Origin of the sequence: Bacillus cereus group sp. BfR-BA-01309, assembly GCF_022664315.1 — a bacterium.
Classification (GTDB): domain Bacteria; phylum Bacillota; class Bacilli; order Bacillales; family Bacillaceae_G; genus Bacillus_A; species Bacillus_A mobilis.
The window spans coordinates 57,672-115,342 of the sequence record NZ_JAKUHE010000003.1; the positions used below are offsets into that span (position 1 = coordinate 57,672).

The window sequence follows — 57,671 nt, forward strand, 5'->3', positions numbered from 1 at the left end:
TAGTATTCCAATAGAGTTGTCCCTATTGCCTCTATTGCATATATTTATAGATTGTTGATAGAAAAAAGAGACCTTTAATGAATGCGAACAAGTTGTTTATGATACACTGTATTACTTTCTTGGCTTGTAGAGGGTGGAAGGCTTCGGCCAAAGCAATTTGCAATAATATTAGAATGAGTAGGATAGGAAATACGAATTTCATATAAATCAATAGCTGCATCTAAATTAGCATAAAATACTTCTAGGTTGTTGCCTTGTAAAAGATATGGGAATTGTACCACTGTATCTTCACCGATGAATACAGGTAATTTTACAGGGCTAGAATGGTTAGACCAATCCCATACTTCTATATTTACATAGTGTGCGTAATATGCATCTAAATTTACAACGTTTATTATTGCTGAAACTGTTGCAGGATTTCTTGTTAATGCACCTGTTGAATGAACAACAGATTGATTCGGATAATGATGAGGCATAAATATCAAACCTTTCTAATTGAATATGATTGTACAATATTCTATGCAGATCATTGATAGAATGAGATAGGGAGGATGCACCATTCTATCAATTTTTTATAGAAATAAAAAATGTAATATGGAAGAGTATTCTAATACTTGTATCATTGTTAAAGTACGTTTATAATCAAATAATCCTATTAGCTTTTAATTGAGTTACGCATTATTGAAAGCGTTTTTATAATGTGATACATTTCGATTGACATGATTACTGTATGGTATGTATTGAGGAGATTTTTTTATTGTTTTTTAAGGTAGGAAGTCTGACTTATTTTCGAAAAAACTTTGTATGTAGTTGTAAGTAAGAAGGAGAATAAGGAATAATATAATTTTTACAAGATAGGGAGGGGACAGTGTGAAAATGTAAGGTTTTCACATGAAGATATATGGGTTACGTAGGATTATTACTTTCGGGTGCAGCTTTATTTTTAAATAGTCTTGTTATATTGGGAAAAGCAGAGATGAAAAGTGCGGGTGTTTTTAATTTATTTGTAGGTGCACTACAAATTATTATTCCGTTCTATTTGATCATGATTTCTGACCAAAGCAATTGGACAGTGTATTCATATGCAGCTACTTTCTTATTTGGATTAACCTATTTATATGTAGGTGTTACCTTTATAAAAGGAATGGATAGTAGCGGTCTAGGCTGGTTTTGTATGTGGGTAGCAATTATTGCTTTATTCTATATGGTTGTTTCATTTGTTCAATTCCACGATGTTGTGAATGCATTAACGTGGTTTATGTGGGCATTACTTTGGTATTTATTCTTTGTATTAAATACACAAAAAAAGAATATCAATCAATATCTTGGAAGAATTGCCTTCGTACAATCATGGGTAACATTGACGTTACCTTCACTCTTTTATTTTATGGGAGTATGGGGCGAGGGATTTGTATATGATCTATGGGTTTATGTATCCGTAATTTCTATTTTATACTTCTGTTATTGCATTTATAAATATCGAGTACGTTAATATATTTTCTGTAGAAAAGCATGGAATCGTTAAACGAATTCCATGCTTTTTATATATGAGCAGTTATAATAGATAGGTATTATTTTACATTTTATCAAAATGGGGATGATGAAGTTGAAAAAAATATTGGTACTAGGGGGAACAAGATTTTTTGGTAAACATTTGGTAGAAGCACTTTTGCAAGATGGACATGATGTGACGATTGCGACGAGAGGGATTACAGAAGATTCTTTTGGAAGTACAGTAAAAAGACTTATTGTAGATAGAGAAGATGAAAAACAACTAGCAGAGCGTCTAGAAGATAAAAGTTATGATATCGTATACGATAATTTATGCTATAGCTCGAATGCAGCGAAGGTAATATGTGAAGTGTTACGAGGAAAAACGAAGAAATATGTTATGACATCTTCAATGGCTGTTTACGAGCCAGCAATAGGCTTGTTAGAAGAGAACTTTAATCCGTATGAGTATGCCATTACGTATGGGGATAGGAAGGATTTTAATTATGGTGAAGGCAAGCGATTAGCTGAAGCTGCTGTATTCGAACAAGCAACATTCCCAGTTGTTGCAGTACGTTTTCCAGTTGTTATTGGAGAAAACGATTATACGAAAAGGTTACAATTTTACGTTGAGCATATTGTGAAGCAAGAGCCTGTCGCGGTGAAGCATTTAGATGGAGAGTTGTCATTTATACATGAGAAAGAAGCAGGAGAATTTTTAGTTTGGTGCGGGATGAAGGATATAGAAGGGCCAATTAATGCTTGTAGCAACGGGGTAGTTTCTACTGGCGAAGTTATTCATTTCATAGAAGAAAATACGGGAATAAAAGCACTCGTTCAAGAAGTAGGAGATAATGTAGCGCCTTATAATGAAGTAATTAATTGTACATTACATAATGGAAAAGCTAGTGAATTAGGATTCCCGTTCCGAGAGTTGAAAATAGACATAGAACAAGTATTACGTTATTACATACATGCAATGAAATAATCATAAATCCCCCGGTGGCAATCCGGGGGATTCTGGAGGATTTCGACAATACTAATTTTACATTACCAAACTTACCTTATACGCACGACTAATGTTTTTGTGATTGAATTGCTTGTAAATACTTTTCATTTACCCGGTCCCAGTTCACTGTATGCCACCAATTGGTAACAAATTCTGGACGCCGATTTTGATACTTTAAATAATAGGCGTGTTCCCATACATCGATGACGAGTAATGGAATTTTACCTTCTTGCAAAGGTGTATCTTGATTTGGTGTACTCATAACGGATAGTTCCTCACCGTCCATAACAAGCCATCCATAGCCACTTCCAAAACGACTAATAGCTGCTTTGGAAAGTTGATCTTTTAAGTTGTCAAAGGTATTGAAATAATAATCAATGACTTTTGCAACGTCTCCATTAGGCTCACCGCCACCTCGAGGGCTCATTACTTCCCAAAAAAGACTATGACAATAGTGACCACCGCCGTTATTTCTTACAGCTGTAACAATTTCCTTTGGTAAAACGTCTAAATTACATAGTAACTCTTCTAAAGATTTATTATGTAATTCCGTATAGTTTTCTAAAGCGGCATTCAAGTTATTTACATATGTCGCATGATGTTTTCCATGATGAATAGAAAGTGTGTTGCTGTCGATATATGGCTCTAGTTCATCATAGTCATATGAAAGCTTTGGCAATTGAAATGAAGACATAACATTACCTCCTTTCTCTTTAAAAGTTGGTCTAGGTAAAAAAACTTTACCTGAGTCAAAAATACACCTATTTTTTATGTAAGTCAATAGTAATGTCTTTAATTTTCTGAAAAATATTACAATAAAAGTAACACTTCGACTTTCATTTGTGACTCTTATTCTTTTTGCTTATACTGTAAAGTAGAACGTTTTGTTGAAATAGAAGGAGATCGTTTATGAGTAAAACGAAACAATTAATAGGGGAAGCGAGTCAGTTTATTACGATTTGCTATAAAGAGCTTAATAAAGAGCAATTCATAGAAGAGCGTGTGAAAGAAATTCAAGTTGAGATAGAGAAGACGGGGACGTATGAGCATACATTCGAAGAACTTGTTCATGGATCGCGAATGGCATGGCGCAATAGTAATCGATGTATCGGAAGACTATTTTGGAGTAAGATGCACATATTAGATGCACGTGAAGTAAATGATGAGGAAGGTGTATACAATGCATTAATTCATCATATTAAATATGCGACGAACGATGGAAAAGTGAAACCGACGATTACAATTTTTAAGCAATATCAAGGTGAAGAAAATAATATACGAATTTATAATCACCAATTGATTCGGTATGCAGGATATAAAACGGAAATGGGAGTGATTGGTGACTCTCATTCCACTGTGTTTACGGATTTTTGTCAGGAACTTGGCTGGCAGGGAGAAGGTACGAATTTCGATGTATTGCCACTTGTATTTTCTGTCGATGGAAAAGAACCTGTATATAAAGAGATTCCTAAAAAAGAAGTGAAAGAGGTACCGATTGAACATCCAGAGTACCCAATCTCATCTTTAGGAGCAAAGTGGTATGGGGTTCCAATGATTTCAGATATGCGCTTAGAAATTGGCGGTATTTCTTATACGGCAGCTCCGTTCAATGGATGGTATATGGGAACGGAGATTGGGGCTCGTAACTTAGCGGATCATGATCGTTATAATTTACTGCCGGTTGTTGCGGAGATGATGGAGTTAGATACATCGAGAAACGGTACGTTATGGAAAGACAAGGCGCTAATTGAGTTGAATATTGCCGTATTACATTCCTTCAAAAAACAAGGAGTTAGTATTGTAGATCATCATACAGCTGCACAACAATTTCAACAATTTGAGAAGCAAGAAGCATTATGTGGACGGGTTGTAACAGGGAATTGGGTGTGGCTCATTCCACCACTGTCGCCAGCTACCACTCATATTTATCATAAACCGTATCCGAATGAAATTTTGAAGCCGAATTTCTTTCATAAATGATATGTAGTATAGTTTTTTTATGTAAAATATAATTTTTTTTAATTACTGTTACGTAGCAAATGGAAGCCTTTACTATCGGTTATTTTTGGAAGGGGCTTTTTGAACCAAGGAGTTCCTTATGTTATAATCAAATTTCTGTTTCGAAGACCTTATAGAAATATAAGGTCTTTTGTTTTGCTTTTTTATGTAATAGGAATAGAAATTTTCTTTTAAATAAGGGATTTAGCATATTTTTAGGGACAACATAAGTGTGTAGAAAATCGATGAATTATTATGCTTATATAATCGTTATGTTTTGGTTGTAAACAGTAAAACATAATAAAGTTGTTTTTTTAGATTGCTGAGGAAGGAGGAAGTGTAAATGAGAATGAAGAGTCGAAAAACAGATTGGCCTGTATTTCTTATTAGTGGTGGCTCACTTTTATTATTTGTAATTGCAGTTATTTTAAATAAAAGTTATGTAGAGGGAGTCATTAATAGAAGTTTTGCAGCTTCGATTAAATATTTTGGTGCCTTTTGGCAGGTTTTATTAATTGGTACGTTTATTGTGGCAATGTGTATGGCGTTTTCAAAATATGGAAGAGTTAAACTTGGGGGGCTAGAAAAACCTGAGATTAGTACGACAAAATGGCTCGCTATTATTATGTCTACATTACTTGCCGGAGGTGGCGTTTTTTGGGCAGCCGCAGAGCCGATGTACCACTTGATGACGGTGCCACCAATACATGAAGGTATAACTGCTGGAACGCAAGAAGCAGTCATGCCTGCTTTAGCACAAAGTTATATGCACTGGGGTTTCCTCGCTTGGACGATTTTAGGTACAATTAGTGCGGTAGTTATGATGTACGGACACTATCATAAAGGTATGCCGTTAAAACCTCGAACGCTTTTATATCCTATTTTTGGGGAAAAATTGCGAAAGAGTTGGCTTGGAACAATGATTGACGTATTTGCCATTATTGCGGTAGCTGCAGGGACGATTGGTCCAATCGGATTTTTAGGACTACAAGCAAGTTATGGATTACAAGCATTGTTTGATATTCCTGATGTGTTTACTACTCAATTAGCCATTATTGTTTGTGTAGTAGCTGTTTCTACTATATCTGCGGTAACGGGAATTGATAAAGGGATTCAAATTATAAGTAATTTAAATGTTAGGTTAGCAGTTTTATTAATGGTATTCGTATTACTGTTTGGACCAGGTGGATTTATTATTGATTCATTTGTTTCTTCATTTGGATTTTATATAAATGAATTTATTCCAATGAGCACATATCGTGGTGATACAACTTGGTTAGGATCATGGACAATCTTTTTCTGGGGATGGTTTATTGGATATGGACCGATGATGGCAATTTTAGTGAGCCGTATTTCAAGAGGAAGAACAATCCGAGAAATCATCGTTGCAATTGGAATTATTGCACCTATTATTACAACGTTTTGGTTTACGATTTTGGGAGGATCAGGTGTATTTTACGAGTTAATGAATCCTGGTTCTATTTCGACCGCATTAAGTGAATCTGGTATGCCAGCGGCTATGATTGCAATTACAGAGCAACTGCCACTCTCTCATATTATTGGACCTGCATTTCTTTTATTAACAATTTTATTTGTAGTGACAACAGGAGATTCAATGGCTTATTCGATTTCAATGGCAGTGACTGGAGATGGAGATCCTAGAATTAGCTTGCGAGTGTTTTGGTCGCTTATTATGGGAACAGTTGCAACGATTCTTTTATACATGGGTGAGGGAAGTATTAATGCATTGCAATCATTCATCGTAGTAACAGCTGTCCCAGTATCCATTCTGTTATTCCCAATGCTATGGCTAGCGCCTAAAGTTGCAGGGGAATTAGCTTTAAAGCAAGGTATTGTAAAAGAAGAAGAGAAAACTTCCTTCTTGTTTCAAAAAGCTAGTAAATCAAAATAAATAATTGTATTTATATAAAAAGAGGAAGCATCTCATTTGAGATACTTCCTCTTTCTTATTTATCCAACTACTTTTCTTGAAGGATACAGTTTCAATCTATTCTAATACTTTATCTTTCGTCTCTGGGACACATAATAGCATTGTAACTAAACCGATTGGATAGATAATGAAGATGAGAGATAGTGCTCCCATTAAATTGCCACCTGCAGCAAGTAAGCCGATAATAACAGGTCCAAATCCAGCTAACCCACGTCCTGTCCCGAAAATAAAGTTCTCTGCTGTCGAGCGAGCTTCAGCAGGATAGTTTTCAGCTAAAACTGCTCCGAATCCTCCCATCATGCCATTTGCAAAGAATCCAAGCAATGCACTTCCCCATAACAATAATGTTGAGTCTGTGAATAAGAAGAAGTAAATGAGACAGTATATAGTACCACCGACATAATAGATTGTAAAAGTTTTACGGCGGCCAATTTTATCGGCTAGAATACCGAACGTTGCAATTCCAATTAGCATGCCGATCGTAGAGATGAACATCCAACCGCTCGCTTTTGCTAACGTGTAGTTATATTTATTTGCCAAAATAGTTGGCATCCATGTGAAAATTCCATAATATCCGAAGTTTTGGATGAATGACATAATAATAAGACCGATTGTTGTTATCGTTACTTTTTTATTGGCAAATAACTTTCGAAGTGGGAACTTTTTCATTTGCTTTAGTTGTTCTGCCTCGGTAATTGTTAAATTACCTTCAGCTTCTTTTTGTAACAACTCTTTTTTGTATCTTTGTTTTTGTTCCCATATTTTCGGTTCACTTAAACTTTTGCGTACATAGACAGCTAGTAGAGCGGGAATGAGCCCAAATAAGAAAACAGCTCTCCATCCGAAATGCGGGACGATAAATGCTGGAAGGAGTGAAGCGACTAGTACGCCAAATTGCCATCCAAGTGCAACAACGGATGTCGCCTTAGCGCGCATTTCTTTAGACCATGTTTCAGTTACGATGGCCATCCCGATCCCGAATTCACCACCAACTCCCATTCCAACTAAAAAGCGAAGAATTAATAATTGCCAATAATCTGTTGCGAAATAAATAAGTGCTGTTGCTAGTGAGAATAGTAAGATTGTGAAGGCCATCGTACGGATACGCCCAAATAAATCAGCAATAAATCCAAATAAATAAGACCCAATTAGCATTCCTATTGTGGTAGCTAAAGTTAAGTTTCCACCTTCAACAGGGCTTAAATGAAATTCTTTTAAAATGTAGACGAGTACGAAAGATAAGAGCAACATATCTAAACCTTCTGCTGCATATCCTAGCGCAGAACCAAACAATGTTTTATATCTTTTCTCTTTCGTCTCCTCTGTTGTTGATTGTACATCAGTAGTAATGTTCATCATTACTCCTCCTTATTTTCTTCTACAGTCGCTATGGAAGAATAACAAAAGGCCTTCTCACCTGATATGATGAGAAGGCCAAAAAAGCATACGTATCCCTAAAAAAGACCATACGTATAGTATATTCCGACTTCCTTCTCAACCTCACGGGGTTGGGTTAAAGGACTGTATTATATTACCTTATTTTTAGCACTCTTCTATTAGATTGTCAAATAAAGAGTGAATTGTTATGTGTAAAATATTTCAAAAGATACTTCATTCTCCTTGACGCCCACTTCATTATTTTCCCATAATAAAACTAACTCATATAAAAAGGAATGAATCACAGATGCTAAATTTAGTACTTATGATGATTGAACGTGTCGGACTTATTGTTATTTTAGGATTTTTACTGTCTCATATTAAAACGTTCAGGCGCCTTCTTCATAGACAAGATGGGTATGTAGATAAGCTTAAGCTTATTTGTATTTTTTCAGTGTTTACAATTGTAAGTAATTACACGGGAATTGAAATTGCAGGGAATACAATTATGAATGAAAATTGGCTACAAGGTGTTTCGTCATCTAGTACAATTGCGAATACACGTATTATGGGTGTTGGAATTAGTGGATTACTTGGTGGTCCTATCGTCGGAATTGGAGTAGGATCGATTGCTGGTATTCACCGTTATATGCTTGGCGGGACGACAGCGCTAAGTTGTGCAATCTCGTCAATTTTAGCAGGTGTTATAACGGGTTATATTGGATACATTTTCAAAAAATATAATCGTGCAATTACGCCTAAGTTTTCGGCAGTTTTAAGCGTGTTTATCGTTTCTTTAGAAATGATTATGATCCTATTAATCGTAGAGGATGGAATTAGTATCGTGAAAACAATTGCGATACCAATGATCCTTGTAAATAGTTTCGGAAGTTTTATTTTACTTTCTATGATACAAGCTATTTTGCGCCAGGAAGAAAATGCGAAAGCTTTACAAACGCATAAAGTATTACGAATTGCTGACAAAACATTGCCGTATTTTCGCAGAGGATTAACAGAGGATTCTTGTAAACATGTGGCACAAATTATTCACCGCTTTACGGGAACAGATGCGGTATCCTTAACAGATACAGAGAAAATATTAGCTCACGTTGGATTAGCATCAGATCACCATATTCCTTCACATAGTTTAATAACGGGTTTATCGAAAGAAGTGTTGAACACAGGAAAAATAATGAAAGCGAAATCGCGTGAGGTTATTAATTGTCAACATGAAGGGTGCCCATTACAAGCGGCAGTTGTTATTCCACTAACTTCACATGGGAATACGATAGGAACATTAAAGCTTTATTTTAAAAACTCTAATCAATTAAGTCGTGTGGAAGAAGAGCTAGCGGAAGGGCTAGCGAAAATATTCTCTACACAGCTTGAGTTAGGTGAAGCAGAGTTACAAAGTAAGTTATTGCAAGATGCCGAAATAAAAGCGTTACAAGCACAAATCAATCCGCATTTTTTATTTAATGCAATTAATACTGTATCGGCTTTATGCCGAACAGATGTAGAAAAAGCGAGAAAATTATTATTGCAGCTTAGCGTGTATTTTCGTTGTAATTTGCAAGGGGCACGCCAATTGCTTATTCCATTAGAACAAGAGTTAAATCATGTACATGCATATTTATCGTTAGAACAAGCGAGGTTTCCGAATAAGTATGAAGTGAAGATGTACATTGAGGAAGAGTTAAAGACGACCTTAGTTCCACCATTTGTACTGCAACTATTAGTTGAAAATGCATTGCGCCATGCTTTTCCAAAAAAGCAGCCGGTGTGCGAAGTTGAAGTACATGTGTTTGAAAAAGAGGGGATGGTGCATTTTGAAGTCCAAGATAATGGACAAGGAATTGAGAGTGAGCGTCTAGGACAATTAGGAAAAATGGTAGTTCCATCAAAGAAAGGGACTGGAACAGCTTTATATAATATTAATGAACGACTTATCGGGTTATTTGGGAAAGAGACAATGCTTCAAATTGAAAGTGAATTAGAGCGAGGGACAAAGTTCCTCTTTGTAATTCCGAAAAAAGTAGGGGAGGAAAAACGGAGTGTTAAAAGTATTAGTAGTTGATGATGAAATGTTAGCGCGTGATGAATTGAAATATCTATTAGAGCAAACGAAAGAAGTAGAGATAATCGGTGAGGCGGATTGTGTAGAAGATGCATTAGAAGAGCTAATGCAAAATAAACCAGATATTGTGTTCTTAGATATTCAGCTATCTGATGATAACGGATTTGAAATCGCAAATATATTAAAGAAGATGAAAAATCCACCTGCAATTGTATTTGCTACTGCCTATGATCAATATGCGCTGCAAGCATTTGAAGTAGATGCGTTAGATTACATTTTAAAGCCGTTCGATGAAGAACGTATCGTACAGACATTAAAGAAATATAAAAAGCAAAAACAAATAAAATTAGAAACAAAACAAGAAGTAAAGAGTGTAGACGTAACAACTGAGATGCATAAATTAGCATTACCAATTGAGGAATCAATTGTACTTGTAAATATTGAAGATATTATATATGTAGGACTTGTGGACGGAAAAGTGACGGTAAAAACGATGAGAGAAACATATGTAACACATGATACACTTGTCATTTTGGAAAAGAAGTTGCCGCAGGCAAGTTTCATGCGTGTCCATCGCAGTTTTATTGCAAATATTAATCATATTACAGAAATACAACCATGGTTCAATTCTACATATAATTTAATTATGAAAGAAGGATCAAAAGTACCTGTTAGCCGTACATATGCAAAAGAACTCAAAAAGCTGCTTCGTATTTAAGAAGTAGCTTTTTGTATTTCATCTGCCTATTTCTGTAATTAATTTTGTATATTTGACGTTCTATTCTGTAAACGCTTACAGTTTTATTTGTATCTTATACAATTAAGGTACCAAATCGAAAGAGGTGGCCAAAATGAGTACGAAAAAAGTATATAGTTTCTTATCACAAGCATTCATATTTTCAGCTATTATGTTAGTTTCTAATATTATTGCAACACATTTACCAATTCCGATGCCTTCATCGGTGATCGGATTAGTTATTTTATTTAGCCTATTATGTTTAAAAGTTATTAAATTGGAACAAGTTGAATCACTTGGAACAGCTTTAACAGGTATTATCGGATTCCTTTTCGTCCCATCAGGTATTTCAGTTATTAATTCTCTTGGTGTAATGGGACAATATTTTGTACAAATTTTAACTGTAATTGTTGTAGCAACAATTATTTTACTTGCTGTAACAGGATTATTTGCACAATTTATCTTAGGAAAAGATGATAAAGAAATAGAAGATACGAAAGAATTGAAAGTAGTAAATAAAGGGCGCAAGCACGGAAAAGTTGCATAACTAATTTAGTATATATTGTTAGGAGGGAATGAACATGGCAAGCACAATGACTCCATATTTCGGAATCGTCGTTTCATTAATCGCATACGGAATCGGAACATTATTATTTAAGCATTCAAAAGGATTCTTCTTATTCACACCATTATTTGTAGCGATGGTGTTAGGGATTGTCTTTCTAAAAGTAGGTAATTTTACTTTTGAAGAATATAATACTGGCGGAAAAATGATTAGCTTCTTCTTAGAACCAGCAACAATCGCGTTTGCAATTCCATTATATAAACAAGTGGATAAGTTGAAAAAATATTGGTGGCAAATTTTATCGGCTATCGTAGTTGGATCCATTTGCTCAGTAATTGTCGTGTTCATTGTCGCCAAAGCAATTGGTCTAGATACAGCGGTAATGAATTCAATGTTACCACAAGCAGCAACAACAGCAATTGCGTTACCAATCTCTGAAAGTATTGGTGGCATACCAGCAATTACATCGTTTGCAGTTATTTTTAACGCAGTTATCGTATACGCATTAGGAGCGTTATTCTTAAAAACATTTAGAGTAAAACATCCAATTGCAAAAGGTTTAGCACTTGGAACAGCAGGTCACGCATTAGGAGTGGCAGTAGGAATTGAAATGGGTGAAGTAGAGGCAGCTATGGCAAGTATTGCTGTAACAGTAGTTGGGGTTGTAACTGTAGTTGTCATACCGATGTTTATGCCATTCATTGGCTAGGAAAACTTACTTAAAAAATGAGAAAAGCAAGCTATTTGTAGGACAGATTTCTACTGATAGCTTGCTTTTTATGTTACAGTAGTGGTAAGACCTATTTAAATAAAATGTAAGTTTCCTTAAATCTTCATTAATACTGTGTAGAATACGTTTTGAATTAGGTCATTGTATTGTAAAATAAGAAGTAAGCTACTATAGGATCTACTAAGGGAGATATATAATAAACTTATAAAGATCTTCATATGAATAAATAATTAAAGGTAGAGAAGAGAGAAAAAATCTACTTATTAACGTTTTACTTTATAGGACAGGAGAGAGTACTCGTCGATTATGCAAATAAAAAACCTGTTTCAAAGCAAAGGATTTCAGAGGTTACTCGTATTAGTAATACTTGCTCTCGTGTTATACGGGCTGCAAAGTATGTTGAATTTAATTTTAATTACGTTTATTCTCACGTATTTAATGGATCGATTCCAAAAGTTTATTTCTCGTAAATTAGATCATTTCATGCCCATTAATCGAAAAATTATTATAGCATTTCTATATGTCATGTTAATTGGTGGAATTGCTATTACGCTATTTAAATATTTACCAGTATTAACGATACAAATTTCACAATTGATTTATCAATTTAACGTATTTTTAAGAAATCCACCAGATAGTGAATTAATTAAGTATGCAGTGAATGCTGTCAATCATATGGAACTTTCGAAATATGTAGGACAAGGCGTCGACATTTTGTACAAATCGATTACGAATGTTGGTAAATTTGGCCTTCAAGTGTTACTTTCTTTAATTTTAAGTTTATTTTTCTTATTGGAAAAAGCTCGTATCGTTGCTTTTACTGCAAAATTTAAAGAAAGCCGACTTGCAATTTTCTATACTGAAATTGAGTACTTCGGTAAGAAATTTGCACGTTCATTCGGAAAAGTAATCGAAGCACAATTTTTAATTGCAGTTGTTAACTGTGTTTTATCCGTTATTGCACTATGGATATTAGGATTCCCGCAGTTATTAGGTTTAGCGTTAATGATCTTCTTACTCGGTTTAATTCCAGTAGCTGGGGTTATCATTTCGTTATTCCCACTTTGTATGATTGCTTACAATATCGGCGGTATTATGTACGTTGTTTATATTTTAATTATCGTAACAGTAATTCATGCGCTTGAAAGTTACGTGTTAAATCCGAAGTTTATGTCGCAAAAAACAAACTTACCGATTTTCTATACATTTATGGTATTAATCTTCTCAGAACACTTCTTAGGTGTATGGGGATTAATTATCGGTATTCCAATCTTCATTTTCTTATTAGATGTCTTAGATGTGACAAGTGATGAAATGGAGAAGGATGTTGGAAAAAAATAAAGTGAAGTAAAGAAAAAGCATCGATGTTCGGTGCTTTTTCTTTTATAACATGATGTTCCTTATGCCATACTGTAAGAAGAACATAGAATAGGGGTGAAAGAATGGCTGTAAATGAAAAGGTAGAGCAAGCTACATTTGCTGGAGGATGCTTCTGGTGTATGGTTTCGCCATTTGAAGAGATGGAAGGGATTATACAGGTTGTTTCTGGCTATACGGGTGGTCATAAAGAGAATCCAACGTATAAAGAAGTATGTTCAGAGACGACGGGACATTATGAGGCAGTACAAATTACATTTGATGCAAATAAAATGCCGTATGAGGAGTTATTAAATATATACTGGAGACAAATTGATCCGACTGATATAGGTGGACAATTCCACGACCGCGGACAGTCTTACAAAACAGTGATTTTTTATCAGAATGAAGAACAACATAAAAAAGCAGAAGCTTCAAAAGAAGAGCTTGCAATGAGCGGACGCTTTTCAAAGCCGATTGCGACAAAAATATTACCAGCTACTACGTTTTATCCGGCTGAAGAATATCATCAAGGATATCATAAGAAAAACACATTCCGCTACGAGTTATACCGTAAAGGCTCAGGACGAGATGCGTTTATTAAACAACATTGGCCAAAAGATAATGCTCATTTAAAAGAAAAACTCAATGAGATGCAATTTTATGTAACGCAGGAAAATGGAACGGAACCACCCTTTCGAAATGAGTATTGGAATCATAAAGAAGAAGGTCTTTATGTAGATATCGTTTCAGGTGAGCCTTTGTTTACTTCTTTAGATAAGTTTGATAGTGGGTGTGGATGGCCTAGTTTTACAAAGCCAGTTATGTCAGCTAGTGTGAAAGAAAAAATGGATGTGAGTCATAATATGACTCGTACAGAAGTGAGAAGTAAGGAAGGAGATTCGCATCTTGGGCACGTATTTCCAGACGGTCCAGGACCAGATGGTCTTCGTTACTGTATTAACTCCGCAGCCCTTCGATTTATTCCAAAAGAGGAATTAGAGAAAGAAGGATATGGTGATTTCCTAATCTTATTCGGAAATAAAAAATAACCTCGCTAACTGCGAGGTTATTTTTTTGTTATTTTGCTTTTTTCTTTTTGAACTTGCTTAATGCTTCATAAACGATTGGAACAATAAGAAGTGTTAATAACGTTGAACTTGTTAATCCACCAATTACCGTTACACCAAGTCCTTTAGAAATTAAGCCGCTACCTTCAAATCCTAATGCAAGCGGGATAAGGGCCCCGATTGTTGCAATTGCAGTCATTAAAATCGGACGAAGGCGTGTTGCACCAGCTTCTAATAAAGCTTCACGTGTTGATAGGCCTTCATTTTCTTTATGAATAACGCGGTCGATAAGCACGATAGCGTTTGTTACGACGATACCAATTAACATAAGCGCCCCGATCATTGCAGATACACTTAATGTCTCGCCAGAGATTAATAAGGCGACAAGAGCCCCGATAATTGTAAATGGTAGCGAGAATAAAATTGCGAATGGTGCAAGGGCACCGCCAAATGTAACGACAAGAACGAAGTATACAATGGCAATCGCAGCTAACATCGCTAAGCCAAGTTGCTTGAATGATTCTTCAATATCTTTTGTAACGCCGCCCATAGAAACATCTACGCCAGAAGGAAGATCCATTTTATCTACTTCTTTTTGAACAGCGGCAGATGCTTTTGAAACGTCATCAGATGTTAGTTTTGCGCTTACTTCCGCATAAACACGGCCATCGCGGTGTTTTACTGTATTCGAAGTTTCACCTTCTTTTACAGTCATAACATCTTTCACAGCCACTTCAGTACCAAGTGGTGTTGTAATTTTTCGATTTGTTAAGTCATCGATTGTTTCATAATTTTGTTTTTCAGCTTCTACATATACATTGACATCTTTACCGTCTTTTTTAATTGTTGTCAGAACAGGGCGATCATGTTGATTAGAAAGTCCCATTCCAATTTGCGCAGCCGTTAGACCCATTTTACTTAGTTTTTCCTGATCTGCGACTAAAGTGTACTCTGCGTACGTTTTTGCAATACTGGAGTCTATATCTTTTAAGTCTTTATTTTTCTTCATGATATTTTGAATATCTTTTACGACAGGCTTAATGTCTTCTGAGCTATCTCCGTAAACGTATAGTTTAATTTCATTACTACCGCCACTTGCTCCGAAATCTTGGTTTTTCCATTCACCTTTTCCAGACATCTTCTGTAAATCTTTAACGACCTGTTCTTTTTCTTTTTCAAAGTTTTTCGTGTCGTTATCATATTGTACGAAGAACATTGCTTGGTTTGATTGACCAGGACTCATTGGGTTTTCTCCACCTAATGAGAATTGAATTGTTTTGACATCTTTATTATCTTGGAAGTGCTTCTCAGCTTTCGTTGCAATTTTTTCAACGTCTTCTAACGTTTGCCCTGGTTCAGGATTGTACGTTGCAATGATCATTTTTTCTTCTTCAGATGGTAAGAAACTTACACCGATAACTGGAACAAGTGCAAGACTACCAACTAATAGAAGGACAGCGATACTTGATGTAATGATTTTATGATTTAAAGCCCATGCAAGTATGCGTTTATAACCATTTGCTAATTTACTTGGTTTTTCTTCATGATGTACTTCTTTTTCTCTCATGCTCTCTTTCTTAAATAAAGAGTGAGCTAGCATCGGCACGATCGTAACTGCCACTAGTAACGATGCTAATAAAGCGAAGACGATAGTTAAGGCAAATGGTAAGAACATTTCACCAATCATACCTTTTACTAGTCCAAGCGGTAAGAATACAGCAATTGTTACAATGGTAGAAGACATAATTGGGATGAACATTTCCTTCGTAGCTTCACGAATTAAATCTTTTCCGCGCAGTTTCTCTTCTGATAACGACATACGTCGGTAAATATTTTCAATAACAACAATGGAGTCATCCACAACACGCCCGATAGCGACTGTCATTGCTCCGAGTGTCATAATGTTAAGTGTAATATCCATTTGCTTTATGACTAATACAGCAATTAATAAAGAAAGTGGTATGGAAACGACAGAGATTAATGTTGTTCGGATATTTCGTAGGAACAGCATAATAATAACAATCGCAAAGATAGCACCAAAAATGGCCTTGCTCAGCATTGTTTCTACTGACTTTTCAATCGGTGCACCTTGGTCGAATGTTGAAATAATCTCTAAGTCTTTATATTTTTTTTCAAGTTCTTTTACTTTATCTTTCGCTGCATTTACAACATCAACTGTATTCGCGTCAGCAGCTTTTACAATTTGAATTCCTATTGCTTCTTTTCCGTTTGTTCGAGAAATTGACTCTGCTTTTCCGACTTCTTTAATGTCAGCAATTTCGTCTAATGTAACTGTCGGAATTCCGTTCATAGCGGCTGGATTCATTTGCGGCGTTTGTGCACCGGCTCCAGCGTTTGGACTACCTTGACCGCTCGGAGATGAAGGTATAGCCGGGATTTTTAATTCTTTTAATGCTTTAATTGTTGTAATATTTCCATCTACAACAACTGATTTTTCTGTGTCTTTAAATGTATATAAGCCAAGTGGCAAAGATACGTCCGATCCTTTAATTACATTTTTTACAGTATCTTCACTTAAACCTAATTCTTTCATCTTATCTTTCTTGAAGACAAGTTGAACTTCATCTACTTGTTGACCTGAAATTTGAACAGATGCAACACCATCAAGTCCTTTTAATCCTGGCACAACATTCTTCTCTACATTTTCAGTTAAGGTAGCTAAAGATTCATTTTTACTTGCTACGCTTAATGAAATAACTGGAAAGGCATTAAAGTTTACACGTGAAACTTTCGGGTCTTTTACACCTTCTGGCAGTTTCAAATTTGCGAGAGCTTCTTTAATTTCTGTTTCAGCCTTTTCCATATTTTTATCAAAGTCATATTCTACCTGAATAGAAGATGCGTTTTGAAAAGATGATGAACTAACAACATTTACACCACTTAAATTTTGCAGTTGCTCTTCCATCGGTTTTGAAACCTTGTCAGCTACTTCTTCTGGTGTAGCACCAGGATAAACCGTGGTTACTGTTACAATCGGTGTTGTAATATCAGGAATTGTTTCCAGCTTCATGTTCAGCCCAGAATAAATACCTGCAATGGTAACAATAATGGTTAGTAGCCAAACTGCGAACTTATTTTTTAACGAGAAATTAATGATTTTGTTCATGTTTGCGCTCCCTTTTGTATTGTATTGACCAACTGGTCAGTCTAATACATAATATAACTGACTGATTGGTCAACCGTCAATGAAAAGGGATGGTATAATAAATTCATAATAAGATGCGAGATTAAATTTAGGAGAGACATGATATGAAAGAAAAAGAGCGTTTAATTATAGAGATGGCTATGAAGTTATTTGCGACTAAGGGTGTAAATGCGACATCAGTACAGGAAATTGTGACCGCTTGTGGCATATCTAAGGGAGCTTTCTATTTATACTTTAAGTCGAAAGATGAGCTTTTATTAGCAACACTTCGATACTACTATGACAAGATTCAAAATAAAATGATGGATATTGAAAAAGAATCGTTATTGCCACGTGAAAAATTTGCAAAACAATTGCATTGCCAGTTTAATGATATACAAAAGCATAAAGAATTTATTATTATGCATGCAAGGGAAAATGCTATTCCTTTTAATAAAGAAGTGGAAGAGTTTATGATGCGGATGAAGTTAGAGTCGCATGCATTTTATCGGAATAGTTTACTTTCTATTTATGGTGAGAAGGTTATGCCTTATTTATTAGATTTAGTCATTATGGTAGAAGGCATATGCCGTGGATACTTAGAACTAATCATTTTACAAGCACCAGAAATTGACTTATCTTATGTTTCTGCTTTTATTTTGAAAAGAGCAGATGATTTAGTAGATGGATTGGTAGAATCTTCGGAAGAACCTGTGTTACATGAAGAAAGGCTGGGAGAATTCCTTTGCAAATCAGAGCTTATTAAAGAGCAGGTTAAGGAACACTTTTTAAAAGAAATTATCGTTTTTAAACGCACATTAGCTGATCAATTAGAAGATGAGGAATTGCTTGTTACATTAGATGTTTTGGAGGCAGAAATGAGATTGCAAAATCCAAGGATCCCGGTCATTCAAGGGATGTTATCTAATTTAGAGGTATATCCAAATTTAAAAGAATTTCGTTTGAGGCTTATGGGGTATTACAATATAAAAAGGTAACAATGATAGTTTTCGTTGTTACCTTTTTTATTAATGAACGAATACTGCTTCCTTATATTGTTGTAAATTATGTAAGGGTGTTATTACGTGAATATTTCAAAGGGCTGATATGGCATTGTGCATGTTTGGTGTACTTTTATATTATTCGATAAGATAATCTGTATTGTGTATATAAAGTTCAATAATCTTTTTATTTTAAACCTTGTATTGAGTTTCTTTTTGTTATTAGGATATGACATATATACAATCCATAGCTTTGAATAATCGTAAAGCTAGGAACGATGAAATAACGATATCTTGTTTGATATTCGATTAAGAAATGAATAGCTACATAACCAATTATTAGTAGTAAAAATAATGTATAAGGAGTTTCATTTTGTTTAGTTATTATAAGATAAAGAAGTGACAATATACCAAATAGCAAGGTGGTAATATAAATATATCTTTCGTATTTTATAAGGTTGTCTTTTAATGTGATTATATCATTGTCTTTATTTTCTAATCCAAATAAACTCCACATCGGAGCTGAATCGTAATCGGCCCACATAAGTATGAACTTGTCTTTAAATAAAGATAAAACTTTTTTCGGATCAGCTATGCGTTCTTGAATAAGTTTTTTTTCAGCGACTGTCCGTTCCTCACCAATTTCAATGGATGTAATATATTCTGCATCTTCCTCAGAATAACCGCCTTTTGTGTCATGATTAAACCCTACTGTGAATTTCCAGAGCGGATCACGATTAGAGAGCGGATATTGTGTAACACCGGTGGATATAAGTATGTAGCTAATAATATAATGTACAAGGTAAAAAATGATGAAAATACCAACAAGTTTTTTTATAGAATGGAAAACACTCTGTTTTGATTTTCCTAATATTCCTTGTAAAAAGGTATAAATAGTTACGGCAATTAAAATTAAGGCACCGAGCGGACGGATGATATCTCCTAGGGATAGGAAGATTCCTATAAAAATCCACATATATTTATGGCTTAATCCCTTTGTAATTAATATATAAAAACCAAGGTAAAAGAAGAAGGTAGCAAGGTGTTGATTTGTTAATACAGAGCTCATTATAATGCTTGGGATATATAGCGAGTATATTACCCCTGCAATACGTCCAGACCATTCATTAAATACCTTTGAAGTAATCATGTAAACCAGTAATGTTGTTCCTGTACAATATGCAACATTTAAAATCTTCAGCAGTGTAGGGGATTCTCCGAATAATTTTATAATAAAAGCTTGATACATTGTAAAACCAAGTTGATACACCCATGAAGTATAGTATGTATTTTGAGCAAAACTAAAGTCGCCTTTAGCGGCTTGGACTGCGCTATAGTACATCATTGCAAAGTCAGATTCGATAGGGGTTGGAATATTGAGAATCCAGATCAATCGAATCGAAAAAGCTAAAGTAATAAGTGAAATAGTAAATACTATTTTTGACATATATTTATTCGCAATGTAACCAATAAGTAAAAGGAGTAAACCTATAATAAGGGGCGGGACTATAACAAGGAAACGAGAACCGGAAGTACTTCCGATTATGGATATGGAATACCATGTTATGGCTGCATAAATAAATAGGCATAGTAGTAATAAACACTTTACAAAAAATGCATTGGCTTTTAGAGAAAATGTATTTTGCATTATATGTTTAAACTCCTTAATGAATTTTATAAGTTATTTCAATGAAAATGGCCCTATGCAAACTTAACTTGGTCTGCATAGGGCTTGTTTTAAGAAATTAAGAGTTTTGTTGAGACCATTCTTCTACGTCCCAAACTTTTGTTATCCAATCTTCATAAAAGTCTGGTTCGTGACATACAAGTAGAATCGTTCCTTTATATGCTTTCATAGCTTTCTTAAGCTCTTCTTTTGCTGTAACATCAAGGTGGTTTGTTGGCTCATCAAATAGTAGCCAGTTGCTTTCTTCTCCCATTAGTTTACATAAACGAACTTTTGCCTGTTCACCACCACTTAATTGATTTAGAGGGCGAGAGATATGTTCATTTTTCAAACCACATTTTGCTAACATTGCACGGATTTGATGTTGGTCCATGCTAGGAAATGTATTCCACACGTCATCAATCGGTGTTATATTATCAGCTTTTACTTCTTGTTCGAAGTATGATGGCGTTAGGAAATCACCAAGGCTTGTTTTACCACTTAATGGTTTGATTTTGCCTAAAATTGTTTTTAGTAATGTTGATTTACCAACACCATTACATCCAACAATTGCAATTTTTTCACCGCGTTCAATTGTCATCGTTAATTTTGGTAATAATGGATGTGTATATCCGATTTCTACATCTTCACCTTCAAAGACGAAACGACTACTTGCGCGACACTCTTTGAAAGAGAATTCTGGCTTAATTGCTGTTTCAGGACGATCAATACGCTCCATGCGATCAAGTTGTTTTTGACGACTCTTTGCACGACCCGTCGTTGAATAACGAGCTTTGTTCTTCGCAATAAAGTCTTCTTGCTTTTTAATAAATTCGCGTTGTTTTTCATAAGCGTTTATATGCTGATTTTTATTGATTTCCGCTAGCTCTAGGAATTTTTCATATGTCGCTGTATAACGCGTCATTTTTGTGAATTCTAGATGGAAAATAACATCAACACATTTATTCATAAATTCCGTATCATGGGAAATTAATAGGAAGGCATGTGGATATTCTTTTAAATAACTTGTTAACCAATGAATATGTTCAACGTCTAGATAGTTGGTAGGTTCGTCTAATAGTAATACTTCTGGTTGTTCAAGTAGTAACTTTGCAAGTAATACTTTTGTACGTTGTCCACCACTTAATGCAGCAACATCACGATCTAAACCGATTGCATCAATTCCAAGACCACGAGCTGCTTCCTCAATTTTAATATCTAATAAATAGAAACCACCTGCTTCAAGAGCATCTTGTATTTCTGCCATTTGCTCAAGAAGTTCCTCTAATTCTTCTGGTGTAGCAGTGCCCATTTTTTCTGTAACTTCATTTAAAGCTTTTTCTTTTTGAAATAGAGGTAGAAATGCATCGGCTAATACATCACGAATTGTACGACCGGGTGTTAAAATTGTATGTTGATCTAAGTAACCGTAATTTGTACCAGGTGTCCATTCTACACGGCCCTCATCATGGATAAGTTGACCAGTAATAATATTCATAAATGTTGATTTGCCAACACCATTTGCACCAACTAATCCAACGTGCTCACCCGCTAGTAATCGCATAGATACATCTTTAAATAATGTACGATCGCCAAATGTATGTCCTAGTTTTTCGACTGTTAATAAGCTCATAATATCCTCCGTCCAACTTGAAATAGTATCTTGAATCATGATACTAAATTCTTTCGTATAATGCTATCATTTCAAAATGTATATTTTTTCAAAAATTATGTTTCATTATTTTGAAAAAAATATATATGATGGTGATAAGTATGAGAGATTTATTGGAGAAGTACCAAAAACGTCGTAGCGTGAAGGGGTAGAAAAGACTATTTTGTCTATAATAGAAAGATAGATAAATAGAAGGTACAATCAGTTTATTAAAAATGATTGCACCTTTTTTAGGGGAAATAAAAATTATTTAAAGTATCCACGGATAATGCCTCTTACCCGATTTGCATGGAATTTACGTTTATTGTTAAATATATTTTGCATCATGCGGAATGTAGCGGCAACGACTGCACGTACAAGGTAAGGAAATCCATAATGTAAACGAATAACTTTACCAAAACCACCAGCGTAAGAAATAGCTCTGTTTAATGATTGTTCATCTATAGTATCCTCTTTTACAGGATGGTACACGAAAAGATTTTTTCTAAATAAACCTATATAATTTTTTTTCATACCTCTTAGTACGAAATCAGTCTCTTCACCGGCGCCATAAATTGTTCCAGATCCAACACCTAAATCTTCATTAAATGTGCCAACGTCTTGTACAAATTGTTTTGTAAAAAACAGAGCGAAAGAGGGGCCCATGAATCCATACTTATTATTTAGAATGATATCTTTATCAGGCGCATGTATTAAAGATCCTGTTTTTTCAACGTTTGTAGTGTTTGTCGATATAAATTGAATATGTGCATTTGAGTTAAACGTTGCTACTATGCTCTCTAAGACATTCGTTTCGTAAATACAATCATCATCTGGAAAAGCAATAACATCGCCATCAGCTACTTGTAAGCCGATATTTCTTGCGCGAGATAGGCCTTTAATAGGTGTATAAATATAGTTAATAGAAAAATTATTGGTATATTCCTCAAAGAGCTCAGAGATTGGAATGTCATTTTGATCTACTACAATAAGTTCGAAGTTTTTATAAGTTTGTTGTTTAAGTGACTTTAGTAGATCTAGAATATCATCACGTCTACCACAAGTGGCCATAATCAAAGAAAATTTCAATTTTAACAGCTCCTTTAAGAGGTTGCGTTTACATCTTTTTGAATCGTACTTGTAGCTTTCCTAGTAGAGCTAATAGAATCTCATCTTTTGTTACAAATAAGATAAGAATGTATGTTGATCCGCATATCAATATTACTAAGGCGAATTGTATGATTTGTCCAGAGACTAACTTTTTTATAATAAACGCTATTGGTAAAAATGTTAGAGAATAAAATAGGTATTTGAGTTTTTGAATATCAAACAATGTATAATTCACTTTTAATTTCTTTTTTATATATATATATTCGAGAGTAATTAATCCAATGTTTGCAATGGTTGTTGTGAAAATTGCTGTTGTGGGAGTGAGTATATCGAAAAATATTAATGCGATATTGGATGCTAAGTTGACGAATCCACAAATAAATAAAAAGCGCACCAAAATATTTTCTTTCTTTTTCACATAAATAATTTGATTCGATAAGATAGACTCAATACCTACTGTGATCATATAAAAAGCAAAAATAATTAAAGTATTACCAGCGGGAGCGAATTCCTTTCCACCATAAATAATGACGGCCTTATGAGCAATGAGCATTAGGCCGATTGCCGCAGGAAATAAGGTAATGAAATATACCTTTGAAATTCTATTTAATAAATATTCATATTCATTTTCAGCTGCGTTTCCAGATAAATACGAAAGCCTTGGAATCGTGACTTGTACAACACTTAACATAAGTGTATTGATGATAGTCATAATTTGGAAAGCCATAACATAGAAAGCGACTTCTATTTTTCCTGCGTATGCGCCTAAGACAAGTCGATCTAATTGTGTATATAAAATATTGGCATTTGAAAAAATAACGACTAATACTAAGGGTTTTAAATGTGGAATAATCGTTAAGTTAGAAAAATCAAATTTAACTTGGCGTTTCACATATATAAAACTAATAAAATGATTTAAGAATGTTGATAGCACTAATAAGCAGGCAAATGTTTTATAATCATTCACTCCATGAACTAGAGAGAAAAGAAGTCCAACATAGATAAGTCGAACAACAATTGTTTTTTTAGTAATGAAATCATAATTTTCATATGCTTCATTGAACCACTCCACATAAAATATATTTGAAATGAAATTGAAGCCGAAGATTAGAAGGACAGGGAATAGGTTTTCGTTACCGTATCCAATGTAACTAAAGAGCAAAAAGGATAGTAAGGCCAAAATACTAGTCGTAAAGTTAATTACATAAAGACTTGTAAATAACTTAGAAACTTTACTTTTATCATTTTTTATTAAACTCATTTCACGTAGTCCGTATTGATATACACCAAATACTGCGAATATGAAAAAATAATTAAAAATAGTTTCAGCATAGTTAACAGTTCCTATTGAATTGGCTCCTAGCATTCGATAAGCGTAAGGACCAACTAAGATTGGGAGTATAATATTAAATGTATTGAGCAGTATTTTATAAAAGATATTAGAAATAATTGATTTTTGCATGATTTCACCTTTTCATTAAAGTAATACGATTTAATCAAAATATCATTTATATCGTATTAAGAACCCTTATTAGAGATAATTATTGGGCTCCATATAAAAATACATTTGAAGTGTGAATAATTTTAGTATAATGAAATACATTTTATATACAGTTTTGAAGGTATAGTTTTTTATATGAGCAATAAATCATCACCTTCATTTGTTAATTACGAGTATAAGTGTACCTTACATAAACTTTGTAAATCAACTATTGCTTGTATAGAAATAAATATAAAATAAATTGTATAAAAAAGAAAATAAGAATGGATATGCGTAGTTAAGATAGATATATATATGTTAAGGGGTGACTATAAAAATCGTAGTGGATGTTTGAATTGTTTACAAAGCAATGAGCGAATATATATACTACATATTCGCTCAGAAGGAAATTGTTTTTTATACGCTCCAAGGTTTATTTAAAGTTAGTACTTCAGCCATTTCTTTACTTTTTAGACGTCCTTTTTTTCGGTCTTCTGCACGTTCTAGACCAGTTTTGTGCAACCAATGTTCTTCTTCAGTTTCTGGCAGTACTTGCGGAACCGAAGAAGGTTTCCCATCTTTTAGAGCTACGAATGTAATAAAGCAAGTAGCAGCGATGCGACGTTCTCCTAATAATAAGCTTTCTGCGATAACCTTCACAAATACTTCCATAGATGATTTACCAGTATAACAAACAAACGCTTCGTAACAAACAGAATCAGCTTGTTGAATTGGTGTTAAAAAATTAACCGAATCAATAGATGCTGTAACGCAATGCTTTCTGCTATGTCTGGCAGCTGCAATAGAAGCAATACTATCAATTTCCGCTAATAATTTTCCACCGAATAAAGTTTGATGATTGTTCAAATCGTTTGGGAAAACACGTGTTGTTTTAATTGCCTTTGATTCTCTCATAAATTTCTTTTCCATATAATCAGCCCCTAGGTTACGTTTTCAATCAGAGTGACATGTTCTTTATGATATAAAAGGAGTATTAGTTCCTATTGGATTTTACCAGATATTCAAATGAGTAAAAGGTATGGATAGAGGGGGAGGAATACTTCTGCAAGTATATTCATGCAACTGAAAGAAAATTTATTTTGTCTAAAATGTAGTGTAAAAGAGGATTCGCTTACATTGCAAGTGAAAAGTGAAGAATACATATTTGTTATATAAATTCCCTATCAGCTGTGTGCCCATTCATGATAGAATCGTTGTGTTATGAATGGAAATAGAGGTGCAATGGACATATGAATCATATACAAACAAATTTTTCATCTTTCTTCAGTAAAATAATGGTTGGTACGATGCTCGCATTTTTTATTTATAGTTGCTGGTCAGCATTTGAAACGAGTAAGCAATTTTTTGAAGGAAGTACAATGAGTTTAACAATTATATTAGTAATTTTTATTATCCTTATTTTGTTAGTAACATCGATTTTACAATATCGTTTTACAGATAAACAATTTCTTATTTTTCTTATAGGCACATCTATAGTTGTGAGACTTAGTATGGTTATATTTATAGATGTTCCAATGATTGGTGATATGAAAGCAATGTATGAATCTGCAAAGCAGGTTGCAATTGGTAATAACGTAGGGAATGTAGCTCAGTTACCTTTTATCATTTATGAGTCGATTATTATTCGTATATTTGGTGATACGGTATTTGCTTTACAGCTATTTAATGTTTTATTTTGTACAGGGACCGCATTCTTCATTTATCGCATTACGTCAATGATTTTTGGGGAAGAGTGTGGTCGTATTGCATCTGTATTTTATGCTTTATATATCCCAAATATATTTATGAGTTCCTTATTAACACAAGAATCGCTCGCAATATTTCTATTTTATTTTGCTTGTTACATACTTTTATATAAAGGATTAGATCATCCTTATATGTGGGTGTTTTCAGCAATCTTCTTTGCATTTAGCAATATGATTTTCCCAATGGGATTATTTCTTCCTATTTTTATCACTGTATATGTGTTGTTAATTGAATTTTTTCAATCAGCAACGAAACAAAAAGTGCTATTAAAGATGATAGGCATACTAATTCTATTTTATAGTGCTCATTTTTGTGTGAATTACGGAATTAAGGCAATGGGAATGTCCCAATACACGATTTCGAATGAGATGTATGTTCAATCTGTTTTAATTGGGAAAAATCAAAGTGAGGAAAAAATAACGAAAAATCAAAGTGTATCAGAGCACATTAATCAAAAGTTAAAAGAGATTGAAGATGAAAGATTTAATCTTTTAAAACCAGTGATTAATCAGTTTTCAGATGAGGGAGTAAATTCTATTCTATTTAAATGTGAAAAACTTATATATATAACGGTAACATTATTTATGGCTATAGCATTATTACATTTCCTTATTAAGACAAAACAAAATGAAGGATATATGTTGTTCTTATTGTTAATTAGTGGATATGTGTTGTTAAGACTTTTCCAAGTACATATGGCATATTACAATATGATTGTGCCAGCCTTGTTTATTTTACAAAGCTTTGGTGTTTATATGAGTTATGTTTACTGTCAAAAAATATTTTTCAGAAAATAAAAAGAATCCATTTTGGATTCTTTTTTTGTAGATGGATGATTAGAGTTCATACAAAGGAGAGATGAAGAATCTCCACCCTTATATTTGTTTGCTTTATCGGTTTAGTTCTAGCTGCAAACTATCCGCTGTTAAGGCCATTTTTGAGGAGTCGTCTTGAATACTCTTCATTACCTGTGAAATAACTTCTAATTCATTTTCAATTTTTTTATTCTGGTCTTTAGAGTTAGACATATCTTTTACGATTTCTTGGAAATATTGATCTGTCGCATGCATACTATCTGTCCCTTCAGATACGAGAGAGTTAATTTGTTCTACGGAGGAAGAGACATGGATAATTTGTTTATTAGTTCTTTCAACGAGCTTTGTAACGTTGTAGATAGATTCTTTCGTTTGCTCTGATAACTTTCGAATTTCTCCCGCTACGACTGAAAAACCTTTACCGAATTCACCAGCACGTGCAGATTCAATAGCAGCATTTAATGCTAGTAAATTTGTTTGCTCAGCGATTGATTTTACGATATCAATGATTTCGTTAATTTTATTAGAAATATCGAGAAGTTCACGAGTATCAGTAATGATAGTTTCCATATTTGTTTGAATGCTTTCCATACGTTTGTTTTGCAGATTTAATTGTTCTTTTCCTTTATTAGCCTTTTCTTCTGATGTTGTGGCTAATGATGTACCTGTTTTTGCAATTCCTACAATATTTTCTGATTTAGATGTTAACTGTTGAATAGAAGAACTTGTCTTTTCAGATACTGCTGCTAGTTCTGTTGCAATATGTGTAATCGTCATAGCTGTCAGTTCTTTTTCTTTTTCATGTTCTTTTTGAATTCTTTCATATTCGGATTCATAAGCCGCAATAACAAGTTCTTGTTCTAATGTAAATAATTTGTTTATTACATTTATAGAATAAGAAAAATCCTCTATTGTTGAAATTTTAGTTTGCAAAATCTTCATGACGGAACGGAATAATTCTTGATAGGCTGCAGTATACCATTTTCTATGTAAACCAATTTGTACATGTCTTCTTGCAATTTTAGCACGTTGTTCAATAAAATCTTCATACATATTACCGCTAAACAATTCTTTAATATGTGTCTTTAACGTTTGTTTTAATTTGGGAATAGAGCTGTAGCGTTCAATAACCGCAATTAAATTAGGCTGTTTTGTGATGTTGGTGTAGAATTTTTCAGTGATCCAATCTATTTCCTCATAAATAAACGGCTGTAATACTTTTACAATTTGTAAATCTTCCTTCGCAATATGTAGCATATCCATTTGAGTTTTTAGTTCAGAATTAGCAGGCACATTAAATATTATTTGTTGGCCTTTACTTAAATCAATTATACTGGTGTTTGTTTTATTTTTTTTAAAAACCCCAAGCATCATTCTTCCCCCTGTTTGTAAAGCGTTTTCAATTTTGTATTCTAATGTAATTATATATTGTTATATAAAATTACTCTACAGTATATGGAATTGTATATAAATTAAGAGAATTCTATGTAGAATCCTCTTAATGGCCTTTATTAATCTTAGCGTGTGTTTTAAAGAAAACCGGGAAATGTACATTATATATTACAGTCACGACACGAATAACGAATGTTACTAATAAACAAACATAGAAGGCTAATACGTGCGCGCCCATTGCATGTGTGATTAGGAAGCTAATTGCTCCTAAGATAGAAGCGATTGCGTAAATTTCTTTTCGGAATACGTAAGGGATATCTTGAGCGCAAATGTCACGCAAAATACCGCCTCCAATACCTGTAATGACGCCCATTGAAACTACTAAAAACGAGGCGTCAACGTGATGTGACATTGCTGCATTTGCACCAATAGCTGTAAATACACCTAAACCAACAGCATCAGAAAGCATAATAACGACTTGAAGTTTATTGATGCGCTCAAAAAACATACAAGTAAATAATGCTGATAATACGCTTACGAAAAAGTAAATGGGTTTTACAAATGCGACAGGAGGCAGGTTACCAATCATAATATCACGAATAATACCGCCGCCGAGCGCAGTAGCTACAGCTAAACAAAGGACACCGAATAAATCTAAATCTTTTTTCAAACCAACTAATGTACCAGAAATGGCAGCGGCGATAATGCCAAGAAACGTAAATATATCGATTAATAACATGGCTCTAATTCCTTCCTTATAAAGATGTTCCAGAGAAAAAATATACACTAAAGTTTTGGAAATAACAATGTATTTTCTTTACGTGTAAAAAAAAAGAATAAATTAGGAAAGAAAGCGTTTGAAAATACAAATTTATTACCTTTTCTATTATAAAAATTGGTATATAAATCGGATAGTTTACCAATAAGGTTATGTTATAATAAACATTTGAGATGAATAAAAAATGTTTATTTTATAGGTTGAAATTATGTAATAGTTATGGAGGCTTTAAATGTTAAAGGAAAACAGTATAAGTAGTAAATTTGAAAATTTCTTACTGATTTTTATAATGTTACAGCCAATTCTAGATTTACTCACGGCATTTTGTATAATGGTTTTAAAAATTGATACAACCATTGGAGTTCTTGCGCGTCTATTTGTCATGGGCCTAGGAGGAATATACATTGTATTCCAAGCTAGGAAAAGAGGGAATCTTAAGTACTTGCTGTATATAATTGGAATGGGTGCTTTTTTCACTATAGGACTAATTAATAATAAATTGGTTAAGGATCCTATCGTATTAGGGGAAGAGATTAAGTTTATAGCGAAATCTTTATATCCGTTTATCATGTTTACTTGCTATATTTTGGTCTTTAAATCACTTAAAGAAAATAGGCGTTTTAAAATGCGAAACAATATTGCCTATGCAGCATTAATTATAAATATAGTAATGGTAGTTTCGGTTGTAACAGGAACAGATTATAACAGTTATGATTGGTTAAAGGTTGGTTCACGTGGATGGTTTTATGCAGGGAATGAATTAGGTTCAATTCTGGCGATTATTTGTCCAATAGTTGTTTTATATTCTATTGAAAAAACAACTAGTATGTCTAAAATATATTGCTGGATTCCTTCTATTTTGATTATTTTTTCATTGTTTGCCGTTGGTACAAAGGTTGGATTTGGAGCGATTTTTGCTACAATGATTATTGCGTTCATCATGTGTTTTATTCAGGCATTTATGCAACGTAAAGATGCAAAGAAAAATGCATATGTATTAAATGGTATGATTGCAATGACTGTTTTTCTAGGGGTAATGGCATACACTCCTTTCTCGCCATTTATGAAAAATATGGGGCTACATTTTCAAGTAATTGAGAAGCTGCAAAATGAGAAGAAGGAAGAAAATGCGAAACAAGTAGAAGAATTGAAAGAACATAAACCTCACGTTATTGAGACGGAAAAAGAGAAAGAAATTGAAAAAGAAAAAGAACAGAAAGAGGAAACACAGGCTATTATTTTTAGTGGCAGGGAATTATTTGAACAGCAGTATAAAGAGTACTATGAAAAAGCTCCTCTTTCTCAAAAAGTATTAGGTATGGGTTATTCAGGTAATTATAAAGGTGAGCCGAAATTAATTGAACGAGATTTCCATGATTGGTTCTATTCATTTGGAATTGGTGGACTTGTGTTACTTTTACTACCTTTTGTATACTTTGGATTTAAAATTATTAGACTTGCATTGACTAAATTTAAACAATTATTCACTGTGAAATATGTATTAATAATGACCGGAATAGGTTTAGCCTTAGGTATTTCATTTATAGCTGGTCATGTTTTAATGGCACCGGGTGTAAGTTTTTATTTAGTCCTTATTAGCGCATACCTACTTGTTGATTTGGAAATTGAATGATTAAAAAATAAAAGCTAGCGCATGTTAGCTTTTATTTTTGTTATAGTAAGTAAAAATAGAAAGTGTGGAGGAAATAGGAAATGAAAGTGTTACATCTAAATGCTGGTGCAGAAGAAGGTGGGGGGAAAACGCATATTATTTCACTTTTATCTCAATTTTCAAAGGAAGAAGTGGAATTAATGGTATTTGAAGAAGGTGCGATTGCTAGAGAGGCGAGAAACCTTGGTATTCAAGTGCATGTTTTTACCCAATCATCTCGGTACGACCTATCAATTCTTTCAAAAATAAAAGCATTTATTAATGAAAATCAATTTGACATTGTGCATACACATGGCGCACGAGCAAATTTCTATCTCTCCCTCTTGAAAAAAGGTATAAAAGCGAAATGGATAATGACTGTCCACAGTGATCCAACTTTGGATTTTATGAAGAAGGGATTAAAAGGATGGGTATTTACAAAGTTAAATTTACGTTCTTTCAGGAAGGTAGATTTATTCTTTGCAATTACGGAAAACTTTAAGAGAAATATAATAAAACTAGGTGTACCAGAAGAAAAGATTTGTACGGTTTATAATGGAATTGAGTATGATAAGACTCCAGCAAAACCTTATGATAAGAGTGAATTTGGCATCGATGAAGGAGTATTTACAGCCGTTCAAGTAGCACGTCTTCATCCTGTTAAAGGTCATGATATTTTATTTGAAGCGTTACAAAAAATTAAAATTCCAAATATAAAGGTGCTCTTGCTTGGTGATGGACCTATAGAAGCAGAATTAAAAGAGATGGTGAAACAAAAGGGCTTAGAGGATAAGGTGATTTTTCTAGGTTTTCGTACAGATTCAAAAGAATTATATGCATCTGCACACATTAATTTGTTAACCTCTTATAGCGAAAGCTTCCCTCTTGTTTTATTAGAAGCGGCTAATCAACGCTTAACATCTATTGCAACAAATGTAGGTGATATGAAGAAGTTAATAGTTGATGATACGTATGGATGGATTGTACCGATTGGTGATGCCGATTCGTTAGCAAACGCGTTAGAAAATGCTTATGAAAAATGGTTGAATGGTGAATTAGAAGCGATGGGAAATTGTTTATATACTCATGCATCTACTTATTTCTCGCTAAAGAATTTGTATGAAGATACTTATAATGCATATAAAAAACTTTTACTGAAATAGAGAGGATAGTTAATCATGGAAGTAAAAACGGTTGATATTCTAGGTGTTCCTTTTTCTACAATGACAATGGATGAAACGATCCAATATTTGAAGGGACAACTAGAATTGGAGCGAACTCATACTTTTCAGGTAGTAACAGCAAATCCTGAAATTGTTATGTGTGCAAAAAAGGATGAAACATTCCATAAAACATTATTAAATACAGATTTAATTACACCTGACGGTATTGGAGTTGTAAAAGCAAGTGGTATGTTAGGTACACCTGTAAAGGAACGTGTAGCAGGTTTTGATTTAATGTGTAATCTATTTGCAAAGTTATCAGAGGAGAATAAACCGGTATCTGTTTTCTTACTTGGTGCAAAACCGCATGTTGTACAAGCTGCAGCCGATCATTTAACGAAGACGTATGCAGCTGTATCTATTGTGGGTACACAAGATGGTTATTTTAAACAAGAAGAAGAAGAGAATATCGTTTCTCGTATTCAAGAAGCAAAACCAGATCTATTACTTGTCGCACTGGGTTTCCCGAGACAAGAAAACTTTATCCAAACTAATAAGCATCGTTTAGAAACGAAAATGGCTGTTGGAGTGGGCGGAAGTTTAGATGTATGGGCTGGAGAGGTAAAACGTGCACCAAAATGGATTCAAGCGATTAACTTAGAGTGGTTTTATAGATTGTGTAGTAATCCAACACGCTGGCGTCGTCAGTTAGTATTAGCGGAATTTTTAAAAGAAGTCATGCGTTCAAAAAAGTAGCGGAATATCGCTACTTTTTTATTTGTCCATTTTTGATAAAGTGGGGTTTTACTCATCCACCACTGATTGTTAACCTTCACCAATTGGACGTTTAACGGCAGTTGATTTTCCATCTAACCTCTTTGCTTCAGCTAAATTTTGAAGTGGAAGTCTTACATCCCTCAAATAGTGTGATAAGTATTTTACTTTTGGGGAATGATGAAGGAGAATTTTTTGAACGAAAGTATTTTACTTATACAATTCACACATGTAAAATGATGTGTAAAGACAGCTGTGTAAGGAGGACTTCTTGTGGGCAAGGTGAAAGAAATTTCGAAGCGAAAGCTACTTGGAATAGCGGGGCTTGGATGGTTATTCGATGCAATGGATGTTGGAATGCTTTCATTTGTAATGGTGGCATTGCAAAAAGATTGGGGATTAAGTACGCAAGAAATGGGCTGGATAGGCAGCATTAATTCAATTGGTATGGCAGTCGGAGCGCTCGTTTTTGGAATACTATCAGATAAAATAGGGCGGAAATCAGTCTTTATTATTACATTATTACTATTTTCTATCGGTAGTGGTTTAACTGCTTTAACGACGACACTTGCGATGTTCCTTGTGTTACGATTTTTAATTGGTATGGGGCTTGGTGGAGAACTTCCAGTTGCTTCTACATTAGTATCAGAGAGTGTTGAGGCACATGAACGTGGCAAAATAGTTGTGTTATTAGAAAGCTTTTGGGCGGGTGGATGGCTAATTGCAGCTCTTATCTCGTATTTTGTAATTCCGAAATATGGTTGGGAAGTTGCAATGGTGTTGAGCGCGGTTCCGGCACTATATGCTTTATATTTAAGATGGAATTTACCGGATTCACCGAGATTCCAAAAGGTTGAAAAAAGACCATCCGTTATTGAAAATATAAAGTCAGTTTGGTCTGAAGAATATCGTAGGGCAACAATTATGTTATGGATTCTATGGTTTTCTGTTGTCTTTTCCTATTATGGGATGTTCCTTTGGTTACCTAGTGTAATGGTATTAAAAGGATTTAGTTTAATAAAAAGTTTCCAGTACGTACTTATTATGACGTTAGCTCAATTGCCAGGATATTTCACAGCGGCTTGGTTTATTGAACGGCTTGGTCGTAAGTTTGTTTTAGTTACGTATTTAATCGGTACAGCATGTAGTGCTTACTTGTTTGGAGTGGCGGAGTCATTAACAGTATTAATCGTAGCAGGCATGTTACTATCCTTCTTTAACTTAGGTGCTTGGGGTGCCTTATATGCTTATACACCGGAACAGTATCCAACGGCTATTCGTGGTACAGGTGCAGGGATGGCAGCAGCATTCGGTCGTATTGGTGGTATTCTTGGGCCGCTATTAGTAGGATATTTAGTTGCTTCACAGGCTTCATTATCACTAATATTTACGATTTTCTGTGGATCAATTTTAATTGGTGTAGTTGCTGTAATTGTACTTGGGCAAGAAACGAAGCAACGAGAATTAGTATAAGGTGAGAGGTTATCTCTCACTGATTATTAGCCAGCACCAATTGTGTTTTTGAGGCAGTAAAATTTCGCATTCAGTGAGTTTTACTACCTACAAATAATGGAATAAAAGGGCAGGGGGAACCGTCGTGGTTTCCTTTTTTCTGTTTTTTTAGATAAATAATGGTATAGTAAGAAAAAGGGAATGTTTCTTATAAAAGCGAATGTATACAACAGGACATATGGACAAAAGAATTAGGTGGTTGAAGAAATGAAAATTTTACTGATCATGGAAGAAGTAGAAGAGCGAAGAAGTTTAGCTGAAAAATTCACTGAAAATATAAAGAATGTAGAATGTTTTGAAGCAAATACGGGAACAGAATCATTATTTATCATGAAAAAGCATACACCAGATTTTGTTTTCTTGAATTCAAAATTACTAGATGGAACTGGTTTTGAATATGCGAGTTTATTACGGGAAGTAAATTGTTATACGAAATTGATTTTTATGGGTGAAGATATAGAAGAGTCGATTACGGCATTTCGTTTTCAAGCATTCTATTATTTACTACGCCCATTTCGTGAGGAAGATTTGCAATTCCTTTTATATAGAATGTGTAAAGAGCAAGGCGAGAAGGCAAAGAGTTATTTGCGAAAACTACCGATAGAAGGTCAAGAGGGGATTAGATATATTTTCCCTGAAGATATTGTATATATAAGCAAAAATAAGGAGAACAAAACGGTTTCAATTTATACAACGAATAATCAGTATATTTCAACATATACACTTCAGGAGCTGGAAAATAAGTTAAATGCATATGATTTTTTACGCGTACATAAAAGTTATTTAATTAATATGTCATATGTACAAGAACTAAAACCTTATTATAATGGCACATATAATTTGTATTTAGATAAATATGATGAGCAACCGATTCCAGTTAGTCGGAATTACGTGAAAAAACTTCGAAATAAAATAGAATTATAGTAGATAATGCGAAATTTTTAACATGATAAACTAAAAATCCTTCATGATAAGGAGGATTCAAATAAAATATTCAGAAAATTTAGTACAATCCCACTAAGCAATAGTATTGGGGGGATTGTATGTGAAAACATTGAAGTCGATTTTACTTTGGGGAGTTATTGCAGCAGTAGGAGCAGGTGCTTTTGGTGTAATAGCTTTATCACAAGGTGAAACTATTAATGCCGTGTGGCTCTTAGTAGCTGCGGTATGTGTGTATGCAGTTGCTTATCGCTTTTATAGTAGATTTATAGCGAGAAAGGTATTCGGTTTAGATAATAATCGGCAAACGCCAGCCCATACATTAAATGATGGAAAAGATTATGTTCCGACAAATAAGTGGGTATTATTTGGACATCATTTTGCAGCCATTGCTGGGGCAGGCCCTTTAGTAGGACCGATTTTGGCGGCGCAAATGGGGTATTTACCAGGGACAATATGGATTATTGTTGGGGTAGTTGTCGCTGGAGCTGTGCAAGATTTTGTAATTTTATTTGCTTCAATGAGACGGAATGGTAAATCTTTAGGAGAAATGATTAAAGATGAGATTGGTCCTGTTACAGGGCTTATTGCAATGATAGGTATTTTAGGCATTATGATTATTTTATTAGCGGTATTAGCATTAGTAGTAGTAAAGGCGCTTGTAGGAAGTCCTTGGGGAATGTTTACGATAGCAGCAACGATTCCTATCGCTATTTTAATGGGAGTGTACATGCGCTACATTAGGCCTGGACGGGTTGGTGAAGGGTCAGTAATCGGAATCATTCTACTTATACTGTCTCTTATTGGAGGACAGTATGTAGCAGAACATCCAACACTTGCAAGTATGTTCACATTTAGCGGTGAAACGATTGCTATTATGCTTATTGTATATGGGTTTATCGCATCGGCATTACCAGTTTGGATGCTTTTAGCACCACGTGATTATTTAAGCACATTTTTAAAAGTCGGGACAATTGTTGGATTAGCAATCGGTATTTTAATTGTAGCACCAGATTTACAAATGCCAGCAGTTTCGAAATTTATCGATGGAACAGGTCCTGTTTTCTCTGGAAACTTATTCCCGTTCTTATTTATTACAATTGCTTGTGGTGCGGTGTCTGGATTCCATGCTCTCGTTTCATCAGGTACGACACCAAAGATGATTGAACAAGAGGGACACGCACAACCAATTGGTTATGGAGCAATGTTAATGGAGTCATTTGTAGCCGCGATGGCGATGATTGCAGCTTGTGTATTAACACCAGGAACTTATTTTGCGATTAATAGTCCCGCAGCACTTATCGGTACGGATGTCTCGCAGGCAGCTCAAGTTATTTCTTCATGGGGATTTGCAATTACACCAAATGAACTAAAAGATCTCGCTGTAAACGTTGGAGAGCAAACGATTTTATCACGTACAGGTGGCGCACCGACGTTAGCGATAGGTATGGCATATATTTTCTCACAAGTAATAGGTGGGACGGCCATGATGGCCTTTTGGTATCATTTTGCAATCCTCTTTGAAGCGCTATTCATTTTAACAACAATTGATGCTGGAACGCGTGTAGGCCGATTTATGATTCAAGATATTTTAGGACATGTATATAAGCCATTTGGGAAAACGGATTCTACATTAGCGAATGTAATAGCTACAACATTATGTGTATTAGGATGGGGTTATTTCTTATATCAAGGGGTAGTAGATCCGCTTGGTGGAATTAATACATTATGGCCACTTTTCGGTATTGCAAACCAAATGTTAGCAGGTATTGCATTATTACTTGGAACGACAATTTTGTTCAAAATGGGGAAAAAGGCATATGTTTGGGTGACGCTGATTCCAACTGTCGGATTGCTTATTGTAACGATGACAGCGGGTTATCAAAAGCTATTTCATGAAAATCCTAAAATAGGATTTCTATCTCATGCAAAGGTATTTCAAGGAGCATTAGATGAGGGGAAAGTGTTAGCACCAGCTAAAAATGTCGCCCAAATGAAACAAATTATTTTCAATGATTATATTGATGCAGCACTTTGTGGGATTTTTATGATAGTTGTAATCGCTGTATTAATTTCTGCAATTCGAATTTGGATTCAAGTATTAAGAAATAGGCCGATGCCGTTAAAAGAGGCGCCATATATTTCTAGAGATGAAAGTGAGTCGAGGAACTATTATGCTTAAAAGACTGCGGCAAGTATGGGGAAAAAGGAAGCACTTTATTAGTTTGCTCGTTGGGGTACCAAGCTATGAAACATATGTAGAGCATATGAAAAAGCATCATCCAGAAGAAGAAGTGGTATGTCAAAAACAGTTTTTTGCAGAAGCGCAAGAAGCTAGATTTAATGCAAAGGGTGGAAAGATATCACGATGTTGTTAATGAAAAGGGCGAATTTTCGCTCTTTTATTTTTTTTGCTGTTTCACGTGGAACAGCAAAAAATAAATAAAAAGCTTTGGGAATTATAGGTATCTCGTATACAATAAAATAAGGAAAGGGATAGATAGAAAAGTAGGGAGATTATTTTATGTTAAGGGACTTATTTGTAAACACAACAATTATTCTTTCCTTTATTTTTGTTGGAGGTCAGATTTTAAGAGATAAGCCGTTAAAAGAAGAGTTTTCTCTTTGGCAGAAATGTGTAGTAGGTATGCTTACTGGAATATTAAGTGTACTATTGATGCATTTTGGTGTACATATTGAGAATATTATGCTGGATCTACGTTATTTAGCTGTTATTTTGGCAATTATAATCGGAGGTCCGATAGCTAGTAGTATAACAGTTACTATTATTTTAATTACCCGATTATTTTTTACCGAGTACTCTTTAGCCTCTGAATTGGCTTGTTATAGTATTGTATTGATAGGTGTTGGAGTTGTTTTTATTTGGCGGATGAAAGCTTCTATATTTACAAGATGGATCTGGTTTAATGTATATAGTTTATCTATTTTAGTAGTGCCACTTTCTATTTTATTTAAGGATATGTCTATCGTAGCATTATATGTAGTTTGTAGTGGTTTTGCAGCATATATCACATTTATAAGCGCAAATTATGTATTGCAATCCAATGAGTTATTTCAAACGATGAGGCAATATGCAACGATAGATGCATTGACAGGTTTAGGAAACGTAAGACAGTTTGATTTAGAGATGAATCGTCATATTGGGAGTAAGCGTATGAGAAATGATTCACTTTGTTTACTACTTATAGATATTGATCATTTTAAGTGTGTAAATGATACGTATGGACATCCTGCAGGAGACGAAGTGTTAAAACAAATTGGATGTATTTTAAGAGAAATTTCACCATTTCCAGATTTGGCTTTTCGAAAGGGTGGAGAGGAGTTTGCACTTTTGATACCAAAGAAGGGATTAGCTTATGGAATGCGTACAGGGGAACAAGTTCGCACAGTTGTTGAAAACCATCCATTCCAATTGTTAAATGGAACAAAAATAAAAATTACAGTTTCAGTAGGCATTTCAGTGTATGAAGAATCACCAAAGCAATTTATTCAAGCTGCTGATGATGCATTATACTACTCCAAAAGAAATGGTAGAAATCAGGTTAGTTCTGCATCTTAAAGATACGATGACCAGAAGAGTTTATAAAAAACACCCACAGAGAGAAAATATAAACTCTGTGGGTGTTTTCATTTATAGGTTAGACAAGTTCTTTTGATACAACGAATTTACGATATGCACCGTGATGTGTTGGGCCTACGTATTCATTAATCTTGAACGAATAACGGATAGCGGCTGTGATAAATTCTTTAGCAGTCTTTACTGCTTCTTTCACAGGCTTTCCTTTTGCAAGTTCTGCTGTAATTGCAGCAGAGTATGTACAACCTGCGCCGTGTGTATTTGTTGTATCAATTTTTTCTGATTCTAAAAGATCGAATGTTTGTCCATCATATAGGACGTCGATTGCAGTTTCTGTACCAAGCTTGCTACCGCCTTTAATTAGGACGTATTTCGCGCCTAAAGCGTGGATTTTTTTCGCTGCTTCTTTCATGTCTTCAAGAGAATTGATCTTTACGCCACTTAATTGGTAAGCTTCAAATAAGTTTGGTGTTACAACTAATGCCTTTGGAACAAGAACGTCACGTAAGCAATCATTCGTTTCAGGATGTAATGCTTCATCAGCACCTTTACATACCATAACAGGATCAACTACTACATTTTTAAAATTATGTTTTTCGATTGTTTCTGCAACCATTTCAATAATTTCTACTGATCCTAGCATACCTGTTTTTAAAGCATCTACGCCAACACCGTCAATTGTTGTTTCTAATTGTGGTTTTAATGTAGAAGCCGGGATTGGGAATACGTTATGTGCCCAACCGTTATGTGGATCCATCGTCACGATTGTCGTAAGAGATGTCATTCCGTATACACCAAGTTCTTGGAATGTTTTTAAATCTGCTTGTATACCAGCACCGCCACTTGTATCAGAACCAGCGATAGTAAGTGCTTTATTTAATGTCATTATGAAAGCCCCCTCAAGTGATATAATGAAAACTATGTTTTCACCATTATATCAATGTTACGAATAAGTACAAAGTGAAAAGTAGATGATTTATTTTAGGAGCTATTTAAAATTTTGCGTGTAGGAGACTGATTATGTTTCGAGATAATCGCACAAATGAATTAGTTATATTAAAAGAAATTGCAGAAACACTAAATACATCAAATGATACATACCATGTATTGCAAGCGGTGCTAGAAAAATTGCTTAGTGTAACAGGTTTAAAGACGGGATGGATTTTTCTTGCGGATGAAAATGGGAAATATACGAAGTTGATTGATTACCAGTTGCCAGAGGCACTTACATATGAAAATAAACGTCCGATGTGTGAAGGGGAATGTTGGTGTTTACGTGGCTTTGTAGATGGGAAATTGGAGAGAGCCGTTAATATTATTGAATGTAAAAGAATTAATAATGCAATTGAATATAATTGGGGAGATACAGAAGGCATTCTTCATCATGCTACGGTTCCTTTAAAGGCTGGAGGCGAAAAGTTTGGTGTGTTAAATGTAGCAAGTCCTGGTAAAACGCATTTTTCGGAAGAAGAATTAGTATTACTTCAATCGGTTGCTTTCCAAATTGGGACGGCCTTAAAGCGAACAAAATTATATGAAAATAAAAAGCGAAGAGCACATTATTATGTGAAATTGGAACGTTTTATTCAAGATTTAAAAACGATTCATAAATTTAATGTATTACCTGAAAAAGTGGTAAATCATATAGGTGAAGTATTTCAATGGAATCAAGTGGCTTTTTTTATTAGGGAAGAAAAGGAATTATCTTTGCGAGCGTCCTATAGTCAGGAAGAGTTACAAGAGGATGTAAAAGAAGCGGCAAAGAAGGCGTTAGAACAAGATGAGCCGGTGCTACTAAAACATCAAATTGGGCATAGTGTACATCTAAATAGAGCTGTTATTGCTACACCAATACATATTCAAAATCATATATTTGGTGTTTTATGTGTTAGTTTGAATAATGGAGAATTTGATGTTAACACAATAGATGTAATCCAAGCGCTATCGAATCATGTCTCGTTAATAATCGAGAATTTAAGATTAAATGAGCAGCGCCGTGAACTTGTACGAATGGAAGAAAGGAATCGGTTGGCAAGAGATTTACATGACTCCGTCTCACAAAAGCTATTTTCGTTAACCTTTATGACAAAAGGCGCTGAGGCAGTTTTAAAAGGTCAAAATGAAAAGGTAGATCAATCTTTGCATGAGATGCGTGAATTAGCACAAGGAGCTTTAAAAGAAATGAGGACATTAATTTGGCAGCTTCGTCCGGCAGGATTAGAGAAAGGGTTATTACCTGCTCTAAAGCAGTACGGTGAAAACTTAGGATTGAAGATTAGGGAGCAAGTTACTGGTGTTCGTGACTTACCTCGTGTAGTAGAAGAAGCACTGTGGCGCATTGGACAAGAGGCGCTAAACAATGTGAGTAAGCATGCAGGTGTAAAGGAAGCGACGATTTATTTTAAAGTAACTGAGAACGATGTATCATTAGAAATAGTGGATCAAGGTAATGGGTTTATAGAAAAGGACATAAAAGAGAAGAAGTCACTTGGCATGACAACGATGCGCGAAAGAGTAGAACTAATTGGTGGAACAATTAAAATTGTAAGTGAAAAAAAACGAACAAGTATAAAAATAAATGTACCATTATGATGTGAAAATGAGGGAAGTTTGTGAAAATAAAAGTATTATTAGTTGATGATCATACAGTCGTTTTAAAAGGATTAGCATTTTTCTTAAGTACACAGGAAGATTTAGAGTTAGTTGGAGAAGCAAATAACGGGAAAGAAGCATTAGTGAAAGTAGGAGAAACAAATCCTGATGTTGTACTAATGGATTTATATATGCCCGAAATGGATGGTGTCGAGGCGACAGCGTGTATCAAAAAAGAATATCCTGATGTGAAAGTAATTGTATTAACAAGCTTTTCTGATCAGGCGCATGTTTTACCAACGTTAAGGGCGGGGGCAAGTGGGTATATTTTAAAAGATGTAGAACCGGATCAACTTGTTGAAGCGATTCGAAGCGCATATAAAGGTAATATTCAATTACATCCGGATATAGCAAATACTCTTCTCTCTCAAACATTACCTGTGGAAGAAAAGGAAGAAGAACCTTCTATTCAAGTGGATGTGCTAACAGCGAGAGAAAATGAAGTGTTGCAGCTATTAGCGAAAGGGATGAGTAATAAAGAGATCGCTTCCGTTCTAGTTATTACAGAAAAAACGGTAAAAGCTCATGTAAGTAGTATTTTGAGTAAGTTGAACTTATCTGATCGCACGCAAGCGGCATTATATGCAGTGAAAAACGGAATTGTATAAGACAAAAGTCGTAAGACCTAGTTCGCCTTTAGAAGGTGGACTTTTTTTATGGAAAAATACGTCTATGTGAGGACGAAATTGTCTAGATATAAAGATAAAATATGTTTGTAAGCAACAAAACAACAATTACAAGGGATACCTTTTTTGAAAGCATATAACAACAGAAGAGTGAGTACTAGGAGGAAAAACAATGGCAACAGTTTTATTTGTAAAAGCAAACAACCGCCCAGCGGAACAAGCAGTTAGTGTGAAATTATACGAGGCATTTTTAGCAAACTATAAAGAAGCACATCCAAATGATACAGTAGTAGAACTTGATTTATATAAAGAAGACTTACCATATGTAGGCGTAGATATGATTAATGGTACATTCAAAGCAGGTAAAGGGTTTGATTTAACTGAAGAGGAAGCAAAAGCAGTAGCAGTTGCTGATAAGTATTTAAATCAATTTTTAGAAGCTGATAAAGTCGTTTTCGGTTTCCCATTATGGAACTTAACAATCCCAGCAGTATTGCACACATATATTGATTATTTAAACCGTGCTGGCAAAACGTTTAAATATACGCCAGAAGGTCCAGTTGGTCTAATTGGAGATAAGAAGATTGCATTATTAAACGCGCGCGGTGGCGTATATTCTGAAGGTCCAGCAGCTGAAGTAGAAATGGCTGTTAAATATGTAGCAAGCATGATGGGCTTCTTCGGTGCAACAAATATGGAAACAGTAGTTATTGAAGGACATAACCAATTCCCAGATAAAGCAGAAGAGATCATTACAGCAGGTCTTGAAGAAGCAGCTAAAGTAGCAAGCAAATTTTAATTGAAAATAGAATCGTCACTCGAAAAAAGCGGCATTAACATATAAATGTTAATGCCGCTTTTTTATATTTTAAGTTCATCAGCTAGTGTTTCTAATTGAATTCGATCTTGTATGTAATAGGTTCTTCCGTCTTTTTGTAAGTAATTTTGTTGGCAAAACTGGTTTAATACATATAAAAGATGACGGTAGCTGACATTTAAGTATTCCGAAACTTCGGTGTGTTTCTCTGTATAACTGTTATTTTGTTCTGTTAATAGAATAAATGCCGCTAACCGGTTTTCGAACGGATAACTATTATTTTTGGCGTAACTTTCTGTTCGGATAATTGTTTTTTCGCCGATAAATTTACATAGTTTCTGTAGAAAGATAGGATCTTGCAATAAAAGATGCTGACAATCTTTAAGAGGGAGTGCCAAGCACATACAATCTTCAATCACTTCCACCGTTTTCGTAACGGATTCAACGCCGATTAACCCTAACTCCCCAATGAACGAAGGTTCTTGAATAAAGTTAATTAAGGAGACCCTCCCGTTTTTGTGACTCATATATATTTTTGCTTTCCCGGAAATTAAGTAATAAAGATAAGGAACATCAACGCCTTCATTACATATCCTTTCTTTCTTTTGAAAGGAGTGTAGTTCAACATATGGTAAGACATTAAAAGAAAAAAGGGTATGGAAGTTGGAAGTTTGCATGTAATGAGAGATTTCTTCGCTATTTTTGCTAACTTTCATGTTTTCACCTCCTGTTTAGTATGAGATATCTCCTATTATGTTTACAAGAAGGAATGATACGATTTACGTAAATTTATTTTTGTAGAAAAGAGGGTGTGAAGTGCTTATGAAAAAATATAAAACATTGTTATTCGATGTAGATGATACATTGTTAGATTTTCAAAAGGCGGAGAAAGTGGCGTTACGTATGCTGTTTGAAGAGAGAGGGATTAATCTAACTAGAGAGGTTGAAGCGCAGTATAAAAAAATTAATAAACGCCTTTGGGAGGCTTTTGAAGAAGGGGAAATAAATCGTGATGAAGTCTTAAATACACGATTTTCAATTTTGTTGAAAGAATATGGGGAAGAGGTAGACGGGATATTATTCGAAAATAATTATCGTAGCTACTTAGAAGAAGGAAATCAGCTCATGCAAGGCGCATTTGAATTCATAAGTCAAATTCAAAGTGAGTACGATTTATATATTGTGACAAACGGTATTTCTCAGACGCAAGATAAACGTTTACGTAATGCAGGATTACATGCCTTGTTTCAAGATATTTTTGTTTCTGAGGATACAGGATTCCAAAAACCGATGAAAGAGTATTTTGATTATGTTTTTGAACGAATTCCTAATTTTGCTCCAGAAAAGGGGCTCATTATTGGGGATTCGTTAAGTGCTGATATGAAAGGCGGATATGTAGCGGGAATTGATACTTGTTGGTTTAATCGAGAAAAGAAATCAAATGATAGCGAGGTTGTGCCAACATATGAAGTGCAAAATTTTGAAGAGTTATACGCACTATTGAAGCAACGTGTGTAATAAAAATAGGCAGTGGAACTTTTGTCCCAACTGCCTACTTTTATTCGCTTGTAGCTTCGTTGTTTTTAGGAAGTGGAAATGCATTACCAATCGCTGCCGCTCCAAGCATCGGCAGTAGTAAATTGAGCGGGAAAAACATGAGTAATAGTAATGTTATTGCAATTGGTTTTCTTAATGCATAGCTTGAAATTGCTGTCGTGACGATGGCTACTGAAGCAATTGGATCTATAGGGATAATGGACGCTATAGCATATCCGATACTAGATCCAGCAAATATAATTGGGAAAATGTGTCCACCGCGCCAACCTGTATTTAAACAAACGGCAGTAATGCATAATTTTAAAACCCCTGAAAGAAGTAGTACCCAGAAGGATAAATGGCTCCATTCAACGACTAAATCTTTTAATTGATGTTCTCCTGAGAATAACGTGTACGGGAGAAAAGTTCCTGTAATTCCTAATAAAATACCACCGATAATTCCAAGTGATAGTTTGTATTCCTTTAAGGGATGGATTAATTTTTCTAATGTGAATTCTAATTTGAAATAAAAGAAGCCAACTATAGCACCGATACTAGCAAGTGGTAGAAAGGCAATCCATTCATTAAGAGAAAGGGAACCTTCCCCAAAATCAACGATAAAGGATCCGCGATTATCGAATTTACTAAGTAATAAATAAACGGAAAAACCAGCGAAAGTGGTAGCTAAATATACAATTGCTTTTTTTCCTTTAGAAAATTCGTTAATTTGCTCACCCTCATTTTCATTTGGAGCTAAATAACCGAATAATGGCGCGTTAAAAATTACACTTAAAGTAGCACCAATCCCAACCTCTGTTAGTTCATTCATTCCTTTTAAGGCGAATGTAAAGCGATCCCCTATCCATGTACAAAGTCCACCGATAATGCCAACAAGCGCTGCTTCGGGACCTAAGCTAGCTCCGAATATTAAAACGATAATCGCAGTTAAAGTAGCTTTATGTACGGAACGGTATTCAATTCTACCTGTTTTTTTATATTCACCCATCACTTCCGGCATAAGACGTGGATATGTGCCGAAGTATTTTTGAGTTAAACCGACGAGAATACCACCGATAGTTGTTACACAAATAGTGTAATACGGGGGAGAAGAGAAAATGGTAGGTAAGTATCCCCAAATAAAGTGAATGCCGATATTTATTGTAACTAAAAATAGCCAGACTGTTGCTCCTACTATAGAGCCTAAAAGAATGCCGTATAGGACGAGTATATAATGCATGTCCTTTGTGTTTGTCATGTTATACCTCCATTATGTAAGTTGTAATGTCGAAAGGAGTGAATATGCTACTGAGAAATGAAATGAATATGTATAGTATCTTTTTGAGAGGTTGGCTTATTCAATATGTTGAGGTCTCGTGAGAATTTGAAATGTATACAGTTAAACTACGTACTTAATTCTATATAGTAATCATGGGTTTTAAAAGGTCTTTTTCAAAGGGATATGGAATATATTTCTTTTGTTATGCATGTCAAAGCCTTTGTAATTAATTTAGAACATTCAGAAAAACTGATTGACATTAGGAAATTATTGCTATAAAATCAACGGTAATTGCATAGTCTTATCAAGAAAAGGTGGAGGGACAGGCCCGATGAAACCTTGGCAACAGCCGTATAACGGAATTGTGCCAAATCCTGCAGGTAATAAATCCTGAGAGATAAGAAAGAGCCTTTAGAGCGTGTTTTCAAACTGCTCCTTTCTTGTTTTCAGGAAAGGAGCAGTTTTTTTATTTTGCATAGAAGAAAGGAGAATGAGAGATGGGAGAATCATGGGGAAAAGGAACAATTTGTGTGCAAGGTGGCTATACACCAAAGAATGGTGAACCGCGTGTTTTGCCACTTTATCAAAGTACAACGTATAAATACGATACTTCGGATGATTTAGCAGCACTATTTAATTTAGAGGCAGAAGGATATATATATACGCGTATTGGAAATCCTACTCTAGCTGCATTTGAGCAAAAATTAGCGGAGTTAGAGGGTGGTGTAGGAGCTGTTGCGACGGCTTCTGGGCAGGCTGCTATTATGCTTGCTGTTTTAAATATTTGTAGTAGCGGAGACCACTTGCTTTGTTCTTCCACAGTTTACGGCGGGACGTTTAATTTGTTTGGGGTGAGTTTGCGTAAGCTTGGTATCGATGTTACGTTCTTTAATCCGAATTTAACTGCTGATGAAATCGTGGCTCTTGCTAATGATAAGACGAAGCTTGTTTATGCAGAATCGCTAGGAAATCCAGCGATGAACGTTTTAAATTTCAAAGAATTTTCAGATGCAGCGAAAGAGTTAGAAGTACCTTTTATCGTGGATAATACATTAGCGACACCTTATTTATGCCAAGCATTTGAGCACGGGGCAAATATTATCGTTCATTCTACGACGAAATATATCGATGGTCATGCAAGCTCTTTAGGCGGTATTGTCATTGACGGAGGGAACTTCGATTGGACAAATGGGAAATATCCTGAACTTGTTGAACCGGATCCAAGTTATCACGGCGTAAGTTACGTTCAAAATTTTGGTGCAGCAGCTTATATTGTGAAGGCACGTGTTCAATTATTAAGAGACTACGGAAACTGTATGAGCCCATTCAATGCGTATATTAGCAATATTGGCTTAGAAACGCTGCATTTACGAATGGAGCGTCATAGTGAAAATGCTCTTGCAGTTGCTAAGTGGCTTGCTAACCATGAACGTATTGAATGGGTGAATTATCCGGGACTAGATAGTAATGAAAATTACTCGTTAGCACAAACGTATTTGAAAAAAGGTGCTAGTGGTGTTTTAACATTCGGTATTAAGGGCGGATTAGAATCTGCGAAAGAATTTATCGCAAATGTAAAACTAGCAACTCTCGTAACGCATGTAGCGGATGCACGAACTTGTGTTATACATCCTGCTAGCACGACGCATAGACAATTAAGTGCTGAAGATCAGCGTCTAGCTGGCGTTACATCAGATTTAATTCGTTTATCGGTTGGTATAGAAGATGTTTCTGATATTATTGCAGATTTAGAAGCAGCGCTAGTCGGAGGCAAAGAACATGCCGATCATAATTGATAAAGATTTACCAGCTCGCAAAGTGTTGCAGGAGGAAAATATTTTTGTAATGACGAAGGAGCGAGCAGAAACACAAGATATCCGGGCATTGAAAATTGCTATATTAAATTTAATGCCTACAAAGCAAGACACAGAAGCACAATTACTTCGTTTAATTGGCAACACGCCGTTGCAATTAGATGTTCATTTACTTCATATGGAATCACATTTGTCCCGTAATGTAGCACAGGAACATTTAACGAGCTTCTATAAAACATTCCGTGATATTGAGAATGAGAAATTTGATGGATTGATTATTACGGGAGCACCAGTTGAAACTCTTTCTTTTGAAGAGGTAGATTATTGGGAAGAGCTTAAACGTATTATGGAGTATTCAAAAAAGAATGTAACATCTACGCTTCATATTTGCTGGGGGGCACAGGCTGGTTTGTATCATCATTATGGCGTTCCAAAGTATCCTCTTAAGGAAAAAATGTTCGGTGTATTTGAACATGAAGTCCGTGAGCAACATGTGAAATTGTTACAAGGGTTTGATGAATTGTTTTTTGCCCCGCATTCTCGTCATACAGAAGTACGAGAGAGTGATATTAGAGAGGTGACAGAATTAACATTATTAGCAAACTCTGAGGAAGCGGGTGTTCACCTTGTTATTGGGCAAGAAGGAAGACAAGTGTTTGCGCTCGGCCATAGTGAATATAGTTGTGATACGTTAAAAGAAGAATACGAACGAGACCGCGACAAAGGGTTAAATATTGATGTGCCGAAAAATTACTTTAAGCATAATAACCCAAATGAGAAACCGCTTGTAAGGTGGAGAAGTCATGGGAATCTATTATTCTCTAATTGGCTGAATTATTACGTGTATCAAGAAACCCCTTATGTATTATAAAAAAAGATTGTGTAACACGTGGCAACGTTTTCTTTGTAAAAATTAACTTATATTTTTCCGAATGTTCAAAAAAACATTGTTTTTCAGATTTTTTACTCATATAATTTCATCTAAACACAATTTTTGAGGGGTGGACAGTATTATGAAGGAAATTCAAGTTGGCTTATTAGGTCTTGGGACAGTTGGTAGCGGTGTAGTTCGTATTATTACAGATCATCAAGAGAGACTCATACACCAAGTAGGTTGTCCCGTGAAAGTAACGAAAGTACTAGTACAAAATATTGAAAAAGAGAGAGAAGTAGAGGTACCTTCTACTCTATTAACACAAGATGCAAATGAAATTTTAGATAATCCGAACATTGACGTTGTCATCGAAGTAATGGGTGGCATTGATGATGCAAAAGCATATATTTTGCAAGCTTTACAAAGTGGAAAGCATGTTGTAACTGCCAATAAAGATTTAATGGCGTTACATGGTGCGGAACTCTTAGCGGTAGCAAAAGATAATAAAGCAGACTTGTTTTATGAAGCAAGTGTAGCCGGAGGGATCCCGATTTTACGAAGTATCGTAGAAGGACTTTCTTCAGATCTTATTACGAAAGTAATGGGAATTGTAAATGGAACGACAAATTTTATTTTGACGAAAATGTCAGATGAAGGGAGAGCATATAACGACGTGTTAAAAGAAGCCCAACAACTTGGATTTGCAGAAGCAGATCCAACATCAGATGTGGAAGGTTTAGATGCAGCAAGAAAAATGACGATTTTGGCTACCCTCGGTTTCTCTACAAATGTGGAGCTTGGAGATGTGAAGGTAAAAGGAATTACTTCTATTACAGAGGAAGATATTGAATATAGTAAGAGTTTAGGTTACACGATTAAATTAATCGGTCTTGCGAAGCGAGATGGTGAAAAATTAGAAGTTACAGTTGAACCAACGCTACTTCCAAATACACATCCCCTTGCGGCTGTGCAAAATGAATATAACGCTGTATATGTGTACGGTGAAGCGGTCGGGGAAACGATGTTTTATGGACCAGGTGCAGGAAGTTTACCAACAGCAACAGCTGTTGTTTCGGATTTAGTAGCTGTAATGCAAAATATTCGATTAGGTGTAAACGGAAATAGCGCGGTATCCCCGCAGTATAAAAAGGTATTAAAAGAGCCAGACGAAATTGTTGTGAAGAAATTTTTAAGACTTCATGTAAAAGATGAAATTGGTGTATTTGCAAAAATTACTTCATTGTTCTCTGAGCGTGGTGTTAGCTTTGAAAAGATTATTCAAATGCCACTTGAAGAGAAAGGAAAAGCTGAAATTGTAATTGTAACGCATCGTGCATCTCTTGCTGATTATGATTATATTCTACATACGTTGCAAGGGTATGAAGAAATAGATTGTCTGAAAGCAAATTACCGAATTGAAGGAGATGCAAAGTAGCATCTCCCCTAATAAAAAACCTATTAAGCAGCCTGCTTAATAGGTTTTTTTCTATTTAAAATCTGCGTACCAACTTGAATAAATGCTTGGATAATCCAGCCTGTTGTAAAAGATAAGATGATTGTTCCAAAATAGATAGGTCCATCTAATAGGAAGCTTAATGTTAAAAATAAAAACGCTAACGAAATTTCTGTTCTTCTAAATGTCCACTTCTTTTTCTCAGCAACCGTCAAAACGAAAGCTTCTTGAGGCGCCGCGCAAAGGTTTGTAGAGACGTAAAGGCCAATCCCGGCTCCAACGAATAGATTTCCACAAATAAGTGTTATATATTTTGGAAGAGAGCGGATAGCATCCATAATGGTTGTAATGGAACCAATCCAATCAACAAAAAGCGAAATAAGAATCATTGTTACAATGGTACCGATCGTAATTTGTTTTTTATTCCAAAAGAGTACGATAAGAGTAAAAGCAAAATTAATCATGAAAATCCAAAAACCGATACTTATCCCGAAATTTTGATATAGTGCAATAAAGAAGGAATCATAAGGGCTAAGTCCAAAGGAAGTAATTGTCGTCATCATATTAATACCGATGGCGAGAGTGAGTAGACCGCCAATGAAAAATATATATTCTAATTTGAATCGAAGCATAGTTGTATATCCTTTCAAAATGTATTTGCTAGGAAAGGATATATTGTGGAAAGCTTACCAGGTCAAGGGAGAATTTTTGCAGAGAAGGGGAAAATGAGATGACGAATATAAGAAAGATTGCTGAACTTGCTGGGGTATCTGTTTCAACGGTTTCACGTGTACTGAATAATCATCCATATGTGAATGAACAGAAACGAAAAGAAATTTTAGCAATTATAGAAGAATTAAATTATACGCAAAATGTGAATGCAATTCATTTAGTAAAAGGAAAAACGAATGTCATTGGCGTTTTATTACCGCACGTAAATGATCAATATTATAGTGCTATTATCGAGGGGATATCAAAGGAAACGGCAAAAAATAATTATAATATGATGCTTTGTCAGACGAATTATAGTGAGGAAAGAGAATTAGAAATTTTGAATATGTTAAAAATGAAAAAGCTTGATGGGGTTATTATATGTTCCCGGGCAAATAGTAAGGAAAAGCTTGAAGAATATACGAAATTTGGTCCGATTGTTATGTGTGAAGAAATAGACTCGAATTTCATTTCGAGTGTGCATATTGATTACTATAAGGTGTTTTCACGCGGAATGAAGAGCTTAATAGATGCCGGCCATACAAGTATTGGGTATTGCATTGGAAGAAGTAATAGCATTAATAGCCAGAGAAGAAAACAAGCATATGAGGATTCGCTTCAACCGATTGCTGTAACACCGATAGAGGACTGGAAGTTTAAAGGTTGTTTTACGGTGGAGGATGGGCGTAATGTAATTAGGGAATGGACCCATATGTCAGTAAAACCGACAGCGTTTCTTGTATCTTGCAATCATATTGCAGCGGGAATGGTAACGGAAGCGAAAAAACAAGGCATTCGTATTCCAGAAGATATTACGGTTATTGGTTGTGATGATCAAGATGTGGCAGATATTTTAGGCATTACGACGATTTCGTATTGTAGTAAAAATGTTGGTGTGAAGGCATTCGAATTATTATATGAAAAGATTAATGATGAGAAAATAGATGTAAAGCACGTAGAGTTATTGCCAGAATTAGTACATAGGGAAACAACATAATAGACAAGGTGTGAAAATCGCTTTTCAAAATTGCGTTTGGTATAATTATGGACAATCTATGAGGGCTAAAAGGGGTTTTGATATGAGATCAAAAGTAGTAAAAGTAATTCTACTCATCACAATTGCATCTTTCTGTTTATTTGCATATGGCTTTGTTTCAGGTGTAAATGATGTGTTAAATCCGAAAGCTTCAAATTTAATTAAAAAGACCGATGTAGTGGCAAAAGAGAAAAAGAAAACGGGAACGTTACAAATTGTTAGTCTAGGTGATTCATTAACACGCGGTGTTGGTGATAAAGAAGGAATTGGCTATATTGGACGGATGAAAGAAGATTTACAAAAAGATTATAAGCAAAAGGTTGCTTTAACTAACTTAGCTGTTAGTGGTGCAAAAATGCCCGACTTATTAAAACAAATGGAGAGTAGTGGCGCTCAATATTCAATTAAGCAAGCGGATGTAATCGTTTTAACGATAGGAGGAAATGATTTATTTCCAGGGTGGGAATCGCTCGGAAAGATAGATTTAGAAACATACCGTCCTGATACAGAAACGTTCCAAAATGAAGCGAAGAAAATTATAGAAGAAATTCGTAAGTTCAATACAGATAGTCCTATTTTTTGGCTTGGTTTATACAATCCTTTTGAAGATGTAGAAGATTTAAAAGGATCATCAAACATTGTTGTAGACTGGAATGCATCTCTAGAAAAGTTAGCGCTAAATAATAAAAGTGTTTATATTACACCGACATTTGATTTATTCCAAAACCGCGGGAAAGATTTATTATACTCCGATCATTTCCATCCGAATGAAGTAGGGTATACATATATGGCGGACCGATTAGTTCAAAATATTGCGAGTAAATTAAAACTAGAACAAGGAGGGGTAAAATGACGACGATACTTTCTGTACGAGACGTGAAGAAGGTAATTGGAAAGAAGACTATTGTAGAGAATATATCCTTCGATGTAAAGCAAGGAGAAGTGTTTGGCTTCCTAGGACCAAATGGCGCTGGAAAAACAACTACTATTCGGATGTTAGTTGGATTGATTAAAGAAACAGAAGGTACAATTTCTATCGGTGGTTATTCTATTAAGGAAAATTTCAGAGAAGCGATGCGTCAAATTGGGAGTATCGTTGAAAACCCTGAACTGTATACATATTTAACAGGATGGGAGAATTTAAAACAATTTGCCCGTATGTTAGGTAATATATCAGATGAACGTATTATTGAAATTGCTCAAATGGTTCATTTAGATGAAAGAATTCACGATAAAGTAAAAACGTACTCACTCGGTATGAAACAGCGCCTTGGCATTGCGCAAGCGCTTCTTGGAAATCCAAAATTGCTCATATTAGATGAGCCAACAAATGGTTTAGACCCAGCTGGAATTAGAGAACTTAGGGAATTTATACATAAGCTTGTGAAAGAAGAAAATATGAGTGTGTTTATTTCAAGTCACTTGCTAAGCGAAGTACAAATGATATGCGATCGGGTTGCGATTATTCATAAAGGAAAAATGATAACAGTTGCCAAGATTGAAGAGTTAATTAAAACAGCAAGTGATCGTGTAGAATGGATTGTTACACCGATTTCTAAGGCGAAAGATATGCTAGAAGATGCTGAGGAAGTAAGAGAAGTAGGTATAGAAGGTAATCGATTACTATGCCGTATGGATATCAAATCTATAAGTAATTGGAATAAACATTTTGTAGAACATGGGGTGGATGTGCATAGTGTTAAAGAGCTTGTATTTACGCTAGAAGATTTATTTATTGAACTCACAAGGGGTGAGCAGCATGCGTGAATTTGCGAATCTAGTTTTAAATGAATCGGAGAAAATTTATCGTAAGAAACGCATTTTTGTTGTCATGCTTATTTTAGCAATCTTAATCCCGCTTTTTGTGTATGCGCAGTATCGTGAAGTAGAAACGACACAAAAAAGGCTAGGTACAACGGATTGGAAAGTTTCGCTGCAACAACAAATTGTTGATTCTCAAAACCGCTTGAACAATTCTAGACTACCGGAAGAATGGCGGGATTGGCTGAAGGTAAGAGTGGAGCAACAACAATATTATTTAGATCATGATATTAACCCGATGGCACCGGGCGCACCAACTTTTGTAAGGGCGTTTATTGAGCAAGGAATTACATTGTTTATTCCGCTGCTTGTAATGATTGTCGCCATTGATATTGTTTCAGGAGAACGAAGTGATGGAACGATGAAGATGCTACTTACGCGGCCGATTCGGCGCTGGAAAATACTTCTTAGTAAGTACGTGACGATGTTATTTTTCATTTCACTTATACTGCTCCTTGTCGGTTTGTTTGCTTACGTATTATCAGGGCTTGTATTTGGATACTCGGGATGGAATTTACCTGTTTTAACAGGGTTTGTTATTGATAAGGAAACATTAAATACGAATTTTGTACATCTTATTCCGCAGTGGCAATATATCTTGATGGCATATGGATTAGCTTGGTTTGTTGCTATCGTTGTCGGAACTATCTCGTTTATGGTTTCTGTTTTGATTCGAAATACACCAGCTGGTATGGGCGTTATGTTAGCGGCATTAATCGCAGGTGGTATTTTAAGCTCATTCGCAACATCGTGGGAAGGTGCGAAATATATTTTTAGTGTGAATTTATCATTAACAGATTATCTATCAGGGAAATTACCTGCATTACAAGGGCTATCGATGGGATTTTCTTTAATGAATTTAACTGTTTGGGCCGTTGTGTCCCTTATTATTTCGTTTGTAGTATTTACAAAGCAGGATATGGTGAATTAATTGGACGGGAAGTGAACGCATGAAAAATGTTTTGAAAAATGATTGGGGTTCTTTATTGGCACCAGAATTTGAGAAAGAATATTATCACAAGCTGGCTGATTTTTTGAAAGAAGAGTACAGTACACATGTTGTGTATCCGGAGCTAGAAAATATTTTTAGCGCTCTAGAGTATACAAGTTATGAAAATACAAAGGTCGTTATTTTAGGACAAGATCCATACCACGGACCGGATCAAGCGCATGGTTTAAGCTTCTCGGTACAACCCGGTATTAAAACGCCACCGTCATTGTTAAATATGTATAAAGAACTCCGAGATGAATATGGTTATAAAATTCCGAATAACGGTTATTTAGTAAAGTGGGCAAAGCAAGGGGTTTTACTATTAAATACGGTATTAACAGTTCGTCAAGGTGAGGCGAATTCTCATAAAGGGAAAGGATGGGAGCATTTCACAGATCGTGTAATTGAGCTATTAAATGAACGTGAAAACCCAGTTATTTTCATATTGTGGGGACGTCATGCACAGGCGAAGAAAAAGTTAATTACGAATACGAAGCATCATATTATCGAATCTGTACATCCAAGCCCACTATCAGCAAGACGTGGTTTCTTTGGTAGTAAACCATACTCTAAAGTAAATACGATTTTAGCTAATATGGGTGAGAGAGAAATTGATTGGAAAATTCCAAATCTATAAATAGAAAAGGTAGTTAACAGTTGTTAACTACCTTTTTGTTACTGTTGTTCGTTCTTTAATTTTGCATCTAGTACAAACGTGCCAAATGGAATAATTGATGAAACAAATGCCCCAAGTGCCCATGCAATTGATTTGCGGTGTACGATTGTTACTTGAATTACCGCAAAGATGAATAGAATAAATAAAACACCATGAGCCATACCTGTAATTTTAACGGCTGTTGCAAATCCTGCGAAATATTTTAATGGCATTGCTACAAATAATAGTAATAGGAAAGAAATCCCCTCAATTAAGCCGATTGCTCTTAATCGTCCGATCGGTGTAGATAACATGAAATAGCCTCCTTTAACGTATGCTTGTATATAGTAAATTTGTATTCTTTTTCAAAATAAAATAGTCTATTTTGTTTCATTATATACAAAAAGAAAGTTTACACTACGAGAATAGTGCAAAGTTCAAAATATAGTCACAAAAGCGTGGTAATTTAAATAAAAACCTATTTGAAGTATTTGACTTCAAATAGGTTTTGTGAATGAAAATATTAAACAAGTACCTCGGTTTTTAGTACAAATTTCTCAACTACTTTTGCAACGCCATCGTTCATATTTGTATCTGTTACGTAGTTTGCAATTTCTTTAATATCATCTGGTGCATTGCCCATTGCAACACCAAGACCAGCAAATTCAATCATCGCTTGGTCATTATAGCTATCACCCATTGCGATAACTTCTTCGCGCTTAATGCCAAGTTTTTGGATCAGTTTGTTTAAGCTCGTTCCTTTTGTAACACCGGCTTCAGTAAATTCTAAGAAGAATGGTTTCGAACGCATCACGCTTAATTGGCCTTCTAGTTGTTTTTGTAGTTTCTTTTCAACTTCAACAAGGCGTTCAGCCTCTTTATTCATTAATACTTTTACTACAGGCTCTTGAACAGCAGCTTTAAAGTCATCTACTACAACAATTGGCATACCGGTAATATCGCCCTCAATTTCAGTATAAGGATTATTTTCTTCCGTTACGATATCATCGCCCATATAAGTATGAATCCATATATCTTCAGTTTTACTAATTTCAAATAGGCTGTGAACGATTTCAGGAGATAGCGTACTACTAAAGATTTCTTCGTTTGTTTTACAGTTAATAATTTTTGCACCATTAAAAGATAGAATGAAACTGCCGTATTCTTCTAAACGAAGTTCTTTCGCTACATTGCGCATACCAAAAGTTGGACGTCCAGAAGCAAGTACAACCTTTACACCTTGCTCTTGCGCAGTCATTAGAGCCTCTTTCGTACGAGGTGAAATAGTATGGTCGTCACGTAATAAAGTATCATCTAAATCTAAAACAATCATTTTATAAGTCATATTGAAAATTCCTCTCTTTGTTGAAATAGAAATAAAGTTTTATGAAGATATTGGGGAATATATAGTAAGACATCGAACTTCTTCATATGCAATTAGGAAAAGTTCTATATTGTTAGTATAAATTACCATGAGCATGTTGCCCATGATAATTTATATCGCTAACGCCTGATTAGCTTTCACTTTATCATTATCGTAACAACTCTAAAGATAGAGTGCAATAATGGAAGTTTTCCAATTTACGATGGTTGTTTTTCTGTTGAACGAGAAAATAGTATTTCAAGTAAAATTGCCATTACAGATCCAAGAACGAGACCGTTACTTAAAAACGATGCTAAAAATGGTGGGAGCGTAGAAAATGCCCCTGCTGGAACAAACATAACCCCGACTCCTGTAAAGATTGAAAGACCTGCTACTCTAAACAATCGTTCTTTATCTTGTACTGTTTCGTATTCGCGAAAGGCAAGACCAATCATGCTTGCAAATACAGGATAAATGGCAGCATATCCGACTGCGACAGGGATTGCCGCAAAGAATGAAGTAATCTTTGGGAATATACTAACGAGAATAATAAAGCTTGATCCTAACATAAATGGGAGTCGTTTATAAATATTAGTCGTTGCGATAAAGCCTGCTGATCCAGAAATGGCGACAGGTCCAATAGCTGAAAAAAGACCCCCTAGCAATTGATTGATTCCTGTTATAATGCCGGCTTGTTTGAAGCGATCTGGTGCTGCATTTTTTTCATACTTAGAGACAATCTTTTGCACAACGCGAATACTTGCCAACATATTTGTTAGAAGTAATAGTGTAACGAAAACTACCGTAATTGCCATGTTCCATTCAATACGAGGCATTCCGAAAACAAACAGAGACGGAAAACGGATTATATCGGTCACAGGCGTTACTGGATTAGATAATCCGAAGCATGCGAATAATATCCAGCCGCAGACGATACTGAAAAGAACGGAATATTGTCCAATAATAGGTAGCTTCATGATGAAAAAGGATAGTAAAATAACAATGAGTGAAAGAATAAATACGTTAGCTTGTACTTCTGTATGTTGGCCGTCAAGACCGAACATTCCTTTTAGGAAGGAACCGCTAAGTTGCGCGACAAGAAGAAATAAATATGTTCCAATGACTGTCGGTGTAAAATAGCGAACTAGTTTATCGATGAGTCCAAAAACGCTAAGAATAATACAAATGATACCACTTAATAGGAAGGCATACTGAAGGACTTTCAGCGTTTCATTGCTGGA

50 protein-coding genes, 1 pseudogene and 1 riboswitch (1 of these 52 only partly in view) are annotated in these 57,671 nt (G+C 35.0%); of the genes and pseudogenes, 32 read left to right on the forward strand and 19 right to left on the reverse strand.

Annotated features, from left to right (window positions below):
* Positions 1 to 74: 74 nt before the first annotated feature.
* Positions 75 to 476, reverse strand: a complete 402-nt coding sequence (locus MR115_RS07390) for a hypothetical protein (RefSeq protein WP_242240656.1) — start codon at positions 474 to 476, stop codon at positions 75 to 77.
* 425 nt (positions 477 to 901) lie between these two features.
* Here MR115_RS07390 and MR115_RS07395 point away from each other — a divergent pair, with 425 nt between their 5' ends.
* The gene (locus MR115_RS07395; protein ID WP_063262405.1) at positions 902 to 1,492 is read left to right on the forward strand and encodes an AmiS/UreI family transporter; all 591 of its coding nucleotides are present in this window, start codon (positions 902 to 904) and stop codon (positions 1,490 to 1,492) included.
* A 105-nt stretch (positions 1,493 to 1,597) separates the two neighbouring features.
* Positions 1,598 to 2,479: an NAD-dependent epimerase/dehydratase family protein gene (locus MR115_RS07400; protein ID WP_242240660.1), complete on the forward strand. Its 882-nt coding sequence runs from the start codon at positions 1,598 to 1,600 to the stop codon at positions 2,477 to 2,479.
* A gap of 88 nt (positions 2,480 to 2,567) precedes the next feature.
* On the opposite strand, the gene sodA is transcribed toward MR115_RS07400, so the two are convergent.
* Positions 2,568 to 3,194, reverse strand: a complete 627-nt coding sequence (gene sodA, locus MR115_RS07405; RefSeq protein ID WP_242240662.1) for a superoxide dismutase — start codon at positions 3,192 to 3,194, stop codon at positions 2,568 to 2,570.
* A 215-nt stretch (positions 3,195 to 3,409) separates the two neighbouring features.
* Between sodA and MR115_RS07410 the strand changes: the two genes are divergently transcribed.
* The gene (locus tag MR115_RS07410) at positions 3,410 to 4,480 is read left to right on the forward strand and encodes a nitric oxide synthase oxygenase (protein WP_242240665.1); all 1,071 of its coding nucleotides are present in this window, start codon (positions 3,410 to 3,412) and stop codon (positions 4,478 to 4,480) included.
* A 361-nt stretch (positions 4,481 to 4,841) separates the two neighbouring features.
* Positions 4,842 to 6,410 carry a BCCT family transporter gene (locus MR115_RS07415; protein WP_242240667.1) on the forward strand — a complete coding sequence of 523 codons (1,569 nt, stop codon included), beginning with the start codon at positions 4,842 to 4,844 and terminating at the stop codon, positions 6,408 to 6,410.
* 96 nt (positions 6,411 to 6,506) lie between these two features.
* Here the strand turns inward: MR115_RS07415 and MR115_RS07420 are convergent, their stop codons facing one another.
* The gene (locus MR115_RS07420) at positions 6,507 to 7,805 is read right to left on the reverse strand and encodes an MFS transporter (RefSeq protein WP_242240669.1); all 1,299 of its coding nucleotides are present in this window, start codon (positions 7,803 to 7,805) and stop codon (positions 6,507 to 6,509) included.
* Between the two features lie 328 nt (positions 7,806 to 8,133).
* Here MR115_RS07420 and lytS point away from each other — a divergent pair, with 328 nt between their 5' ends.
* From lytS to msrB, 6 genes are all read left to right on the forward strand, one after another.
* Positions 8,134 to 9,903, forward strand: a complete 1,770-nt coding sequence (lytS, locus tag MR115_RS07425; protein WP_242240671.1) for a two-component system sensor histidine kinase LytS — start codon at positions 8,134 to 8,136, stop codon at positions 9,901 to 9,903.
* A complete protein-coding gene (locus MR115_RS07430; protein ID WP_048560483.1) occupies positions 9,881 to 10,621 on the forward strand; it encodes a LytR/AlgR family response regulator transcription factor in 741 nt (246 codons plus the stop codon). Before lytS ends, MR115_RS07430 begins: the two co-directional genes overlap by 23 nt.
* A 133-nt stretch (positions 10,622 to 10,754) precedes the next feature.
* Positions 10,755 to 11,186: an antiholin-like murein hydrolase modulator LrgA gene (lrgA, locus tag MR115_RS07435; RefSeq protein ID WP_000104908.1), complete on the forward strand. Its 432-nt coding sequence runs from the start codon at positions 10,755 to 10,757 to the stop codon at positions 11,184 to 11,186.
* A gap of 34 nt (positions 11,187 to 11,220) precedes the next feature.
* The gene (gene lrgB, locus MR115_RS07440) at positions 11,221 to 11,913 is read left to right on the forward strand and encodes an antiholin-like protein LrgB (protein WP_000168869.1); all 693 of its coding nucleotides are present in this window, start codon (positions 11,221 to 11,223) and stop codon (positions 11,911 to 11,913) included.
* 327 nt (positions 11,914 to 12,240) lie between these two features.
* A complete protein-coding gene (locus MR115_RS07445) occupies positions 12,241 to 13,275 on the forward strand; it encodes an AI-2E family transporter (RefSeq protein ID WP_242240673.1) in 1,035 nt (344 codons plus the stop codon).
* A 101-nt stretch (positions 13,276 to 13,376) separates the two neighbouring features.
* On the forward strand, positions 13,377 to 14,342 hold the full coding sequence (msrB, locus tag MR115_RS07450; protein WP_242240676.1) for a peptide-methionine (R)-S-oxide reductase MsrB: 966 nt from the start codon (positions 13,377 to 13,379) through the stop codon (positions 14,340 to 14,342).
* 28 nt (positions 14,343 to 14,370) lie between these two features.
* On the opposite strand, the gene MR115_RS07455 is transcribed toward msrB, so the two are convergent.
* Positions 14,371 to 17,487 (reverse strand): efflux RND transporter permease subunit, encoded by a 3,117-nt coding sequence (locus MR115_RS07455; protein WP_242240677.1) that lies wholly within the window; start codon positions 17,485 to 17,487, stop codon positions 14,371 to 14,373.
* 143 nt (positions 17,488 to 17,630) lie between these two features.
* Between MR115_RS07455 and MR115_RS07460 the strand changes: the two genes are divergently transcribed.
* Positions 17,631 to 18,503 carry a TetR/AcrR family transcriptional regulator gene (locus tag MR115_RS07460; RefSeq protein WP_242240678.1) on the forward strand — a complete coding sequence of 291 codons (873 nt, stop codon included), beginning with the start codon at positions 17,631 to 17,633 and terminating at the stop codon, positions 18,501 to 18,503.
* A 190-nt stretch (positions 18,504 to 18,693) separates the two neighbouring features.
* Here MR115_RS07460 and MR115_RS07465 read toward each other — a convergent pair whose 3' ends face one another.
* The 5 genes from MR115_RS07465 to MR115_RS07485 form a co-directional block, all read right to left on the reverse strand.
* Entirely contained in the window at positions 18,694 to 20,154 is a 1,461-nt protein-coding gene (locus MR115_RS07465) for an ArnT family glycosyltransferase (RefSeq protein WP_242240679.1), read from the reverse strand.
* Positions 20,155 to 20,251: 97 nt separating this feature from the next.
* Complete coding sequence (locus tag MR115_RS07470; protein WP_003295909.1) at positions 20,252 to 21,844, reverse strand: ABC-F family ATP-binding cassette domain-containing protein; 1,593 nt, start codon at positions 21,842 to 21,844, stop codon at positions 20,252 to 20,254.
* A gap of 246 nt (positions 21,845 to 22,090) precedes the next feature.
* Positions 22,091 to 22,912 (reverse strand): glycosyltransferase family 2 protein, encoded by an 822-nt coding sequence (locus tag MR115_RS07475; RefSeq protein ID WP_046958597.1) that lies wholly within the window; start codon positions 22,910 to 22,912, stop codon positions 22,091 to 22,093.
* A 28-nt stretch (positions 22,913 to 22,940) separates the two neighbouring features.
* Positions 22,941 to 24,395, reverse strand: a complete 1,455-nt coding sequence (locus MR115_RS07480) for an oligosaccharide flippase family protein (RefSeq protein ID WP_242240680.1) — start codon at positions 24,393 to 24,395, stop codon at positions 22,941 to 22,943.
* A gap of 435 nt (positions 24,396 to 24,830) precedes the next feature.
* Complete coding sequence (locus tag MR115_RS07485; protein ID WP_000412137.1) at positions 24,831 to 25,343, reverse strand: acyl-CoA thioesterase; 513 nt, start codon at positions 25,341 to 25,343, stop codon at positions 24,831 to 24,833.
* 320 nt (positions 25,344 to 25,663) lie between these two features.
* On the opposite strand from MR115_RS07485, the gene MR115_RS07490 reads away from it, so the two are divergent.
* Positions 25,664 to 26,977: an ArnT family glycosyltransferase gene (locus MR115_RS07490; protein ID WP_242240681.1), complete on the forward strand. Its 1,314-nt coding sequence runs from the start codon at positions 25,664 to 25,666 to the stop codon at positions 26,975 to 26,977.
* Between the two features lie 93 nt (positions 26,978 to 27,070).
* Here the strand turns inward: MR115_RS07490 and MR115_RS30225 are convergent, their stop codons facing one another.
* The 3 genes and pseudogenes from MR115_RS30225 to MR115_RS07500 form a co-directional block, all read right to left on the reverse strand.
* The gene (locus MR115_RS30225; RefSeq protein WP_375337812.1) at positions 27,071 to 27,772 is read right to left on the reverse strand and encodes a methyl-accepting chemotaxis protein; all 702 of its coding nucleotides are present in this window, start codon (positions 27,770 to 27,772) and stop codon (positions 27,071 to 27,073) included.
* 102 nt (positions 27,773 to 27,874) lie between these two features.
* Positions 27,875 to 28,369, reverse strand: a pseudogene (locus MR115_RS30230) (protoglobin family protein); the annotation flags it as partial.
* Positions 28,370 to 28,493: 124 nt separating this feature from the next.
* Positions 28,494 to 29,126, reverse strand: a complete 633-nt coding sequence (locus MR115_RS07500) for a trimeric intracellular cation channel family protein (RefSeq protein WP_000924371.1) — start codon at positions 29,124 to 29,126, stop codon at positions 28,494 to 28,496.
* A 271-nt stretch (positions 29,127 to 29,397) separates the two neighbouring features.
* On the opposite strand from MR115_RS07500, the gene MR115_RS07505 reads away from it, so the two are divergent.
* The 8 genes from MR115_RS07505 (at position 29,398) to MR115_RS07540 (ending at position 38,787) form a co-directional block, all read left to right on the forward strand.
* A complete protein-coding gene (locus MR115_RS07505; RefSeq protein WP_242240684.1) occupies positions 29,398 to 30,798 on the forward strand; it encodes an O-antigen ligase family protein in 1,401 nt (466 codons plus the stop codon).
* Positions 30,799 to 30,878: 80 nt separating this feature from the next.
* On the forward strand, positions 30,879 to 31,979 hold the full coding sequence (locus tag MR115_RS07510) for a glycosyltransferase family 4 protein (RefSeq protein ID WP_242240686.1): 1,101 nt from the start codon (positions 30,879 to 30,881) through the stop codon (positions 31,977 to 31,979).
* 15 nt (positions 31,980 to 31,994) lie between these two features.
* A complete protein-coding gene (locus tag MR115_RS07515; RefSeq protein WP_242240687.1) occupies positions 31,995 to 32,735 on the forward strand; it encodes a WecB/TagA/CpsF family glycosyltransferase in 741 nt (246 codons plus the stop codon).
* Between the two features lie 291 nt (positions 32,736 to 33,026).
* Positions 33,027 to 34,226: an MFS transporter gene (locus tag MR115_RS07520; protein ID WP_242240690.1), complete on the forward strand. Its 1,200-nt coding sequence runs from the start codon at positions 33,027 to 33,029 to the stop codon at positions 34,224 to 34,226.
* 246 nt (positions 34,227 to 34,472) lie between these two features.
* Positions 34,473 to 35,189: a LytR/AlgR family response regulator transcription factor gene (locus MR115_RS07525; RefSeq protein WP_088098565.1), complete on the forward strand. Its 717-nt coding sequence runs from the start codon at positions 34,473 to 34,475 to the stop codon at positions 35,187 to 35,189.
* A gap of 121 nt (positions 35,190 to 35,310) precedes the next feature.
* Positions 35,311 to 37,389 (forward strand): carbon starvation protein CstA, encoded by a 2,079-nt coding sequence (cstA, locus tag MR115_RS07530; RefSeq protein ID WP_048542787.1) that lies wholly within the window; start codon positions 35,311 to 35,313, stop codon positions 37,387 to 37,389.
* Positions 37,382 to 37,585, forward strand: coding sequence for a YbdD/YjiX family protein (locus MR115_RS07535; protein WP_000919822.1), 204 nt, complete (start codon positions 37,382 to 37,384; stop codon positions 37,583 to 37,585). The genes cstA and MR115_RS07535 overlap by 8 nt, the downstream gene beginning before the upstream one ends.
* A gap of 146 nt (positions 37,586 to 37,731) precedes the next feature.
* Complete coding sequence (locus tag MR115_RS07540) at positions 37,732 to 38,787, forward strand: GGDEF domain-containing protein (protein ID WP_242240692.1); 1,056 nt, start codon at positions 37,732 to 37,734, stop codon at positions 38,785 to 38,787.
* A gap of 79 nt (positions 38,788 to 38,866) precedes the next feature.
* Here the strand turns inward: MR115_RS07540 and pdxK are convergent, their stop codons facing one another.
* On the reverse strand, positions 38,867 to 39,691 hold the full coding sequence (gene pdxK / locus MR115_RS07545) for a pyridoxine/pyridoxal/pyridoxamine kinase (RefSeq protein ID WP_242240694.1): 825 nt from the start codon (positions 39,689 to 39,691) through the stop codon (positions 38,867 to 38,869).
* Positions 39,692 to 39,825: 134 nt separating this feature from the next.
* Between pdxK and MR115_RS07550 the strand changes: the two genes are divergently transcribed.
* From MR115_RS07550 to MR115_RS07560, 3 genes are all read left to right on the forward strand, one after another.
* A complete protein-coding gene (locus tag MR115_RS07550) occupies positions 39,826 to 41,397 on the forward strand; it encodes a GAF domain-containing sensor histidine kinase (RefSeq protein WP_242240696.1) in 1,572 nt (523 codons plus the stop codon).
* Between the two features lie 20 nt (positions 41,398 to 41,417).
* Positions 41,418 to 42,065, forward strand: coding sequence for a response regulator (locus MR115_RS07555; RefSeq protein WP_242240698.1), 648 nt, complete (start codon positions 41,418 to 41,420; stop codon positions 42,063 to 42,065).
* Positions 42,066 to 42,255: 190 nt separating this feature from the next.
* Complete coding sequence (locus tag MR115_RS07560) at positions 42,256 to 42,882, forward strand: FMN-dependent NADH-azoreductase (RefSeq protein WP_242240700.1); 627 nt, start codon at positions 42,256 to 42,258, stop codon at positions 42,880 to 42,882.
* Positions 42,883 to 42,944: 62 nt separating this feature from the next.
* Here the strand turns inward: MR115_RS07560 and MR115_RS07565 are convergent, their stop codons facing one another.
* Positions 42,945 to 43,616, reverse strand: a complete 672-nt coding sequence (locus MR115_RS07565; RefSeq protein WP_242240702.1) for a transcriptional regulator YeiL — start codon at positions 43,614 to 43,616, stop codon at positions 42,945 to 42,947.
* A gap of 106 nt (positions 43,617 to 43,722) precedes the next feature.
* Between MR115_RS07565 and MR115_RS07570 the strand changes: the two genes are divergently transcribed.
* Positions 43,723 to 44,418 carry a YjjG family noncanonical pyrimidine nucleotidase gene (locus MR115_RS07570; RefSeq protein ID WP_242240703.1) on the forward strand — a complete coding sequence of 232 codons (696 nt, stop codon included), beginning with the start codon at positions 43,723 to 43,725 and terminating at the stop codon, positions 44,416 to 44,418.
* A 40-nt stretch (positions 44,419 to 44,458) separates the two neighbouring features.
* On the opposite strand, the gene MR115_RS07575 is transcribed toward MR115_RS07570, so the two are convergent.
* Positions 44,459 to 45,691: a chloride channel protein gene (locus MR115_RS07575; RefSeq protein ID WP_242240704.1), complete on the reverse strand. Its 1,233-nt coding sequence runs from the start codon at positions 45,689 to 45,691 to the stop codon at positions 44,459 to 44,461.
* Positions 45,692 to 46,010: 319 nt separating this feature from the next.
* Positions 46,011 to 46,116, forward strand: a riboswitch (SAM riboswitch).
* A 93-nt stretch (positions 46,117 to 46,209) separates the two neighbouring features.
* On the opposite strand from MR115_RS07575, the gene MR115_RS07580 reads away from it, so the two are divergent.
* From MR115_RS07580 to MR115_RS07590, 3 genes are all read left to right on the forward strand, one after another.
* Positions 46,210 to 47,508, forward strand: coding sequence for a bifunctional O-acetylhomoserine aminocarboxypropyltransferase/cysteine synthase (locus MR115_RS07580; protein ID WP_071724451.1), 1,299 nt, complete (start codon positions 46,210 to 46,212; stop codon positions 47,506 to 47,508).
* Positions 47,492 to 48,397 carry a homoserine O-acetyltransferase MetA gene (gene metA, locus MR115_RS07585; RefSeq protein WP_063262378.1) on the forward strand — a complete coding sequence of 302 codons (906 nt, stop codon included), beginning with the start codon at positions 47,492 to 47,494 and terminating at the stop codon, positions 48,395 to 48,397. Before MR115_RS07580 ends, metA begins: the two co-directional genes overlap by 17 nt.
* A gap of 142 nt (positions 48,398 to 48,539) precedes the next feature.
* On the forward strand, positions 48,540 to 49,835 hold the full coding sequence (locus MR115_RS07590; RefSeq protein WP_000659102.1) for a homoserine dehydrogenase: 1,296 nt from the start codon (positions 48,540 to 48,542) through the stop codon (positions 49,833 to 49,835).
* A gap of 23 nt (positions 49,836 to 49,858) precedes the next feature.
* On the opposite strand, the gene MR115_RS07595 is transcribed toward MR115_RS07590, so the two are convergent.
* A complete protein-coding gene (locus MR115_RS07595) occupies positions 49,859 to 50,485 on the reverse strand; it encodes a YczE/YyaS/YitT family protein (protein WP_242240705.1) in 627 nt (208 codons plus the stop codon).
* A 98-nt stretch (positions 50,486 to 50,583) separates the two neighbouring features.
* On the opposite strand from MR115_RS07595, the gene MR115_RS07600 reads away from it, so the two are divergent.
* From MR115_RS07600 to MR115_RS07620, 5 genes are read left to right on the forward strand one after another with little or no spacing between them, the layout of a single operon-like run.
* On the forward strand, positions 50,584 to 51,561 hold the full coding sequence (locus MR115_RS07600; RefSeq protein WP_242240706.1) for a LacI family DNA-binding transcriptional regulator: 978 nt from the start codon (positions 50,584 to 50,586) through the stop codon (positions 51,559 to 51,561).
* A gap of 10 nt (positions 51,562 to 51,571) precedes the next feature.
* Positions 51,572 to 52,453 (forward strand): SGNH/GDSL hydrolase family protein, encoded by an 882-nt coding sequence (locus tag MR115_RS07605; RefSeq protein ID WP_242240707.1) that lies wholly within the window; start codon positions 51,572 to 51,574, stop codon positions 52,451 to 52,453.
* Positions 52,450 to 53,367: an ABC transporter ATP-binding protein gene (locus MR115_RS07610; RefSeq protein ID WP_063262374.1), complete on the forward strand. Its 918-nt coding sequence runs from the start codon at positions 52,450 to 52,452 to the stop codon at positions 53,365 to 53,367. Before MR115_RS07605 ends, MR115_RS07610 begins: the two co-directional genes overlap by 4 nt.
* Positions 53,360 to 54,352 (forward strand): ABC transporter permease subunit, encoded by a 993-nt coding sequence (locus MR115_RS07615; protein WP_001206503.1) that lies wholly within the window; start codon positions 53,360 to 53,362, stop codon positions 54,350 to 54,352. Before MR115_RS07610 ends, MR115_RS07615 begins: the two co-directional genes overlap by 8 nt.
* A gap of 19 nt (positions 54,353 to 54,371) precedes the next feature.
* Entirely contained in the window at positions 54,372 to 55,049 is a 678-nt protein-coding gene (locus MR115_RS07620) for a uracil-DNA glycosylase (RefSeq protein ID WP_242240708.1), read from the forward strand.
* A 38-nt stretch (positions 55,050 to 55,087) separates the two neighbouring features.
* On the opposite strand, the gene MR115_RS07625 is transcribed toward MR115_RS07620, so the two are convergent.
* The 3 genes from MR115_RS07625 to MR115_RS07635 form a co-directional block, all read right to left on the reverse strand.
* Positions 55,088 to 55,381, reverse strand: coding sequence for a DUF3817 domain-containing protein (locus tag MR115_RS07625; RefSeq protein WP_061680068.1), 294 nt, complete (start codon positions 55,379 to 55,381; stop codon positions 55,088 to 55,090).
* Between the two features lie 209 nt (positions 55,382 to 55,590).
* Positions 55,591 to 56,412 carry a Cof-type HAD-IIB family hydrolase gene (locus MR115_RS07630; RefSeq protein ID WP_132133213.1) on the reverse strand — a complete coding sequence of 274 codons (822 nt, stop codon included), beginning with the start codon at positions 56,410 to 56,412 and terminating at the stop codon, positions 55,591 to 55,593.
* A 236-nt stretch (positions 56,413 to 56,648) separates the two neighbouring features.
* Positions 56,649 to 57,671: the 3' portion of a purine/pyrimidine permease gene (locus MR115_RS07635; RefSeq protein WP_242240710.1), read on the reverse strand. 261 nt of this gene lie beyond the right edge of the window; 1,023 of the gene's 1,284 nt are visible here — the last part of the coding sequence; the start codon falls outside the window, past its right edge; it ends in the stop codon at positions 56,649 to 56,651.

Bases quoted from the DNA above. Each gene is read 5' to 3' on its own strand.
- MR115_RS07390 (WP_242240656.1), bottom strand. From the start codon at position 476: ATGCCTCATCATTATCCGAATCAATCTGTTGTTCATTCAACAGGTGCA.
- MR115_RS07395 (WP_063262405.1), top strand. From the start codon at position 902: ATGGGTTACGTAGGATTATTACTTTCGGGTGCAGCTTTATTTTTAAAT.
- MR115_RS07400 (WP_242240660.1), top strand. From the start codon at position 1,598: ATGATGAAGTTGAAAAAAATATTGGTACTAGGGGGAACAAGATTTTTT.
- sodA (WP_242240662.1), bottom strand. From the start codon at position 3,194: ATGTCTTCATTTCAATTGCCAAAGCTTTCATATGACTATGATGAACTA.
- MR115_RS07410 (WP_242240665.1), top strand. From the start codon at position 3,410: ATGAGTAAAACGAAACAATTAATAGGGGAAGCGAGTCAGTTTATTACG.
- MR115_RS07415 (WP_242240667.1), top strand. From the start codon at position 4,842: ATGAGAATGAAGAGTCGAAAAACAGATTGGCCTGTATTTCTTATTAGT.
- MR115_RS07420 (WP_242240669.1), bottom strand. From the start codon at position 7,805: ATGAACATTACTACTGATGTACAATCAACAACAGAGGAGACGAAAGAG.
- lytS (WP_242240671.1), top strand. From the start codon at position 8,134: ATGCTAAATTTAGTACTTATGATGATTGAACGTGTCGGACTTATTGTT.
- lrgA (WP_000104908.1), top strand. From the start codon at position 10,755: ATGAGTACGAAAAAAGTATATAGTTTCTTATCACAAGCATTCATATTT.
- lrgB (WP_000168869.1), top strand. From the start codon at position 11,221: ATGGCAAGCACAATGACTCCATATTTCGGAATCGTCGTTTCATTAATC.
- MR115_RS07445 (WP_242240673.1), top strand. From the start codon at position 12,241: ATGCAAATAAAAAACCTGTTTCAAAGCAAAGGATTTCAGAGGTTACTC.
- msrB (WP_242240676.1), top strand. From the start codon at position 13,377: ATGGCTGTAAATGAAAAGGTAGAGCAAGCTACATTTGCTGGAGGATGC.
- MR115_RS07455 (WP_242240677.1), bottom strand. From the start codon at position 17,487: ATGAACAAAATCATTAATTTCTCGTTAAAAAATAAGTTCGCAGTTTGG.
- MR115_RS07460 (WP_242240678.1), top strand. From the start codon at position 17,631: ATGAAAGAAAAAGAGCGTTTAATTATAGAGATGGCTATGAAGTTATTT.
- MR115_RS07465 (WP_242240679.1), bottom strand. From the start codon at position 20,154: ATGCAAAATACATTTTCTCTAAAAGCCAATGCATTTTTTGTAAAGTGT.
- MR115_RS07470 (WP_003295909.1), bottom strand. From the start codon at position 21,844: ATGATTCAAGATACTATTTCAAGTTGGACGGAGGATATTATGAGCTTA.
- MR115_RS07480 (WP_242240680.1), bottom strand. From the start codon at position 24,395: ATGCAAAAATCAATTATTTCTAATATCTTTTATAAAATACTGCTCAAT.
- MR115_RS07485 (WP_000412137.1), bottom strand. From the start codon at position 25,343: ATGGAAAAGAAATTTATGAGAGAATCAAAGGCAATTAAAACAACACGT.
- MR115_RS07490 (WP_242240681.1), top strand. From the start codon at position 25,664: ATGAATCATATACAAACAAATTTTTCATCTTTCTTCAGTAAAATAATG.
- MR115_RS30225 (WP_375337812.1), bottom strand. From the start codon at position 27,772: ATGACGATTACACATATTGCAACAGAACTAGCAGCAGTATCTGAAAAG.
- MR115_RS07500 (WP_000924371.1), bottom strand. From the start codon at position 29,126: ATGTTATTAATCGATATATTTACGTTTCTTGGCATTATCGCCGCTGCC.
- MR115_RS07505 (WP_242240684.1), top strand. From the start codon at position 29,398: ATGTTAAAGGAAAACAGTATAAGTAGTAAATTTGAAAATTTCTTACTG.
- MR115_RS07510 (WP_242240686.1), top strand. From the start codon at position 30,879: ATGAAAGTGTTACATCTAAATGCTGGTGCAGAAGAAGGTGGGGGGAAA.
- MR115_RS07515 (WP_242240687.1), top strand. From the start codon at position 31,995: ATGGAAGTAAAAACGGTTGATATTCTAGGTGTTCCTTTTTCTACAATG.
- MR115_RS07525 (WP_088098565.1), top strand. From the start codon at position 34,473: ATGAAAATTTTACTGATCATGGAAGAAGTAGAAGAGCGAAGAAGTTTA.
- MR115_RS07535 (WP_000919822.1), top strand. From the start codon at position 37,382: ATGCTTAAAAGACTGCGGCAAGTATGGGGAAAAAGGAAGCACTTTATT.
- MR115_RS07540 (WP_242240692.1), top strand. From the start codon at position 37,732: ATGTTAAGGGACTTATTTGTAAACACAACAATTATTCTTTCCTTTATT.
- pdxK (WP_242240694.1), bottom strand. From the start codon at position 39,691: ATGACATTAAATAAAGCACTTACTATCGCTGGTTCTGATACAAGTGGC.
- MR115_RS07550 (WP_242240696.1), top strand. From the start codon at position 39,826: ATGTTTCGAGATAATCGCACAAATGAATTAGTTATATTAAAAGAAATT.
- MR115_RS07560 (WP_242240700.1), top strand. From the start codon at position 42,256: ATGGCAACAGTTTTATTTGTAAAAGCAAACAACCGCCCAGCGGAACAA.
- MR115_RS07565 (WP_242240702.1), bottom strand. From the start codon at position 43,616: ATGAAAGTTAGCAAAAATAGCGAAGAAATCTCTCATTACATGCAAACT.
- MR115_RS07570 (WP_242240703.1), top strand. From the start codon at position 43,723: ATGAAAAAATATAAAACATTGTTATTCGATGTAGATGATACATTGTTA.
- MR115_RS07575 (WP_242240704.1), bottom strand. From the start codon at position 45,691: ATGACAAACACAAAGGACATGCATTATATACTCGTCCTATACGGCATT.
- MR115_RS07580 (WP_071724451.1), top strand. From the start codon at position 46,210: ATGGGAGAATCATGGGGAAAAGGAACAATTTGTGTGCAAGGTGGCTAT.
- metA (WP_063262378.1), top strand. From the start codon at position 47,492: ATGCCGATCATAATTGATAAAGATTTACCAGCTCGCAAAGTGTTGCAG.
- MR115_RS07590 (WP_000659102.1), top strand. From the start codon at position 48,540: ATGAAGGAAATTCAAGTTGGCTTATTAGGTCTTGGGACAGTTGGTAGC.
- MR115_RS07595 (WP_242240705.1), bottom strand. From the start codon at position 50,485: ATGCTTCGATTCAAATTAGAATATATATTTTTCATTGGCGGTCTACTC.
- MR115_RS07600 (WP_242240706.1), top strand. From the start codon at position 50,584: ATGACGAATATAAGAAAGATTGCTGAACTTGCTGGGGTATCTGTTTCA.
- MR115_RS07610 (WP_063262374.1), top strand. From the start codon at position 52,450: ATGACGACGATACTTTCTGTACGAGACGTGAAGAAGGTAATTGGAAAG.
- MR115_RS07615 (WP_001206503.1), top strand. From the start codon at position 53,360: ATGCGTGAATTTGCGAATCTAGTTTTAAATGAATCGGAGAAAATTTAT.
- MR115_RS07620 (WP_242240708.1), top strand. From the start codon at position 54,372: ATGAAAAATGTTTTGAAAAATGATTGGGGTTCTTTATTGGCACCAGAA.
- MR115_RS07625 (WP_061680068.1), bottom strand. From the start codon at position 55,381: ATGTTATCTACACCGATCGGACGATTAAGAGCAATCGGCTTAATTGAG.
- MR115_RS07630 (WP_132133213.1), bottom strand. From the start codon at position 56,412: ATGACTTATAAAATGATTGTTTTAGATTTAGATGATACTTTATTACGT.